This window comes from Vibrio phycocola (assembly GCF_053850235.1).
The window spans coordinates 1-54,487 of sequence record NZ_JBSQDJ010000017.1 but is presented as its reverse complement, the minus strand read 5'-3'; the positions used below and the strand labels follow the sequence as shown (position 1 = coordinate 54,487).

Sequence of the window (54,487 nt, the reverse complement as noted above, 5' to 3'; positions counted from 1 at the left end):
ACGGATTCGAACCATCGAAGGCGGAGCCGGCAGATTTACAGTCTGCTCCCTTTGGCCACTCGGGAACCCCTCCAGGGTGTTTTTTATACTCTAAAAGTATAACTTCGTCTGACGTTTTCCCAACATGTCAGTAAAGTGCGGGTCGCATCATAACAAACTCGAACCGGGTGTAAAGTCTTTTTGATATGAAAATGGTTCGAATGGCGTCTTTTTCAGCAACGCGGTGCGAAAGGGTGTTTTTACGTCTTTTTATGGCTGATAAATAGGCGCGCTTTTCAAAGAAAAAGCGCTTGATAATTCAGCGCTTTAATCAATGGTAAAATAGTATTGAAATAGGTCTTAACCGTATTTAACGCTATAGCGTGATGGCTTATGGTTCATCGCTAAAATACAATTGAGAATGACCGCACCAAAGACCGATATTAAGATAGCATTAGTCGGTAAGTGAAATAGTGACGCTATCACTATCCCAGAGTCTAATATTACCTGAGTTTTACCGACAGAAATTCCCCATCTATCTTGGATCCATAAGCAAAGTACATTAAACCCACCTAAACTCGCCCTGTGACGAAATAGAATTAACATGCCAATTCCCATTAGAACACCGCCAGTCGTGGCGCTATAGATAGGGTTAATGGTCCCGAGTTCGACTACTCTAGGCAACATGTCGCTAAACAATGATACTAAGAAACAAGCGAATAAGGTATTAAGCGCAAATGCCGAGCCAAATCGCTTCCAAGCCATGATATAGAACGGTACATTGACCGAGAAATATATCCAACCAAAAGATACGGGTAAAACTTGACTTAATAACAGAGCCAGCCCAGCTGTGCCTCCGGTGATGAGTTCAGCTTGATGGAGAAACATAATACCTTGAGCGACTAAAAAGGTGCCCGTTAGTAACGCGATGAAATCTTCTTTGATCGAATGTTTGTTCATTTTTCAATAATCTAAGGTCTGGAGTACTCACTTTATGGTAGGAAAAATTGCTGATTAGATATAGAGGTAAGGAGTAAATTGCGTAGGGCTTGTGTACGTTTTCTTATACGCACTGTAAAGTCTCGGATTGACAGCTAGACATGCATTGCGCATTTTTATAAATGCTATGACCTTAACTAATGAACATTATGAAAGAACTGCATGTTTGTTTACGTAAAATAGGCTTTATGATCACGACCTATTTATGTAGAATACGCGCCAACACTATGACGAAAACGTTTGCGTTTTTGTCGAACCAGAGCCTTTGAACACAATTCAGTTTTATCTGAAGCAGGAGATACTGATGCTTAAGCGTGATATGAATATCGCTGATTACGATGCGGAATTATTCGCAGCTATCCAAGAAGAAACTCTTCGTCAAGAAGAGCACATTGAACTTATCGCTTCTGAGAACTACACCAGTCCTCGTGTAATGGAAGCTCAAGGGACTCAGCTAACGAACAAGTACGCTGAAGGTTACCCTGGCAAACGTTATTACGGCGGCTGTGAATACGTAGATAAGGCAGAATCTCTAGCCATTGAACGTGCATGTCAGCTATTCGGTTGTGAATACGCAAATGTTCAGCCTCACTCTGGCTCTCAAGCAAACAGCGCTGTTTACATGGCTCTATTGAATCCAGGTGATACTGTATTAGGTATGAGCTTGGCTCATGGTGGTCACTTAACGCACGGTTCACCAGTAAACTTCTCTGGTAAGCACTACAATGTTATCCCTTATGGTATCGATGAAGCTGGTCAAATTGATTACCAAGAGATGGAAGAACTTGCTGTTGAACACAAGCCAAAAATGATTATTGGTGGTTTTTCTGCGTATTCTCAAATTGTTGATTGGGCACGCATGCGTGAGATTGCCGATAAAGTAGGTGCTTACCTATTTGTTGATATGGCTCACGTTGCTGGTTTGATTGCGGCTGGTGTTTATCCAACTCCAGTTCCTCATGCGCACGTCGTTACCACAACAACGCACAAAACACTGGCTGGCCCTCGTGGTGGATTGATTCTGTCAAATGATGGCGAAGCAATGTACAAGAAGCTGAACTCTGCGGTATTCCCTGGCGGTCAAGGTGGTCCTTTGATGCACGTTATCGCTGCTAAAGCGGTTGCGTTCAAAGAAGCGATGGAACCAGAATTTAAGGCCTACCAAGCTCGCGTTGTTGAAAATGCAAAAGCGATGGCAGCACAGTTCCAAGCTCGTGGCTACAAAATTGTTTCTAACGGTACTGAAAACCACTTGTTCCTAGTCGATTTAATTGAAAAAGGAATCACTGGTAAAGCTGCTGATGCCGCTTTAGGTTCAGCAAACATTACTGTGAACAAAAACTCAGTGCCAAATGATCCACAAAGCCCGTTTGTAACATCTGGTATTCGTGTTGGTGCTCCAGCTATTACGCGTCGTGGCTTTACTGCTGATGATGCGAAAGAGCTAGCAGACTGGATGTGTGACGTACTTGATAACGTAGATGATTCGGCGAAAATCGAAGAGACAAAACAGAAAGTATTGACGATTTGTAAGCGTCTGCCTGTTTACGCGTAACTTACGTTCAGCTCTAAAAATGTTAAAAAGCCCTCGATATCGAGGGCTTTTTTTTATACGTTTCTATAGGTAAAGCAAAGGCCAGTTTAGCGATTTGCTTTCCCTTTCTGTGTTACTTAATTTCCATACCTTTGGCTTGAAGATCTGCGTGATATGAAGAACGTACAAACGGCCCACAAGCTGCGTGAGTGAAACCAAGTTCCAGTGCTATGTCTTTTAGCTCATCAAACTCTTCTGGTGGTACATAACGTTCTACCGGAAGATGATGGCGACTTGGTGCGAGGTATTGTCCAAGTGTCAGCATTGTCACTCCGTGAGCTCGAAGGTCTTTTAATACTTCGATAATTTCTTCTTTGGTTTCTCCTAAGCCCATCATCAAGCCAGACTTAGTAGGGACATCTGGATGCTGTTCTTTGAACTTCTTCAATAGAGTGAGAGACCACTTGTAATTTGCACCCGGGCGAGCTTTACGATAAAGACGAGGCGACGTTTCTAAGTTGTGGTTAAACACATCTGGTGGATTGTCTTTTAATAGCTCTAACGCGGTATCCATTCGGCCACGAAAATCAGGAACAAGGGTTTCGATTCGAATATCTGGGTTCTGCGCGCGAATTTCGCGATTACAGTCAGCAAAATGTTGTGCACCACCATCACGCAGATCATCTCGGTCAACGGACGTGACAACGACATATTTCAACTTCATATCTTTGATGGTTTGCGCCAGCTTTTTGGGTTCATTTGCTTCAGGAGCAACAGGGCGACCATGGGCTACATCACAAAATGGACAACGACGAGTACAAATGGCACCTAATATCATAAATGTTGCCGTGCCGTGGTTGAAACATTCAGCTAGGTTAGGGCAAGAGGCTTCTTCACATACAGAATGGAGATCATTTTTACGCATCGCGTTTTTGATCTCTTTAATTCTTTTGCTATCAGATGGCAGTTTTATTTTCATCCATGCAGGCTTGCGCAGAACTTCTTTTTGTTCCGCAGGCATGTTTTTCACTGGAATTAGTGCCATCTTATCGGCGTCACGATATTTAACGCCTTTTTCCATCTCAATAGGTTTACTCATGATTCGCTGCTTCTGTAAGAAATTCGACATGCTTGTAATTTAGAATGACTACAAGCTCATTTACAAGTTGTTGTGCGACTGATTCTACATCATCGGGGCCGCCTAATTGACTCACTTGAATCATCTCCATTCCTTGGTACCCACAGGGATTAATTTGAAGGAATGGGTTTAGGTCCATATTGATGTTTAAGGCCAACCCATGAAATGAGCAACCTTTGCGGATCCTAAGTCCTAGTGAGCATATTTTTTTTCCTTCGACATACACACCAGGCGCATCAGGGCGAGCGGCAGATTCAATCGCGTACGCGTCTAAGGTTTTAATGACTATATTTTCAATATCAGTAACTAACTCTCGTACCCCGAGTTCTTTTCGTCGCAAATTTATCAAGAAGTAAGCAACTAATTGGCCTGGACCATGATAGGTCACTTGTCCACCTCGATCACTTTGAATCACGGGGATATCACCTGTATTTAACAAGTGCTCAGACTTTCCTGCCTGACCTTGTGTGAATACTGGGTTATGTTCTACCAACCATACTTCATCGGTGGTGGTGTTATCACGGTTGTTAGTGAAATCATGCATCGCTTGCCATACAGGTTGGTAATCCTGAAGGCCGAGATTTCTCACAACAAGAGAGTGGGGCATGAGTTAGCTCAATATAGATAGTTATGTAAAGCGATTATAAACTGTTTTACTACTATTGAACCACATTGGTGATGAAAACATTGAGTAAAAAAGCAGCTTATTTTTCTAACGGTATGTAATCAAAAGAAAATTAACATTATCATTCAATCAAAAAAAATTGATAAATTAAAATTTAATTACATAATTAGTACGCATATTGGCGAATTCAATTATAAAACCATGCGTACAATATCGATATCGCCTAATTCTTTGTACAAGGTTTCAACTTGTTCTATCGATGTTGCGGTGATACGAATCGATACCGAGTTATAGGTACCTTTTGAGCTTGGCTTGATGACTGGACTGTAATCTCCAGGGGCGTGACGTTGAATAACTTCCAGTACTTTCTCTGGCAGTTCAGGCTTTGCTTGACCCATGATCTTAAATGTAAACGGGCAAGGGAACTCGAGAAGATCTTTTAATTTAGCATCTGAGTTTATAGTCAACATAGTAGTAAACTCCTAATGGAAGTGGTTAGCTGGCTGAGAATAGTACTGATTTATATCCACGATCTCAAGATAAACAAAAAGCCACTAAAAGTGGCTTTTTGTTGTGTCATTCTTTGCGATGGAAAAAGCGTTAGAAAAAGCTTTGAACCAGCAGAACAATGTAGTCCCATAGTCGACTGAAAACACTACCTTTATCGACGTTTTCTAGCGCTAACAATGGATATTGAGCCACATCTTTTCCATCCAATTGATAGTATAAAGTACCGACTTTCGTACCCTCAATAATTGGAGCTTCAAGTGATTCGTCAAGAACAAAGCTTGCTTTTAGGCTGTTAGCTTGACCTCGAGGTAACGTGACATAGGTGTCTTGATCAACACCCAATGAGACTGTGCTTTTGTTACCCATCCACACGCGCTCATTGATAAATGTTTCGCCCGCTTTATGAGGGGAAACGGTTTCAAAGAAACGGAATCCATAACTTAACAGCTTTTTGCTTTCCGCTTTACGTGCATTTTCATTTTTGGTTCCCATCACAACAGAGATCAATCGCATGTTGCCTTCTGAAGCTGAACTAACCAAACTATAACCGGCGTTACTTGTATGACCGGTTTTTATACCGTCGACGTTCATACTTTTGTCCCAAAGCAATCCATTTCGGTTGTATTGAGTGATGCCGTTGTAAGAAAATTTTTGCTCAGAATAGATCTTGTATTCGTTAGGTACATCACGGATGAGTGCTTTACCTAACTGTGCCATATCATAAGGTGTTGAATACAAACGATCGTCATCAAGGCCATGTACGTTGGTAAAGTTAGTGTTCGTCATGCCGATACTGCTGGCCCACGCATTCATTAAATCGACAAATGCATCTTCCGAACCGGCAACATGTTCAGCCATTGCTACACACGCATCATTCCCTGATTGGACAATAATGCCGCGGTTGAGATCTTTAACTTTTACAGTAGTCCCGACTTCGATAAACATTTTTGAAGATTCTGGGAAGTTTTTTGCCCACGCGTTTTCACTGATAACAACGTCATCTTCGAGAGTAATATTACCTCGTCTAAGCTCTTGGCCAATGACGTAACTGGTCATCATTTTGGTTAAACTAGCAGGAGATAACTTAGTGTTCATCTCTTTTTCGGCTAAGACTTTTCCTGAATGATAGTCAATTAAGACGAAGCCTTTCGCTGAAATTTGCGGTGCATCAGGAATCACAATTGGTGATGATGCAATTGAAGAAGAAACTGGCGCTGCGATAGCGACAGAAGAAATAATGAGCGATGTAAATAGTCTATTTTTTTTCATAATTACTGCGAAATCTTACAATAAGTGGCGTTATCTTATCAGAAACTAAAAACTAAGGTAGCGATGAATTAATTCTTATCGAAATTCGCTATTTAGCGGCAATATACTTTCTAATAAAAGCGGTGTTGTAGCCTAATTTTTTCACCCGTTTAAGGGTTTGTTGCATGGTTCGGTCGTCATTAAATGGACCAAGTAGAACGCGGTGGTTGCGTGTATCACTGTCGACAAAACTTTCGGCTGATAACTTATGACCTAGATCTTGCGATAAAGTTCTAGCTTTTTGAAGATGTTGTGAAGCTATCACTTGTATCACGGAATTACCAATGATCGGTTTACCGGTGTTTTTTATGGTTTGTTCTTTACTAATGTTGATAGTTTCAATTTCAACGTTAGCAGTGCCTGTTTTTAGTACGCCGAGTTTATAGGCTGCGGCATAGCTTAAATCTATCACTCTCCCTGCATGGAAAGGACCACGGTCATTGACTCTTACAATTGCGGTTTTACCGTTACCGAGGTTAGTGACTTTGACATAGCTAGGAAGAGGCAAAGTCTTGTGAGCTGCACTCATTGAGTACATATCGTAGGTTTCACCATTAGATGTTAGGTGGCCGTGGAATTTTTGACCATACCATGATGCAATCCCACGCTCTTTAAAGCCGGTCGAATCTTTAATAATTTTATAATGTGAGCCACGTAGAGAATAATCTTTATTTCCCCCACGGCTGTATGGTTCATATTTGGGTTGTGCATCCTCAACATGATCAACCGCTAGTGGCTTGTCGGGTGCAACATCATTTTTTATCGAGTAACGGCTTTTGGTCGCACATCCCGATAAGAGGGTCGTGCTTATGACGATCGTTATTGCAATAAAACGTATGGTTCTCATTCAGTTAGTTTGCCTTTGAAAATGCTTTTCTATGAGTATGTATTGACATCAAAATACCGAACCCAGCCATCAGAGTCACCATTGATGTACCACCATAACTGATTAATGGAAGTGGAACACCAACCACGGGCAAAATGCCGCTAACCATGCCAATGTTTACAAAGACATAAACGAAAAAGCTAAGTACGATACTGCCCGCCATCATTTTTCCGAATGCGGTTTGGGCATTTGTAGCTAAGTATAGACCACGTCCGATAATAAAGAGATAAAGTGACAATAATCCGACGATCCCGATCAGCCCCCATTCTTCAGCAATAACAGCAAAGATAAAGTCGGTATGCCGTTCGGGTAAAAATTCAAGCTGTGACTGTGTTCCAAGCAGCCATCCTTTACCGGAAATGCCGCCCGAGCCAATCGCAATTTTACTTTGAATAATATGGTAACCAGCGCCAAGTGGATCTGATTCTGGATCAAAGAGAGTACGCACCCTGACTTTCTGATATTCGTGCATCAAGAAAAACCATAATATGGGAATAAATGCACCAAGAGCACATGCGGCTGTTAAAATAATATGCCAACCAATCCCAGCGAGAAATATAACGAATATGCCAGATGCAGCAATTAATATAGAGGTACCTAAGTCCGGTTGAATCGCGATTAAGATCGTTGGGATAATAACCATTAACAGACCAATGCATAATGTTCTGAACGTAGGAGGCAATGGCTGCTGACCGATATATCGGGCAATCATCAGTGGAACGGCAAGTTTTAAGAGCTCTGAAGGTTGGAATCGGACAACGCCAATATCGAGCCAACGCTGCGCCCCTTTTGATACTGAGCCAAAAAATAGTACACCGATAAGCAGTGCAATGCCGACAAAGAAAAGAAAGGGCGCTAATGACTCATAGGTTCGCGGAGAAAGTTGAGCCAATACAATCATGACGCATACGGCGATCCCAATTCTCATTGCTTGACGATCCATCATTACCATATTTTGACCACTGGCGCTGTACATCACAATAAGGCCAAAAGCCATCACCAGCAAGATGCCTAAAAGCAATGGTAGATCAATGTGAAGCCTTTCAAATAGGGCACGATTTCGGCCTGTAGACGGGTCGAGTTCCATTACGGTTGAGCCTCTTTATCGTTCGTTTCTTCAACAATCGTTTCTTTATCGAGAATGACTTTGGAGAAAATATCGTGCACAACAGGTGCACCATTGCGAGAGCCGCCACCGGCATTCTCTAGAACAACTGATACGATAACTTTAGGGTCTTTGACTGGCGCAAACCCAGTGAACAGAGCATGGTCATGCAAGTGTTCTTCTAATTCATCTGCATTGTATTCTTGGTTTTCAGCAAGGCCAAATACTTGGGCTGTGCCTGATTTGCCAGCACTATCAAATGGCTGCCCTTTAAATGCATTTCGGGCCGTGCCGCGTTTACCATGGTTTACAAGATACATTCCATTGATCGCTATATCCCAATATTTCTCTGGTACATTCGTTATCGGGGGGTAAGATTCGATATCAGCCAAAACCTGTTTATTGAAGGGATCGCCATTCTCAAGTGTTGCACGCAATAAATGGGGCGCACGAACTTTACCGTGATGGACTAATACTGATGTTGCTTTGGCCATTTGCATTGGCGTGGCAGTCCAGTAACCCTGGCCGATTCCAACAGGAATAGTATCCCCTTGATACCACGTATCTTTATGGCGAGCTCTTTTCCATTCACGTGTTGGCATGTTGGCTTTGCTTTCTTCAAATATGTCGATACCTGTATATTCACCATAACCAAATTTTTTCATCCAAGTGGAAAGGCGGTCGATACCTAAGTCAAAGGCAATTTGGTAGAAGAAGGTGTCGACAGATTCTTCAATTGCTTTGGTTATGTTGACTTTACCATGGCCCCAGCGTAACCAATCGCGGTAAGGCTTAGTTTTGGAGTTTGGAATTCGCCAATATCCAGGATCAGATCGGGTGGTGCTAGGAGTAATAACACCTTCTTGGAGAGCGGCGATCGAAATAAATGGCTTTACCGTCGATGCTGGGGGATATATCCCTAATGTCGCTCGATTAACTAAGGGGCGGTTGGTATCGTTCAAAAGCTTGCTATAGGCTTTACTTGATATGCCATGAACAAAGGCATTTGGATCGTAACTCGGGCTGGATACCATCGCTAACACGCCATTATCGACAGGGTCGAGCACCACGGCTGAACCGCGTCGGCCTCGGAGCAATTTATTGACGTATTGCTGAAGTTCGATATCAAGATTGAGAACGATGTCTTTTCCAGGGACCGGAGCTACGTATTTTAAGGTACGAATAATACGACCACGACTATTTACTTCGACTTCTTGATATCCAGGAATACCATGAAGAATATCTTCGTAGTAGCGCTCGACACCTAATTTTCCAATATCTCGAGTCGCTTGATAAAGGGTTTCTTTGTCTTCGCGCTTGAGGCGAGCAATATCTTTGTCGTTGATGCGTGAAACGTAACCAATAACATGCGTTAAAACTTCATTAAATGGATAGTGTCGTTTCAGGTTCGCGGTGACAGAAACTCCTGGGAATTTGTGCTGATTTACCGAAAATATTGCCACTTGTTTGGGAGTTAGCTGAGGAAGTAGTGGCACAGAGTTAAAACGTCGGGTATGTCTGCGCTCTTTATTGAATGCGGTAATTCTCTCTTCTGAAATTGGAAGCAGACTTTTTAAACCCGATATAGTGTCATCCATATTCTTTACTTGCTCCGGGATGATTTCTAGATTGAATATGGGTTGGTTTTCAGCAAGTAAAACACCATTTCGGTCGTAAATGAGACCTCGGTTTGGGGCAATTGGGACGATTTTGATGCGATTGTCGTTTGAACGCGTTTTATAGTCCTGATATTGATTAACTTGAATGTTGTAGAGGTTGGCAACGAGCAACGAGACCGAAATAATGATCAGCACAAAGGCAGCTACCGCGCGGTTACGAAATAACCATGCTTCAGCTCGATAATCACGAATAGGGCTACGTCTACGAATCATTTAAATCTACTCGCGATGGTAAGGGTGATTAGTGGTAATGCTCCACGCTCGGTAGAGACTTTCAGCCATCACGACACGGACCAAAGGGTGAGGCAGCGTGAGAGGTGAAAGAGACCAGCTTTGTTCAGCTGCTTGTTTACAGGCCGGTGCCAGCCCTTCAGGACCACCAATTAAGATCGCGACATCTCTACCATCGAGTTTCCATCGGTCTAGTTGGTGTGCTAATTGATGGCTATCCCACGGCTTCCCAGGAATATCCAAGGTGACGATACGACTGCCCTTTACAATGGCATTGAGCATTGCTTCGCCTTCTTTATCAAGAATACGAGCAATATCCGCATTTTTCCCCCGTTTTCCCGCAGGAATCTCAATGAGTTCTAGGGGCATATCATTGGGGAATCGACGCTGATACTCTTTAAACCCAACGTCCACCCAATTGGGCATTTTTGTTCCGACAGCGACGAGCTGGATTTTCACCGTTTAGCTCCAAAGCTTTTCGAGTTGGTATGTGTCTCGAGACTCTTCTTGCATGACATGGAGCATGGAAGAGCCCATATCTAAAATTACCCAATCTCCTTCGGCTTCACCTTCAATCCCAAGAGGTGCAAGTCCATGTTTTTTGGCTTCTAGTGCCACATGAGTAGCGATGGAAGAAACATGCCGCTTTGAGGTGCCAGTACAAATAATTAGGTAATCGGTTAGTGTTGATTTGCCTGTGACGTTTAGAGTGACGATGTTTTCTGCTTTCATATCGTCAGCCTTGTCGGCTAGAAACAGTTTTAAATCTTCGTGTTGCAAAGTTTTACCTCAATCGATCGGGGGGTCTAAAACAGTAAAATCATAGCATGCTTTGTTTTGGTAAGTGTCAAAGTCGTTATGATTTTGAAGCGTTGTAGCTTAAATCTAGGCTTAGTTGCTCTAATGCAAGCCAAGGGGGGTCACTATACTGAGTCTTTACCAAGATTTCTATAGCGGTCAACTGTTTAATAAGATCCTGAATTTTATCTGAATTTAAGCGATTCAAAGCAGCCTGATAAAGCGGTCGTTTATTATTCCAAATACGCAATCGTTCAAATTCGGACGCAAGTTGGTTTTGCGGCTTGCTATTTAGTTGCCATAGGAGCAGCAGCTCTTTTTGAATGGAACGCAACAAAATAGTGGCTTCGACCCCTTCCGCTTTTAATTGACGAAGAATTCTCTGGCCTCGATTGGGTTTTCCTTGAAGTAATGCGTCTGTCCAATGAAAAACGGTATAGTGGTTATGGCGACTTAACGACTCTTCCAACCGGATCAGGGTTAATTGTCCATCTGGGTAAAGCAGAACCAACTTCTCTAAATTTTGAACCAAGGCGAGTAGGTTACCTTCGTGCCATTGCGCTAGCATTTTTAATGATTCTTGATCGGGGACTAACCCCAATTGAGAGCAACGTTGGCGAATAAACTGGGGTAAACGATTAAGATCCGGCGTTAAGCAAGTCACGAGAGTTGCTTCAGAGTTGAGCGCTTTAAACCACTTACTGTTTTCTTGAGCTTTGGTCAGTTTTGAACCATGAACAATAAGCAAAATATCTGGGTTTAAAGATTGGCTCACTTCGATCAAATGATTTGCCGTGGCCGCATTCGCGCCAGTTTCAGGTAGCGCAATTTCTATTATTTGACGAGAAGAGAATAAACTTAATGCTTGGCATTGATCGTAGATCGAATCCCAATCAATGCTGGTATCCACTTGGTAGCGATGAATCTCTTCAAATCCATCCTGTTTCGCTTTGTTCGTTATCTGGGTCAGCGTTTCGTGCACCAGCAATGGTTCGGGCCCAAAGACAAGGTATACCGAGCTTAACCCTTTTTTGAGTTGTTCGGCGACATGTTCTGGGTAAATTCGCATTTACCTATCCCTTACTCTGAGATGAGTGTTGTAGAGACCGTATGAGAATCAGTTTCTATGACCTCATTAGATTCAGTATCATCACTTTCGAGTCGGGCCAATTGACGGATAATTTGAGAAGCGGAAATTTCACGCATTTCGTCTATGATCATCGTTTTTTCGACTGACTTTGCTAACGCTGTTAGAGAGTTATCTAAATAACTTCTGGTGACACTGGTGGATAAAGTTTGCACCCCAACATCTGGAGTGGTGATCTGATAGCTAACTTTTAACGTAATCGCTTTTTCAGCTGCTCGAGTATTTTGATATATTGATATCGTTGTGGTCGAAACACTTTCACTCCTTATTTTTAAATTCGGAATGTTCTCGGCTGGCATCACCAACTGAATATCATTCAGTTTTAATTGGTTCTTTACGAGTCGAGTTAAGGTGCTGTATTGGTCGTGACTGGTTAAGGAAAGCGTTTGCAGTTGTTCAGGAACACTATAATTTCCTCGCATGTGAAATCCGCAACCGGAAAGCAGCGTTACGCAAAGAGTGGTTAATAGAATTTTCGTGTTTATAGCGGAGAGTAATTGCATGATGTTCCTATCACTAAGCGGCTAAGCGCAAGATTGTTAAGAGCTATATCGCCATTAAAACTTCTCTTAGTCACTCTTAAGTAAAAGCGCTAAGAGAAGTAAACAGAGCAGAGGCTCTGTTTACAGACTCGTATTTGTCGATTTAGTTCGCCACTATGTTCAGAAGTTTACCGGGTACGTAGATAACCTTACGAATGGTTAAACCATCGGTGAACTTAGTGACATGTTCGTTCGCCAATCCAAGTTCTTCTACCTGTTCTTTGCTTGCATCAGCAGCAACAGTGATTTTCGCACGAAGCTTGCCGTTGACTTGAACTACGATGAGTTTTTCGTCTTCAACCAAAGCGGCAGGATCGAAGCTTGGCCAATCTGCAAAATCAACATCTTTCTGACCAATGCCTTCCCACATTTCAAAACAGATATGAGGAGTAATTGGGAATAGCATGACGATGATTGCTTTTACGGCTTCATCTAACACTGCACGATCTTGTTCAGAATCTTGAGGTGCTTTTGTGAGCTTATTCATCAATTCCATAATTGCCGCGATCGCGGTATTAAAGGTTTGACGACGAGCGATATCATCACTTACTTTCGCGATAGTTTTATGAATATCACGACGTAGTGCTTTTTGGTCATTGGTTAAGCTACTGACCTCTACGGCTTTGGCTTCACCTTTTTCAGCATGCTCATTCACTAAACGCCATACACGCTTCAAGAAGCGGTTCGCACCTTCAACACCAGACTCTTGCCACTCAAGTGTCATGTCTGCTGGAGAAGCAAACATCATAAACAAACGTACGGTATCAGCACCGTATTTGTCGACCATTTCTTGCGGGTCAATCCCGTTGTTTTTCGACTTAGACATTTTGATCATACCTGAGTGCTCAACAGTACGACCTAGGTTGTCGATTGCGGAAATGATATGACCTTTACCGTCACGTTCTACTTTTACATCTGTAGGCGAAATCCACTCTTTGGTCCCTTTTTCATTGGTCCAATAGAAGGCATCTGCGAGTACCATACCTTGGCAAAGCAATTGCTTAAATGGTTCGTCTGATGTTACAAATCCAGCATCACGAAGCAGTTTGTGGAAGAAGCGCGCGTACAACAGGTGCATACAGGCGTGCTCGATACCTCCTACATATTGATCGACAGGTAGCCAGTAGTTGGCTTTTTCTGGATCAAGAATATCGTCCGCTTGCGGTGAACAGTAACGCGCGTAATACCAAGATGATTCCATAAAGGTATCAAAGGTATCGGTTTCGCGTAGAGCGGGTTCGCCATTAAATGTGGTCTCAGCCCAAGATTTATCGGCTTTAATAGGACTTGTGACGCCATCCATTACCACATCTTCAGGTAAAATAACCGGTAATTGGTCGGCGGGTACAGGATGAACCTCACCATCTTCAGTCGTTACCATTGGGATTGGTGCACCCCAATAACGTTGACGTGATACGCCCCAGTCACGTAGGCGGAAATTAACTGTTTTCTTTCCTTTGTTCTCTGCTTCTAATTTGGCTGCAACAGCATCGAATGCCGCTTTAAATTCTAAACCGTCGAATTCACCAGAATTAAACAGCACACCTTTTTCGGTATAAGCCGCTTCTGAAACATCTAATGCACTACCGTCACTTGGTTGAATGACAGGCACGATATCTAAGCCATATTTTGTCGCAAATTCATAATCACGTTGGTCATGAGCAGGAACGGCCATAACCGCGCCAGTACCGTAATCCATCAGAACGAAATTGGCGACGTAAATCGGAACTTCACGACCGTTTAAGGGATGAATAGCCGTTAAGCCTGTTGCCATCCCTTTTTTCTCCATGGTTGCTAATTCGGCTTCAGCAACTTTGGTGTTTTTACAATCGTCAATAAACTCAGCGAGTTGTGGGTTACTTTTAGCCGCTTCTGCAGCCAATGGGTGTCCGGCTGCGATACCAACATAAGTCACACCCATTAAAGTATCCGGACGGGTTGTATAGACCTCTAGATCATCATTTCCTGCAACTTGAAACGATAATTCGACACCTTCAGAGCGACCAATCCAGTTACGCTGCATGGTTTTTACTGTATCGGGCCAACCTTCAAGGTTATCGAGATCGTCCAGTAACTCTTGTGCGTACGCGGTGATTTTGATTGACCATTGAGGAATTTCTTTTTGTTCAACAGGAGTATCACAACGCCAGCAGCAACCATCTTCAACTTGCTCGTTCGCAAGGACGGTTAGATCGTGTGGGCACCAGTTTACAGACGAGGTTTTCTTATAGACCAAACCTTTCTCATATAGCTTGGTGAAGAACTGTTGTTCCCAACGGTAATATTCAGGGCGGCAGGTCGCAAATTCACGATTCCAATCGTAACCAAAACCCAGAAGCTTAAGCTGGGTTTTCATGTATTCAATGTTTTCGTACGTCCAAGGTGCAGGAGCCGTTTTATTTTTTACGGCAGCATTTTCAGCTGGAAGGCCAAATGCATCCCAACCGATGGGTTGCATGACGTTTTTTCCTTGGAGACGCTGGAAGCGCGCGATAACGTCACCAATGGTGTAATTTCGTACATGTCCCATGTGAAGGCGACCACTTGGGTAAGGAAACATGGATAGACAGTAGAATTTTTCTTTATTTGGGTCTTCACTTACTACAAAGGTCTTGTTGTTGTCCCAATGGGCCTGAACTTTTTTTTCAATTTCTTGAGGGTTGTATTGATCTTGCATCGACGATATCCGGTTATCTTGGAATTTGTGAGTTCAATTAGAACAGCGACTTTTAGATCGACATAGAATACCTAAAGCAGCAGTGCACAACAATAGCCAATCTGGTTTGATGGAGGTAAGTTATGCCAAAACGCAGCGCAGGATACGTTTCTTTGCTTGAAACGGTGATCAATAAACTCAAAATCAACCAAGAAGACCTCGAAGACGTGGTTCAAACGTCAGAAAAGGTTGCCCATGCCGCATCTGATATGACGAAAGATGAACTTTCTTTAATTTCGGCTTATGTCCAGGCGGATTTAAATGAGTTTGCTCAGAGTTATGAAGAAAGTAAAAGTGGGCCGTTTTATTTGATGATTGAAAATTCTATCTGGCAAGGGTTAGCAGAAATTTCGGATAAAACTTTTATTGAGCAAACAGAGTTTTTTCATGAACTCGAAACCCAAGGCACTTATCAGACTGGCGATATCATCGGATTAGGTACGTTGGGTTGTGAGAAGTGTGGTCATCGTGTTGAGTACAATCATCCCACCGCGGTGAGTGATTGTACTGAGTGTGGTAATCATCACTTTCGTCGACTGCCTATCAAGCCTTAGTAGAGCTTGATTTATCTCGTGTGGTTAAACGTGCGAGTATCAATGCAGACAATAGGATCATATAGATGGGCCAACTTCCATATTTAACGTATGGGGTTAGGCCTTGATATGAGCTAATGGTCTTTTTCAATACAGCCACTTCAAACTGAGGGATTTGTTCGATGATTTTTCCTTTTGGATCTGTTATCGCAGTCACTCCAGTATTGGTTGCACGTACTAATGGGCGACCTAATTCGAGAGCTCGCATTCTCGCGATCTCCATATGTTGCAGTGGTCCAACTGAGTCACCAAACCATGCGTCATTGGATAGGGTTAAAATAAAGTCGGTTTGAGTCGTAAAATTATCTCGAAGTTGCTCACCAAAAATGATTTCATAACACAATGCTGCGATAAAATAGCGTTGATTAGCGAAGATATTCTTTTGAATATAGTCACCACGCGAAAACGCTGAGTTTGGCAAATTAAAGATCGGAGCAATAGGGCGAAGCCACTCTTCGAATGGAACAAATTCACCAAACGGCAGTAAGTGATGTTTGTGGTAAAGAGCATCGATGTCATGCTGATACTCACCGCGACCATTTTCCCCAAGCACGAGAATACTGTTATAAAATGTTTGAGCATCAAGTTGATTTAATACTCCAGTCATAATCGCGATATTTTCTTCTTTGCCAAATCGATCAATGATTTCGAAAAAATGGGGTAGTTCAGATTCAAATGCCGGGATAGCCGCTTCGGGCCAAATGATGATATCAGCATCGATATTTTGTTCGGTAAGTTGCGTGTACTTCTCTATTGTCGGCCAGCGTTGCGAAGGTAGCCACTTTATTTCTTGGTCGATATTTCCTTGAATAAGGGCAATCGTTGTATCGGTTCCCTTTTTCAAGGTGACCCATGGAATATTATTGAGTGAGTAGGCGACGATAAATATGGATACGATCGGTAGCAGTGCGATGAGTTTTCGTTGTTGCCAGTAGTAAACGAGTGAGCCAGCGGCCAATGCAACAATCATGTTTATTAATTCAACACCGCCGACAGGAGCATAACTGGCTAAAGGAGAGTCGATTTGACTGTATCCAAGCCATAACCAAGGAAACCCTGTAAATAACCAGCCACGTAACCCCTCAATGCCTAACCAAAATGCGGGGACGGCAATAAGAAATCGATAGGTTGGTTTTTGTTGCCAACAGCCTTGTACCAGCACAGAAAATAACGCTGGAAATAATGCCAAATACGCAGATAGAAAAAATAACAGAATCACACTGACAATTGGTGGGACGCCACCAAAGGTATCGATACTGACATGAACCCAGCTTAACCCTAAGCCAAATAACCCAAGCCCCCAAAGCCAGCCAACAGAAAAAGCACTTTTCCATGACAATTGTTGAGTTGATAGATTTATGAGAAATGCTAGAGAAAGAATGGCAACTGGCCAAATAGAATAGGGAGCAAAAGCGAGAGAAGTTGCTGCACCAACAAATAAGGTTACGCCGGAGCGTAACCAAATAGAGGTTGTAAATTTAACCATTGATATGTGTTCCAAATACCAAAACGTTATGGAGAGTCAGGCTCAGATGATGAGTCATCATCGGGAATGGTGACCTGTAATTGGACAATTCTGCGGTTATCAGAGTTGGTTACTTTGAACTGGAATTCGCCAACGGATACCAACTCACCACGTTCAGGTAGATGACCGAATGCTGTCATTACTAACCCGCCAACGGTATCGATTTCATCATCACTGTACTGAGTGCCAAACGTTTCGTTAAAGTCTTCGATGGTGGTTAAACCACTTAAAGAGAAAGTATGCTTGCTTAACTGACGGATATATCTTTCATCTTCTTCGTCGGTTTCATCTTCGATATCACCGACGATTTCTTCGAGGATATCTTCGATGGTGACAACCCCAGATACTCCGCCAAATTCATCAACAACAATCGCCATGTGGTAGCGCTCTTCTTGAAACTCTTTCAATAAGCGATCGACGCGCTTACTTTCTGGAACGACAACAGCAGGACGAGTCACTTCGGTGATAGTAAACGGTGCGCTTTGAGAGCCTAGATATTTCAGGAGGTCTTTGGCTAGTAGAATACCTTCGACATGATCTTTGTCTTCACTGACGATAGGGTATCGGGAATGTTGTGCATCGGAAATAAGCGTTACGATTTGATCGAGAGAGTCGGTGATATCGACAGTCACCATTTGAGAGCGAGGAATCATAATATCTCTGACTCTCATATCGGCGATTTGAATGACGCCTTCGAGCATATCCCGCGTGTCGTGATCGATTAAATCGTTGACCTCTGAACCCCGGATAACCTCGACGAGATCGTCTTTATCCTTGGGATCACCTTGAAAGATTTGTCCTATACGGTCTAAAAATGTCTTTCGACTGGGACCGTCTGCGCTTTGCGAATTGTCTTCGTTCATTTTATCTCTGTTTACTTAGGCTATCAGATGTGTGATAGCACACATGATAATGATTAAAAATTAGCTGTATTAACAGCGATTTTTTTATCATTAAAGTTATGTATTTTCCTACTACTTTTCTAGTATATAAGGGTCGTTATACCCAATATCAAGCATGATTTCAGCTTCCAGAGCTTCCATCTCTTCGGCTTCATCATCGTCAATATGATCATAACCTAGCAGATGCAAACAGCCATGTACAACCATATGAGCCCAATGTGCTATTGGCGTCTTATTCTGTTCTTTTGCTTCCCGTTCAACTACTGGGCAACAAATGACTAAATCACCCAATAGAGCTAATTCGACTTCTGGCGGAGCCTCAAAGGGAAAAGAGAGCACATTTGTTGGCTTGTTTTTGTGACGATATTGTGAGTTAAGTTGTTGGCTCTCTTGTTCGTCGACAAGCCGTACAGTAAGTTCGGCTTCAGCTTGAAATGGGGTAATGATCTTATCTACCCACTCTTGAATCTGATGGTGAGAAGGCAAATTTTCTGAATGTTCTGTCGCGATCTGTAGATCAAGTTCAATGGCCATTTTCTATCAATTCCAAGCGTGAGTTTAACCGCTAATTCGAGTCTGTTTGTGGAGCCGTGGTCACGGCAAGTGCAGCGCGCGTTAATGCTTCGGCTTGTTGAGTTTCACGTTCTTCACGTCGTTTCCGGTCGATTTCTTTGCGCTCTTTTTGATCTTTAGCTTCCCATTTTTCATAGGCGTTGACGATTCGAGCGACCACTGGGTGTCTTACCACATCTTCAGCAATAAAGAAGTTGAAGCTGATATCATCGACGTCACTAAGGACTTCCACTGCATGACGTAAGCCAGATTTGGCTCCGCGTGGTAAATCGATCTGAGTGACATCTCCAGTGATAACCGCTCTAGAATTGAAGCCAATACGAGTAAGGAACATTTTCATCTGTTCTACCGTGGTGTTTTGGCTTTCATCGAGGATAATAAAGGCGTCGTTTAACGTTCTCCCACGCATATAAGCTAACGGAGCAACTTCGATAACATTGCGTTCGATGAGCTTCTCAACACGTTCAAAGCCAAGCATTTCAAATAATGCATCGTAAAGTGGGCGTAAATATGGGTCGACTTTCTGACTCAGGTCACCAGGGAGAAAACCAAGCTTTTCGCCGGCTTCGACCGCTGGGCGTGTAAGTAGAATACGACGGATTTCTTGACGTTCAAGTGCGTCAACCGCTGCTGCTACCGCGAGGTAAGTTTTACCTGTACCGGCAGGACCAATACCGAACGTGATGTCGTGCGTCACCATATTCATTAGGTATTGCGCTTGATTTGGCGTGCGAGGTTTTATTACCCCTTTCTTTGTCTTAATGGTGACTTCTTTACCATAGACAATCGACGCTTCAGTCGTGTCTTGCTCAAGTACACCCGATTCCTTGACGGCTAAGTGAACTTGTTCGGGTTCGAGGTCTGGAGTATTACCACGAATAGGAGCTGTATTAACATAAAGAGTGCGCAAAATATCGATTGCGGCCGAGGCAGCATGAGGCTTACCAACAACAGTAAAGTGCTCACTGCGGTGATTTATTTCAACCCCTAATCGGCGCTCTAAATGTTTGATATTATCATCGAATGGACCACAAAGACTGGCAAGGCGGCGGTTATCAGAAGGTTCTAAGTCGATCTCTAATGTTACTATTTTCGTACTCAATGTTGCCTCTCAATTCTGTCATAACGCAGTGCCCGATTGCGACCGGGCACTTTGTGACTTGTTATCCGAGATTATGGGGTAAACGTTGCTACTCCAAGCTCATCTTCTTTACGGGTCTTTTCTATCATTGCGGATGGTGATACCGCAATACGCAGGTTCATTTCGCTTTCGGTTCTGACTAACTCACCACGAAGTGAATTTGCAAAGACATCAACAATGTTAACATCAACGAATTGACCAATCAGGTCAGCAGAGCCTTCAAAGTTCACGACACGGTTGTTCTCGGTACGTCCGCGAAGTTCCATCAAGTTCTTTTTCGATGGGCCTTCGACAATAATGCGTTGTTCTGTCCCAAGCATTAGACGTGAATAGCGCATTGCTTGAGTATTGATCGTTTGTTGCAGTTCATACAAACGTTCTTTTTTCGTTTCTTCAGAGAGATCGCATGGGTAATCCGCTGCCGGAGTGCCTGGGCGTGGTGAAAAGATAAAGCTAAAGCTCATATCGAAATCCACATCACGGATTAATTTCATCGTATCTGCGAAATCTTGATCGCTTTCACCTGGGAAGCCTACGATAAAGTCGGAACTAATTTGAATATCAGGGCGAGCTTTACGCAGCTTACGAATAATAGATTTATACTCGATGGCGGTGTGCGGTCGCTTCATCATGGTTAAAATACGATCGGAGCCACTTTGAACAGGCAAGTGCAAAAAGCTCACTAACTCTGGGGTGTCTTCATACACAGCAACGATATCATCGGTAAACTCTAATGGATGACTGGTGGTAAAGCGAAGGCGGTCAATACCATCAATAGAGGCGACAAGTCTTAGTAATTCGGCGAATGAACAGATATCACCGTCATGTGTTAGGCCTCGGTAGGCATTCACGTTTTGGCCTAATAGGTTGACCTCACGTACGCCTTGCTCAGCAAGTTGTGCTACTTCAAATAGAACGTCATCCATTGGGCGACTGACTTCTTCGCCTCGAGTATAAGGCACGACACAGTAAGTACAATATTTTGAGCATCCTTCCATGATAGAGACGAATGCGGTTGCACCTTCTGCTTTGGGTTCAGGCAGGTTATCGAACTTCTCTATCTCTGGGAATGAAATATCCATCACCGGTGCATGATCATCATGAGAGCGTTTAATCATTTCAGGCAAACGGTGCAGCGTTTGAGGGCCAAAAATAACATCGACAAATGAAGCTCGTTCACGAATATGGTCACCTTCTTGAGTGGCAACGCAGCCGCCGACACCGATAACAACGCCCGGTTTTTTATCTTTTAAGGTTTTCCAACGGCCAAGCTGATGAAAGACTTTTTCTTGCGCTTTTTCACGAATAGAACAGGTATTCAGTAGTAGTACATCTGCTTCCTCAGGCACTTCTGTTAACTCATAGCCATTTGTTGCATTGAGTAGGTCGGCCATTTTCGATGAATCGTATTCGTTCATCTGACAGCCCCAAGTTTTAATTAGCAGTTTCTTACTCATTTCTTTCGCTCGTATTATCAATTTTTGGTGTCATTGACCCATTCGGGTAAATACTGGTTGGTTATCCGATTTCGTGGTAGCCGCGTATTGTACTGCTTTAAAAAGTCACTGACTAGTCAATCTCAACAATCAATTTAAACCAAGGTTATATAGCGAGAGAAGCCTTATTTTAAGTAGTGATATAATCGAAATAGATTCGCAATCTGATATGAAGATCGTACAATTAAAAATCAGAATACAAAATCAAATAGTTAGCGATGATGACGATGAAAAAAGTGGAACTAGCCGTAGTCGGTGGTGGAATGGTTGGTGCAGCAACCGCGTTGGGTTTAGCTCAGCAGGGTAGAGAGGTCGTGCTGATTGAACAAACGCCACCGTGTGCTTTTGACGCTGAGCAACCTATGGATCTTAGAGTGTCGGCAATATCGATGGCTTCGGTTGAGTTTCTGCAGCAGCTAGGAGTGTGGCCTGCGATTGAGAAGATGAGAATATGTCCGTATAAGGGCTTGGAAACGTGGGAACATGAAAATTGTAAGACATCGTTTTTCGCAGAAGAAATAGCACTTGATCAATTGGGGTATATGGTAGAAAACCGCGTTATACAGCTAGGCTTGTGGCAACAGTTTTCACTTTATCCAAACCTAACCGTGTTGTGTCCAGATGAGATCAATTCGATCGAGTTTGCTGATAATTCCATTTTGCATCTGTCGTCTGGGGAAAAGGTTGCGACTGATTGGGTGGTTGGCGCTGATGGGGCCAATTCTAAAGTGCGCACATTTGCTAATATCGGAGTCACTGCGTGGGATTATCGTCATCACTGCATGTTGATTAATGTTAAGACTACGCTAGTGCAAGAAGACGTTACTTGGCAGCAGTTTTTTCCTTCAGGACCGAGATCGTATTTACCAATGGGTGGACATCAAGCTTCATTGGTATGGTATGACTCACCACAACGTATTCGCCAGCTATCGGCAATGAACTCAGTTCAGTTAAAAGAAGAAATAGAAAGGCATTTTCCTAATCAATTAGGGGAGGTTGAAGTGAGCGATCATGGTTCATTCCCATTGGTTCGTCGTCATGCGCAACGTTATGTTTCTAAACATTGTGTTCTTGTTGGTGATGCTGCACATACGATAAATCCATTGGCTGGCCAGGGCGTAAATTTGGGATTTAAAGATGTCAGGGAGTTATTGAAACAAACCAGCGAAAGTTCGATGTTAACTGAGCAAATGTTTATGCAGTACCAGAAAAATAGAAAGATTGATAATTTAGCGATGCAAAGTGGGATGGATGTTTTTTACAAACTGTTTAGCAATGACATCATGCCGTTGAAATTGATGCGTAATATTGCTCTGAAAACAGCCCAGCATGCAGGACCTTTAAAAAAGCGAGCGCTTCGCTATGCATTGGGTTACTAGGATCGTTGTTGGTTTCGTTGAATCATAAAAAAACGCCGCTTAGCGGCGTTTTTTTAGACCTAACAAAATATGCGATTATTTCGTTACACGTAAAACTGGCGTTTCTCCAACCACGGCCGCACCAGAAAGTTTATTCAACTCTTTGATTTCATCCATGTTCGAGATAACGACAGGTGTTAAAGTCGATTTCGCATTTTCAAGTAGATAAGCCAAATCAAACTCAAGCACTGTATCGCCTGCTTTAACGGATTGACCTTCTTCAGCGATACGAGTAAACCCTTCGCCTTTAAGTTCTACAGTATCAATACCGAAGTGGACAAAAAGCTCTACACCTTCATCTGATTCAATAGAAAATGCGTGGTTTGTTTCAAAAATCTTACCAATGGTACCATTAACTGGCGCGACAATTTTGTCGCCATTTGGTTTAATCGCAATACCATCACCAACGATTTTCTCTGCGAAAACAACGTCTGGCACGTCTTCAATATTTACAATGTCACCTGAAAGAGGGGCGATTATTTCGATTGCTCCAACTTCTGTTCGGTCATCGGACACTAATTTTTTTAGTTTATCAAACAGACCCATGTGCTGTGCTCCTAGGATTTAATCATTCAATTTTCGGTATAATATACCAAGCATAGACATTAGACGACATATTTGTCATCTAATGTCTATTAGAATGAAGCGATTACTGAGTTTTTTCTGCGATAAATTTATCAACACAAGCTTGAATTTCTTCTGCCGTTGGTAAAGAAAGTGCTTCTTCCGCCATTGCTTTAACTTCTGCAAAGTTAGAGTTACGGATTGTTTTCTTAACGACAGGAATAGAAATACCACTCATAGAGAATTCATCTAAACCCATACCTAGTAATAAAAGAGTCGCTCTTTCATCGCCCGCAAGCTCACCACACATGCCTGTCCACTTGCCTTCAGCATGAGATGCATCAATCACTTGCTTAATCACAGTTAATACAGCAGGAGATAGTGGGTTGTAAAGGTGTGAGATCATCTCGTTACCACGGTCAACCGCCAATGTATATTGGGTCAGGTCGTTAGTTCCGATTGAGAAGAACTCAACTTCTTTAGCAAGGTGATGGGCAATTGCAGCAGCTGCTGGAGTTTCAACCATCACACCGACTTCGATGTTTTTGTCGAAAGCATAGCCTTCTGATTGAAGCTCTACTTTGTACTCTTCAAGTGCAGCTTTTAGCTCACGAATTTCTTCAACTGAGATAATCATTGGGAACATGATACGAAGTTTACCGTGCGCTGATGCACGCAGAATACCGCGTAATTGTGCACGAAGGATATCGCGACGATCTAAGCTGATGCGAATCGCACGCCAGCCAAGAAATGGGTTCATCTCTTGTGGAAGATCCATATACGGAAGGTCTTTATCTCCACCGATATCCATGGTACGAATAATCACGGATTCGCCATGCATTGATTCCGCAACTTCTTTATATGCTTCGTACTGCTCTTGCTCAGTTGGTAAAGCCGTTCGATCCATGAAAAGAAACTCAGTGCGGTATAGACCAACACCTTCACCACCGTTGCGTAAAATACCATCACAGTCTTTAACTGTACCAATATTTCCGCATACTTCGACACGATGTCCATCAAGCGTTTCTGCTGGTAGATCTTTTAGTTTTGCCAGTTCTGCTTTTTCTGCAAGAACATCTTCTTTAATTTTTTTCGCTTCTTCAATTTCAGCATCAGAAGGGTTAATGATGATTTTATTGTTGATCGCGTCAACAACTAACATATCACCATGTTTTACCTTTTGAGTGATGTCATTAGTACCAACAATCGCTGGAAGTTCAAGAGAACGAGCCATGATTGAGGTGTGCGATGTACGACCACCAATGTCAGTAATAAAACCTAAAACGTAATTTAAATTGATTTGTGCGGTTTCTGACGGAGTTAAATCGTAAGCGACTAGAATGACTTCTTCGTTAATGGCTGCAAGATTAACGATAGTAATACCAAGAGCATTTTTTACGAAACGAGCGCCGATATCACGAACATCAGTTGCTCGTTCTTTTAAGTACTCATCATCTAACGACTCAAGCGCAACAGCTTGTTCTTCGATAACAGTATGAATAGCGTTATCGGCATAAAGTTTGTCGTTCTTGATAAGAGCTAAGATTTCTTCTTCTAGCTCTTCATCTTCAAGCAACATTATGTGACCTTCAAAGATGGCTTCTTTTTCTTCACCGAAGGTTTCTAACGCTTTTTGCTTGATGAGTTCAAGTTGCTCTTTTGATTTATTACGTGCGGTGTAGAAAGCTTCAACTTGCGCTTCTACTTGGTCATCGGAAATGGTGTTGGTGTTTAGGACAATTTCATCTTCTTGAAGTAGTAGTGCTTTACCGATAGCAATACCAGGAGATGCTAGGATACCTGAAATCATAGCTTTACCTTAAACTGGTTAACATTAGACGGGATTGAAAATAGCTGCGAAATAAAAATGTGTTGGATAGACATGAGTAAATACCAACAGAGCCGTTGCTTAATAACGGCTCTGTTGAAAGTATGATTACTCTAGGTGATCCATTAGGGCAACTAGATGATCAACCGCTTGTTTTTCTTGAGCGCCAGTTGCAGAGATAGTTACTTCAGTTCCTTTAACTAGTCCAAGAGTTTGAAGTTTGAACAGGCTTTTAGCACTTGCACTTTTACCGTTTGAAGTAACAGTAATATCGGCATCGAAAGTTTTCGCTTCTTTAACGAATTGTGCAGCAGGTCGAGTGTGTAAACCGTTTTCAGCAGTGATTTTTACTTGCTTCTCGTACATGTTGTATACCCCAATTTAATATATTATTTTAGTTTCGTTATAGAGGTCGTCGTAGCTTAACAATTTTCAACAATTAGCATGTGCTGTTTGCTGAGTCTTCGTTGCTGACAATCGACTCCTCTCTAATAAGTTAACATCAGTGATGATGACAACTTCATAACTCTAGGTTTGATCTTTATTTTGAAGCTTAAAATAAAGTAAGCCCGATATTACCAAAGGTGGCGCTAGGATCAACAAAAAAGCCCCTATAAGGGGCTTTTTTATGCGAAAATTTGATTTCACTACATATTATTGTTGGTTCTCTTTTTCAGAGAATATACCTGCAAACAGTGCTGTACTTAGGTAACGTTCACCTGAACTAGGAAGAATAACAACGATAGTTTTATCAGCAAATTCAGGGAGTTCTGCAATTCTATTTGCTGCTACAACGGCTGCACCAGATGATATTCCAGCTAGAATACCTTCTTCTTTCATTAGTCGTTGTGTCATTTCGATCGCATCGTCAGATGATACGGCTTCAACGCGGTCAATCAGTGATAAATCTAAGTTTCCTGGAATAAAGCCCGCTCCAATCCCTTGAATCTTATGCGGTGCTGGTTTGATTTCTTCGCCTGCGATTGCTTGCGCGATCACTGGTGATTCCGTTGGTTCTACCGCTACTGATGTAATTGCTTTACCTTGAGTATTCTTAAGGTAGCGACTTGTACCACTAATGGTTCCGCCTGTTCCGACACCTGCAACTAGAACATCTACTTCGCCATCAGTAGCATCCCAGATTTCAGGTCCCGTTGTTTTTTCGTGAATCTCTGGGTTTGCTGGGTTATTAAATTGTTGAAGCAGCAGGTACTTGCTTGGATCGCTTGCAACGATTTCTTCAGCTTTTGCAATTGCTCCTTTCATGCCTTTAGCAGCTTCTGTTAACTCTAGGTTTGCTCCTAATGCTTTAAGAAGTTTACGACGCTCCAAGCTCATTGACTCAGGCATGGTTAACGTTAATTTGTAACCACGAGCTGCAGCAACGAAAGCAAGTGCAATACCGGTGTTTCCACTGGTTGGTTCAACAAGTTCAATACCTGCTTTTAGTTTGCCAGATTTTTCAGCATCCCAAATCAAATTTGCACCGATACGACATTTTACGCTGAAGCTAGGGTTACGAGCTTCAACTTTAGCCAATACATTGCCTTTACTAACTTTGTTAAGACGAACAAGAGGAGTGTTACCAATTGCAAGTGAGTTATCTTCGTAGATTTTGCTCATAGTTAATATATCCTTGAATTCACGTTTGGGCGTTTCAAACGATGGAAACGTCGTTGTTTGTTAATGTTAATTAAGAATAGAACGTCAGATTGAAACGGAAAAGGATTAAAAAGTTATAACATATAGGGAGTAACGATAGTGGTTATCGTTACTCCAATATAATTATCGCAGTGATGCTTGGCGAAATTCTGTTACCCACATAGCCGTTGCTCCACAGACAGCGATTGGAAGAACGAACATATTTACAACAGGGACGGTTGTAAATAGGGTAACCATAACCCCAAACCCATAAGCACAGCCTTTTTTCTGCTTTAGTTGGTCTCTCATTGTGATGAAGTCGACCTTATTATTGTCAAAAGGGTAGTCACAATATTGGATAGCAAACATCCACGAGGTAAAAATAAACCATGCAAATGGCCCAACAGTTTGTCCGATTACTGGAATGAATAGGAGTATAAATAGCCCAATCATTTTGGGGATCGTATAAACCAGTTTTCGCCATTCACGTGCCAAAATTCGAGGGATATCTTTAAAAAAAGCCGTAAGACTTTCTTGTTTAGGTTCGATTCCAAGTAACTTTTGTTCTACTTTTTCAGCAAGTAGACCACTAAACGGTGCCGCAATAATATTTGCTAGAGTGCTGAAGTAGTACATGAATATAACAACGATAACCAAAGAAATTAGCGGCCATAATACATAGCTTAACCATGAAAGCATGTCAGGCAACAGACCTATAACACCATCGATCCACCCTCCCATTTGATTAAACAGAAAGGCGAGTGCGCCACCAATTAAAATAAAATTTATTAACAAGGGAAACATAACGTATCGACGAAGCCCCGGAGCCATTGCAAGCTTGGCTCCGTAGAAGAAGTAGCCAAAACCGGAGTGTTTTTCTAAAGTCATGGTAGATTCCTATTTTTTAATACGTAGTTAGGACTAAATTTCCAGTATTCTAACCTAGCTAATTAGAATAATTGTGAAAAAAATTCCTGTTAATTCATAACTTCTCACAATATCCTATTCAAAATCGCCTTTAAAGTTTGTTAAAGTGACCAGATAAGAAAAACTGAGCTATGATAACTAAGCGACACTATGTTAATAGTGGTCGATCTAAGAATTCGAGTAACTGAGAGTTTATAATGCAAGAATTGCGATTCGTACTCATAATTGTAGGTGCACTGGCTATAGCTGCGCTATTGTTTCATGGTCTTTGGACTAGCCGAAAAGATGGAAAGTCAAAATTTGGCAATAAACCTCTAGGTAAGATAGAAAGTGATGATGAGCCGACTTCACCGCCACCCCGTTCTTTTTTTAATACCAAGAAAGATGATGTAGAAGAGAAAAAATCACGTAAAGAACCAGCATTTACGTTTGATGTCCCTGCATCACCCGATGCTGATGATTCATTTACTTCTCGTGAAATTGACCCTTTGATCGATAGTTATGAAAATCATGACGACTTCGCCGATATGTCATCTGAAGAAGCCGAGGCTCGTTTCCAAGAAGCGCTTGCTCAACAGCCTGAACTCACTGAACCTGAAGTCGAAGCACAAACTCCAATTAGTACACCAGAAGTACCCGCTGAACCTGAGCCTGAAGAAGACCCTTTTGAAGTGTTAGTTCTCAATGTTCATTGTGCAACCAGTGAACCGTTTGTCGGCACTAAACTGTTCGATAGCATGAAGCAAAATGGATTGCTCTACGGTGAAATGGATATTTTCCACCGTCACGCCGATTTATCGGGTACAGGAAAGATATTGTTTAGTGTCGCAAACATGATGCAGCCAGGAACATTGAAGCATGATGATCCTAATGAATTTACTACTAAAGGTATTTCATTCTTTATGACGCTCCCTTGTTTTGGTGATTCGGAGCAAAACTTCAAAGTGATGTTGCGTACTGCTCAGCAAATTGCGGATGACATGGGAGGCAATGTTTTAGATGAACGTCGTAATCTAATGACACCAGACCGCCTTGCTCAATACCGACAACAAATCAAAGAGTTTAAAGCCAAGAATGGTTAGAAGTGGTAAAATGAGAGGCTCCTTTGGGGGCCTTTTTTTTGTCGTGGGTAAACGTTATTTAGCGGCAAATTGAAACAATAGCGCAATGATAAATGCCGTACCTCGGCTTTTAAAATCATAAAATACATAAATTGAAATGGTAAATATAATGTCTGAATTTGAGTTTAATGACGCACAGATTTCCTTTATAGAACAGTTAGGAGTAGATGTTGAATTAACAAAACTTGAAGCTGCAATCAGAAGTAATGATGTTGAGAACTTAAGTAATAGTGAGCTTTTGACTTTATTAGAAGTGACGAACGCATTTTATCGTTCAGGAAGCCCAATCTTGAGTGATTCGAATTACGATCAGGCCAGTCGTTTATTTGCGAAAAATAATCCCAACCATCCATTTGTGCTCTCTGTTGAGCCTGAGTCAGTCAATGTTGGAAAGACCGTTGCATTGCCGCAAAAGATGCTTTCAACGGATAAAGCGTATTCAAAGGGCGAAATTCAAAAATGGCTGGATCGAATTTTAAAATCGGCCGAATTATTATCTATTGAGAGTGACACTATTCAGGTTCGAGTAACCCCAAAGCTAGATGGGTACGCGGCATATGATGATGGAGAAAAGCTCTACACGCGAGGCGATGGTGTTAAAGGGCAAGACGTAACTCGTGCATTTGAGCGAGGTCTACAAGTTGCAAATCACGGGCAACGAGGGCTAGGCGCCGGTGAAATCGTTATCAATAAAGATTATTTCGAACATCAGCTGAGTGACCATTTCGAAAATTCGCGCAACATTCAAGCCGCTATTATTGCAGAGAAAAATGTCGATGAACGAGTCTTAAAAGCGATAACCGACGGTGCTTGTGTCTTCTATCCATTTTCATTAATCGATAATTGGACTGGGCATTACCAAACTTTGCTTGATGATTTCGACGTCATTGTCGAACAGATTTGGAATGCGGTTTCTTTTGACGTTGATGGCGTTATTTTAGAAGTCACTGACGAGCGTATCAAAGAGAATATGGGGGCGACTCGCAAGTTTCATCGCTGGCAGATTGCTTTTAAAATCAATGAAGAATCAGCTCAAGTTGAAGTGATAAACGTGATACCACAAACATCTCGGACTGGACGAGTGTCTCCCGTTGCTGAATTGGTGCCGACTAAAATCAGTGGTGCAACCATCAGTCGGGTTACGGTTCACCATTATAATATGGTGAAAACCAATGGTGTTGGTCCTGGGGCAATGGTACAAATTGTACGAAGTGGCCTAGTGATACCGAAGATTGAAAAGGTGATTAAAAGCGTTGAGCCACAACTTCCTGACGCATGTCCAAGTTGCCATTCATCTTTGTTGTGGGAATCGGACCATTTAATTTGTCCAAATAAGAGTGACTGTCCCGCACAGACTGAGAATACTCTGATACATTTCTTTAAAACCTTAGCAAATAATGATGGCTTTGGGCCAAAAGTGATTGAAAAACTGAGCCAATTTGGCGTTAGGCATATTCATGAGATTTATGACTTAACGGTAGAGCAATTCTCGGAGTTCGGCTTTGGTGATAAAACGTCACAAAATCTTTACGATCAGCTTATTGCAAGTCGAGAAATTGAAGTTGAAGATTGGCGTTTTCTATCGGCTTTTGGAGTGAGTCGTTTAGGTGGCGGAAATTGTGAAAAATTGCTTCAAGTCTATTCAATCACTGAGTTATTTGATGTTTCCGCTGAGGCCATCGTCGAAATTGATGGTTTTGCCTTGCTCAGCGCTGAAGCGATTGTTGCAGGGCTTGCGAATATTAGAGATGAGTTTTTCAAGGTCTATGAGCTTGGATTCACCCTCAGTGTGACGGCGAAACAGGCTGACAGTGATACTGCTTCTCCAATCGCGGGCAAAATGATCGTGTTTACGGGTTCAATGCAGCAGGGCTCTCGTGGTGATATGGAAAAACAAGCGAAGTTGCTTGGCGCTAAAGTTGGGAAATCGGTTACTGGAAAAACCAACTATTTAGTCACCGGTGCAAAAGTGGGTGAAACCAAGATCAACGCGGCGCAAGCAAAAGGTGTTGAGGTGTTGACGGAACAAGCTTATCTAAACCTAATTGGTTAGAAATACATCGAGGAAAAATCAAAATGGACGCCCTTTGAGAATGTAATAAAGAGAGCGTCCATTTTTGTGTCTATAAGAAATTAAAAATCGCTTAACTTAGTAAAGCAATGAATAGAGCTGACGACGAAAGCGACTTGCCAGTGGGTTACTTTGACCGAGCGCGTTTAGAATATCCATAAAGACTTTTTTCATTTCACCATCTTGCGCATTGAGATCTTTGCTCAAGAATGTCCATAGTAGCTCGAGAGCATCTTCGTCACGGTTGACACCATGGTATTGACTTGCCAACTCTAAAGCCACTTGTGTGTCGCTTGAATTTGCTGCAAATGTCGCCTCCAATGATGTAATTTCAGGGCTATTCGATGCTTGCTCATGCAGTGTGAGCTTGGCCTGTAATTTGGTGTAGTAGCCGTCCTGGTACTCCATCGTGACCTTTGCTAATAGTGGTTCAACTAAGTCAAATTGTTGGGTTTCTAAATAACAATCCGCTAGTGCTAGTAACACATCACCGCGAGAAGATAGGGGCTCTTGTATCGATGTTAACAAAGGTAATGCTTGTTGGTATTGTTCTTGAGATATTAGCTGTTTAGCCTGCTCAAAGTTACGCTCATCTTGGCTTGGTAGGTGACGTTCGAGTAGGGCATTAATCGCTTCAATTGTTTGTGGCCCGCCAATACCGTCGACCGCTTGTCCTTGTGAAAATAAGGCAAATGTAGGAAGAACTTGGACGCCAAATTGCGCTGCTACCGCTTGTTCTTGTTGACAGTTGAGCAGCGCTAGAGAGAATGCTCCTTGGTACTGCTGGGTGAGCTGTCTTATGGGTTCGATCAACGCGCCACTTTCTGGTTCGGCAGGAGCCCAAAAGTAGACTAATACTGGTGTAGTCATGGATCCTTCAATGACTTCTCGTAAATTATGTTGCGTTATTTCGACTGGGTTTGGCGTTTGCATTTTAATGTCCAACTGTTCATCACTATCAAAGCAAGATATGGGCTAAGCAATCGAAAATCAAGTTAGAGGCATTGGAAAAACGATCTATATTCTCATTAATAATTAATGTTTTATGAGGTGGCAGATTGATTTGCCTTGGTAACTCGTTATTCTTAAGGTTGATGTTAATTGGGCTTACTGAGGTTTCTATGGATTTAGTATTGGAATATGTATTAAGAGTGGAAGTTGTTCTTCTCATACTTGCGATTGTTATTTTAAAATCTTCAATTATTTTTGTTCCACAAAACCGAGCGTATCTTATTGAGCGTTTTGGCAAGTATCAATCAACCCGGGAAGCTGGATTAAATTTCATCGTTCCATTTATTGATCATGTTGGTGCTGATCGCTCGTTGAAAGAACAAGCCGTAGATGTCCCAAGCCAAAGTGCGATCACCCGAGATAACATTTCGCTAAGTGTTGATGGCGTTCTTTACTTCCGAGTATTAGATCCGTACAAAGCCAGCTATGGTGTGGATGATTACGTGTTTGCGGTGACTCAACTTTCGCAAACCACAATGCGTTCTGAGCTCGGAAAAATGGAATTAGATAAAACATTTGAAGAGCGCGATGCACTGAATACCAATATTGTTGCGGCAATCAACGAAGCCGCTAGTCCCTGGGGTATTCAGGTTCTACGTTATGAAATAAAAGATATTGTGCCACCGCAAACCGTTATGGAAGCGATGGAAACACAAATGAAAGCGGAGCGGGTCAAACGAGCTCAAATCCTCGAGTCAGAGGGTGATCGTCAAGCAGCTATTAACGTAGCTGAAGGTCAAAAGCGATCAGTCGTACTTCAAGCTGAAGCGGAAAAAGAAGAGCAAGTTCTTCGTGCGGAAGGTGAAGCAAGAGCCATTATTGCAGTTGCAGATGCACAAGCTCAAGCACTGCAGAAAGTCGGTGAGGCGGCCAATACAGAACAAGGCCAAAAGGCAATTCAACTTGACCTAGCGACTAAGGCTATTGAAGCAAAAGCGGCGATTGCGAAAGAATCATCTGTCGTCTTGTTACCCGATAATGGTAATGATGCGAGTTCGGTGGTTGCTCAGGCGATGACGATTATTAAGAGCTTAAATAAAGGCTAATTATGGACTATATCTTATCGAACTTGGCGCAAAGCTATGTTGTTATCGGATTGCTGTTACTTGCGATAGAAGTGCTCGTTCTTGGTTTCTCGACCTTTGTGCTGATCTTTGTCGGAATTGGAATGATAGCGGTGGGAGTATTGATGTTTTTGGGCGTTTTCCCAGAAACTGTGATGAATTCTTTATTAGCCACTGCCATTATTTCAACGCTCGTTGCGCTCTTTAGCTGGAAGCCGATGAAACGTTTGCAGAATAAAGTCGATTCAACCAAAACGACGAACGACATGATTGGTCATCGCTTTTTCTTAACTGATGAATTACTGGTTGGGCACACGGTGAGGCATCGATATTCAGGTATTGAATGGAAAGTAAAAGCAAAGCAACCTATCGAAGCTGGTACGGAAGTTCAAATTGTTCATATGGAAGTCGGGCTGCTAACGGTAGAGCGAGTTGATTAGCTCTTAACCACTTCTAATATCGATGATTAATGAAAACGTAACCGATGAGACTAACATTGGTTACGTTTTTTGTTTCTAGCGACCCACATCTCACCCTTTCGCAAGCAATTTGTCGAGTAACTTTCCGGGTAATATTCGCTTTAAAACAGCAAACACTTTAGTTGGCTGAGTGATTCTATAACGCAGTTTCGGCGATGGTGCTTCCAAGGCATGATATATCGCAGGCAAACATCCTTCAGCAGGTAATACGAAGCGATTATTGGATGTTTCACTATTGAGCCGATCCATTTGTATTTTATATATTTTTTCATGGTAACTGTTTTTGACGTTAATCCAGCGATTAAATGCCTCTAACGCATTGGTACGAAATTGGGTTTCAATTGGGCCAGGCTCAAGAATCGCTATCTTGATATCAGTGTCGAGCAACTCTAGGCGCAGGGTATCGCTCCATCCTTCAATAGCAAATTTTGATGCATTATAAGCCCCGCGATATTTTAATGCGGCGAACCCAAGTACAGAGCTATTTTGAATGATTCGAGCAGAACCGTGTTGGCGAAAGTGTGGCAATAATTGAGTTGTTAGTTCATGCCAGCCAAATACATTCGTTTCGAATTGTGCTCTTAAGCCATCGGTAGGTAAATCTTCGAGTGCTCCTGGTTGACCATAAGCACCATTATTAAATAAAGCATCAAGTTGACCATTCGCCAGTTCGAGAGTCTGTTTCACCGCAGCGGTAATGCTATCGGTATTCGCAAGATCAAGATGAATACAAGTTAATCCTTCTTCCACAAGGCGGTTTACATCATCAATCTGGCGGCAAGATGCAATGACCTGGTAGCCTCTTTTATGTAATGCGTGAGAGGCGGTATAGCCTATTCCAGAAGAGCAGCCTGTTATTAAAATTGATTTCACTGTATTGATTCCTTGGCGCTATTTTCGATCAGAAGATTCTCTAAAGCTTGGCTAAGTTCCGGAAACTGAAATTGAAACGATGATGCCATTAGTTTTGTTGGTTCGGTGCGAATGCTGTCGGTCAGTAGCTGTGCGGACTCTCCCATTAAAGTATTGATAAACCACGTGGGGGTAAATAGCCAGTGAGGGCGGTGCAGTGTTTTTGCCAGTGTTTCACTAAATACGTAGTTTTGGGCTGCGAGTGGTGCACAAAGGTTGATCGGCCCGTAGAGAGAATCATCGTGTAAGATATGGTTAATCGCGGACACCATATCTGCAATATGAATCCAGGGCATATATTGTTGTCCGTGACCAATTCTTGCGCCGAGCCCGAGTTGATATGGAAGTTTCATTTTCTTTAATGCACCACCATTATTTGCTAAAACAACACTGGTGCGAAGTAAGCAAACACGAGTGGTATTTGATGCTGCAGTTGCGGCAATATCTTCCCATGTCTTACACACATATTGAGTAAATCCGTCGCGTTTTATCCCTTTCTTTTCATCAATGATGTTAGAGCCTTGATCACCATAGTAGCCTACGGCTGAACCACTGATGAACACACTTGGAGGTGTTTTGCTTTGGGCAATAAGTTCGACGATGTTCTGTGTCATTTCCCAACGACTGTTGCAGATTCTCCTTTTTTGAGCAAGTGTCCAGCGACGGTCCGCAATAGGTTCTCCTGCTAGGTTTATCACCGCATCAATATCGTTAAGATCCGTGAGGTCATTTAGGCTATCGAGGTACTCTGCATTGAGACCATCAATCATACTGAGTGCATCTTGAGCATTTTCAATATGACGAGTCACAATTACAAATTGATTATCTTCACTGGCTAATAGTCGCACTAGATGCGTTCCGATTAACCCTGTCGCGCCTGTAATCAATATGCGCATGGCTTCTACCTTTTATTGTAATTGAAGTTTACTAAGCATAAACGACAGCGCCATTTGATCCAATGTCATACTTTTAAATAATTATGCGCTTTGTTGGGCATTCAATAAGGAAAGTCATTATCGACCTGCTACAATTTTGATAACAAACAAAATATTTGGTGGGCATAAAGATGGAGGAAGTATGCAAGCATTAGCGACATTACTTAAATCGATGCTTAATAGTTTTAAAGACCTGCTTCCGATCGTCATTGTTATTTCTTTTTTTCAACTCGCGGTTTTACAGCAACCGATACCTAACTTATTAGAGATTTCTCTTGGTCTTCTTTTAGTGGTCATGGGGCTAACATTTTTTATTTACGGCCTAGAAATGGGGCTTTTCCCAATTGGAGAAACGATGGCTCAGGCCTTCGCTAGAAAGGGAAGTATCGCTTGGTTATTGATATTTTCGTTTTGTTTAGGATTTGGAACGACGATTGCTGAACCTGCACTCACCGCCATTGCTGCAGAAGCGGCCAATGTTGCCGCCAATGGAGGGGTGATTATCCAGTCACAGACGGCTATGGATGGTTATGCGATGGGGTTAAGGTTAACCGTTGCTTTTTCTGTTGGTCTCGCGATTGTGCTTGGGGTTGTCCGGATTCTTAAAGGTTGGTCTATTCAATATATGATTATTGGTGGCTACATTTCAGTTGTATTATTAACGTTATTAGCTCCCGAGTTTATTATTGGCATTGCATACGATAGTGGCGGTGTGACGACTTCAACAATCACCGTGCCGCTAGTGACCGCTTTAGGTGTTGGGCTGGCCTCTTCAATTAAGGGGAGAAATCCGATGCTTGATGGCTTTGGCTTAATTGCTTTTGCTTCTTTACTTCCTATGATGTTTGTCATGGTATTTGGGATGGTGGTGTCATGAGTGAACTTACACACTTTTTCTCCACTTTAATTTCGACAATTCGCGATGTACTCCCCATCGCGGCAATTCTATTTGTGTTTCAATTTGCAGTATTGCGTCGCCCAGTCGCGAACTTAAAAAATGTCATTTTTGGGTTTGGTTATGTCATTTTAGGTTTGTCTTTATTCCTTATGGGGCTGGAATTAGCTTTATTTCCGCTCGGCGAAATGATGGCAGCACAGTTAACCACACCTGAATTTCTCGCCTCAGGCATGTGGGCAAAAGGAAATGGGTATTGGTTCGATTATTATTGGATTTATCTGTTCGCATTTTGTATCGGATTTAGCACCACGATTGCTGAGCCATCTTTGATAGCCGTCGCTTTGAAAGCGAATCAAGTATCAGCAGGAGCTATTGGAGTCACAGGATTAAGGATTGCGGTTGCACTGGGTGTCGCGATTGGTATTTCATTAGGGTGCTATCGTATTGTGGTCGGGGATCCGATTCATTACTTCATTATCGCCGGTTACATTGTTGTGGTTATACAAACATTCTTTGCGCCGAAGTTGATTGTTCCATTGGCGTACGATTCAGGTGGTGTAACGACATCGACAGTTACGGTGCCTATTGTTGCAGCATTAGGTTTAGGGTTAGCATCTACAGTACCGGGTCGAAGCCCGCTTATTGATGGATTTGGATTAATTGCTTTCGCGAGTCTGTTTCCGATTATCTCGGTGATGGGCTACGCACAACTTGTAGAGTGGCTCAACAAGCGAAACTCTGCATCGGAGAATGACAATGCGCTTTAAATTAATTATCGCTTTTGTGGAAGATGGAAAAACAGACAAAGTACTTGATGCCGCTCGTGAGGCTGGGGCAACGGGGGCAACGGTCATAAATAATGCTCGCGGAGAAGGGATTAATCAGAAGAAGACCTTTATGGGGTTGACCCTTGAAGTACAAAAAGATGTTCTGCTTTTTGTTGTCGAGGAACACTTGTCTCGACATATTTTGGAAACCATCAATCGGATTGGTGAGTTTGAAACAGAATCTGGACAAGGCATTGCACTTCAAATTGATGTTGAAGACGTTGTGGGTATCACTCACCAAGTACAAGAATTAACAAAAGTTGTTGAGGATGAGCTATGAGAAAGCAAGATATAATGCGTGTTCGAGACGTGATGAGTAACAGCTATGCCATGGTCGATGGCTTGGCGACAGTATATGAAGCTATAGAAGTTGCACGTAAACATCAGGTTAAAGCGCTTATCGTGGAAAAAAGAAATGAAGAGGATGAATTTGGCATTGTCTTAATGAATGATATCGCTAAGAAAGTCCTGGCGAAAGATCGTTCTCCAAAAAGGGTGAACATCTATGAAATTATGACTAAGCCAGCATTAGCCGTCGAACCTGAGATGAAAGTAAAATATTGCGCCAGATTATTTGAACGTTTTGGTATTAGCCGTGCGCCAGTTATTGAGAATGGCGAACTGATTGGGATGATCAGTTACAACAATATGGTCATGAACGCGATATTTGATGGTGACGATTGATCTTCATCGTTTTACACTAGGCCAATGTTAACATTTTACATTGAGTAGAAAGATGAAACTGTTTATTGCCTCTGATATACATGGTTCAGAAGCGGCGACAAAAGAGCTGATTACTGCCTTTTTAGAATCTGGCTCTAGTCAGCTTATTTTATTGGGAGACTTGTTAAATCATGGCCCCAGAAATCCGATTCCAGAAAGCTATAATCCAGTTGCGGTGTCTGAGATTCTAAATCAGTATGCCGATCGAATTATTGCGGTACGTGGAAATTGCGATAGTGAAGTCGACCAAATGTTACTGAACTTTCCCATTATGAGTGATTTGGCTTGGGTATTACTTGAAGACGGTCGACGTTTGGTTCTAACCCATGGGCATGTCTACCATGCTGCACAACTACCGCCAGTCTCTCGTCAAGATGTTTTGATGCATGGGCATACTCATATCCCTGTTGCTGAGCATATCGAATCTTGCTACTTATTTAATCCCGGCTCTGTGACATTTCCTCGTAACGGATTCAGCCCTTCATACGGAATCCTGAATGGTAAACAGTTGTCAGTTTTAACGTTTGAAGGTGAAGTGTTACGTAGTTTCGATTTAGCATAAATGCCAAACTTCGATTATGCTTTCCGATCGGAATGGCCAAGGTCACGGTCGGGGGCAATAATGTCTCTCACTCGCTGTTTTAGCACTTTTGCCTCAGGAAACCCGTCATCACGTTTTCGTTCCCAAATCGAGTGACCATTGCAAAATACCTCAAATCGGCCTCCGGTATCTGGATGGAGAGATACACGCTCGATTTCTTCACTAAAAGTATGTAGTAGCTCTTGGCACAACCACGTAGAACGCAGCATCCAATTACATTGCCTACAATAGTAGATCTCTATATTCGCTTTAATCATGAGACGTTTCCAATTGAATGAGCGCTAACTAAAGTAGCAGTTTTATTCCAACGGCAAAGGTGAGTATTTCGAATGCAATTTTAATGCTTGAATTACTCAGGCGTTTCATTAAGTACGCACCCAAACTGCCACCAAGGAATGAACCAGCAAGAAGAATAGGTAGCCAAGCCCAATAGATTTCAGCTCCTGCAACAGTAATAGCAGCAGCCCCAATCCCATTCCAACACAATCCGACACTGATCATAGTCAGTGCGATGGCTTGCTTGTAACTGTAACCAAACCAGCGCACTAGAAATATGGTGACTAGTAACCCAGAACCTGCAGCAATCGAGCCATTGATAATACCGATTACGATAAGAAATAATGCACCGAGTATGTAGCCCTTTGTGTCACGTCGCACGGGGATATCTTCTTGTCCCAGCTGTTTTTTAACGCGTGAATAAATACCAAGTGAAAGAATGGTAATTCCAAGTCCTTTTTCTGCAATATCACCTGGTATCAGTAATACCAAATGTGCTCCCGTGATAACCCCAATACTGCCAATAACGATTAGGTAGCTGATAAAACCATAGGATAAACCACCTCGTTTTAAATGGGTGATGGTTGCTCCTAATCCAAGAGCAACACTTGCAAGTTTGTGTGTTGCAAGAGCGATTGAGAAGGGCAGTCCCAAAAAGATTAATAATGGAAATTGAAGCAGGCCTGCTCCGCCACCTGATAGTGATGCCATAGTATTGGAGATTAACGAACCAATGAACAGTGTCGTGGTATTAAACCATTCCATGTAGATATTATTCCTTAGGGAAGATCGTGAGCGTATAGCGTCACTGATTCGTGATTTAGCCCGACCAGTAAAAGTGTATTTTGATTAATGATATCGATGCGGCGACTTTGCTGTGCGTCTATTTTATAGAACTGAGTAACGATGTCGAGCTGATCTTGAGTGAGAGCTTGATTGTGGTTAGTCGACACGTCTTTAAACTCTGTCGGGGATATAAGTAAGTAATCATCGCTTATTTCCCAAGTACCTGTTTCGGAAATATCGATATGAGATTCAGCCGAAGTTATCTCATTGTAAACTTTGATTATCGACATCCTAATGTAGGTATTATTAGGAAGGTATTTTACATTAGAGTTAATTGTTATATGGAGGAACTGAGAGTCCTCTTTTTGATCAGAATCATCATAGTCGATAAAACTATTAATGCGGGATTGCCACTCTCTTGAGGTGAGTAGTTGTTCGGTTTTGACATCGCTTACCCAATAGAGCCAACCACTGAGTCCCAGTGATATTAGTATTAACGCCATCGAAAGCTTAAGTGCAGTCATTCGAATTATTGGCATACACGTATCCATTCAGGTTGTGTTTTCGATATCACAACCGTTCTACTGAGATCAATGTTTTCTTCATTGTAAAGATAATTGAGCATTAATGTACTTTCTTGGCCACCAGTAACAATAACTTTATTTGGCTTAGGCTGATTAGAATGAAATTTGTTGTATATACTGATGCATCGTTCAACTTCTGGCAACCAAAAATCGATATCTGGATGGGAAGCTGGAAATAAGACTTCAATGTCATCAATCTGTTTTACTGGTTGCAAAAATGCATGTTTGGCATCGAATCCATACAGCGTGGTTACTGGAATTAATATAGCGATTAATATTAGAAGCTTAACCAACCATGATTGATTGATTGAACCACTAGGAGCGTATTGAAAAACATTCTGCTTGGCAATGGGTTCTTGTGTACTAGAGTCTATTGGCAAACTGATGAGCTTGGAATCGTTGGTTTGAACTTGATCAATACTTGTCGATGACGCTTCTGTCTCACAATTTTGTTGTGATTTTTCAAAACTGGCGGCTTCCACTTCTGCAATCCATTGATACCCCTGCTTCGGGACCGTGCGAATAAACATGGGTGATTTTATCGAGTCGTTAAGTGTTTTACGTAATGTCGATATTGCTTGAGTTAAACTGGAGTCGTCCACTTCAAACCCTTGTTGACGCCAAACATAATCATGTAGGTCATCGCGTCGAACAATTTGATTTGGGTGTAAGGCAAAATACTGCAAGATGCGGCTTTCATTGCTTCCAAGGTGTTGTATTTCACTGGGAGAACGATCATCAACTAACGTATTGCTATTAGGAGTGAAGGTATATCGTTTTGCCAAAATGAAATTTAAGTCTATGATATTCATGGATATATTTCGGCTTTAGTTTGATAGGTGAAGAATATGTTCATCATTATCCCATAGACAGAGTTAAGGGAAAGTTCAGGAGATATACTCGGTAATTTTTTGAATTAGAGTCTGACTTTATGGAAATAATTCAAAAAAATATTATTTTAAACTATTTCAAGCCTTGATTTACGAGTCACCACCCACATCTTACTAGCAAAGCAACTTTGTTTGCATAATCTTTCGGTTAGATCAAAGTAAAATAATATATTCATGGAGCTAGTATGAGCGAAGCAACCGCTAATCAAAAAGAAACTCGTGGTTTTCAGTCTGAAGTTAAACAGTTATTGAACTTGATGATTCATTCTCTTTATTCAAATAAAGAGATCTTTTTACGAGAATTGATCTCGAATGCATCGGATGCAGGTGACAAGCTGCGCTTCAAAGCATTGACAGACTCGAGCCTTTACGATGGTGATGCCGATCTTTGTGTTAAGTTATCGTTTGACACGGAAACGAAAACCATCACAGTGTCAGATAACGGCATTGGTATGACTCGAGATGATGTTATTAATAATCTGGGTACAATTGCGAAATCTGGAACAAAAGAGTTCTTCGCCAATCTATCTCAAGACCAAGCGAAAGATTCTCAGTTAATCGGTCAGTTTGGTGTTGGTTTTTACTCTTCGTTTATTGTTGCAGACTCGGTTACGGTACGTACTCGTACTGCAGGAGATGCTCCAGAGCAAGCTGTTCAGTGGAGTTCTCAAGGCGAAGGTGAATATACAATTGAAACCGTGACGAAAGAGTCTCGCGGTACTGATATTATTTTGCACCTGCGTGAAGAAGAAAGTGAGTTTCTTTCTGAGTGGCGCTTGAAGGAATTAATCACTAAATATTCTGATCACATAGGACTTCCTGTTTATATTCAGTCGCATAAGCGCGATGAAGAAGGAAATGAAACCGGTGAGACAGAATGGGAAAAAATCAATAAAGCAGAGGCTCTTTGGACTCGTTCTAAGTCTGATGTTAGCGATGAAGAGTACAAAGAATTTTACTCTCATATTTCTCATGATTTTGCAGAACCAGCGGTGTGGAGCCATAACAAGGTAGAAGGTAAAAACGACTACACTAGCTTACTATATGTTCCATCGAAAGCACCTTGGGACATGATGAATCGTGACCATAAACGTGGCTTGAAACTGTATGTTCAACGCGTCTTTATTATGGATGATGCTGAGCAATTCATGCCATCTTATCTGCGTTTTATCCGTGGTTTGATTGATTCAAATGATTTGCCACTAAACGTTTCTCGTGAAATTCTTCAAGACAATAAAGTGACGCAATCTCTTCGTAGCGCTTGTACTAAGCGTGTATTGACGATGCTAGAGCGTATGTCAAATAACGATGAAGAGAAATATCAGGCATTTTGGAAAGAATTTGGCATGGTGATGAAAGAAGGCCCTGCTGAAGATATGTCAAATAAAGAGAAAATTGCAGGGCTGCTGCGTTTTGCCTCTACCCATGTTGATTCGTCTGAACAAACGATTGGCCTAAAAAGCTACATCGAGCGTATGAAAGAAGATCAAGATGTTATTTATTACCTGACTGCCGATAGTTATGCTGCTGCGAAAAACAGCCCTCACTTAGAGCAATTCAAAGCCAAAGGTATTGAAGTGGTCTTGATGTATGACCGTATCGATGAATGGCTAATGAATTACTTAACTGAATTTGATGGCAAGTCTTTCCAATCGATTACAAAAGCGGGGCTAGACCTTAGCAAGTTTGATGACGAAGAAGCGAAGGAAAAGCAAAAAGAGACTGAAGAAGAGTTTAAGTCTGTTGTTGAGCGTACCAAGAGCTACCTAGGTGACCGTGTTAAAGAGGTACGCACAACATTTAAGTTAGCTTCGACGCCAGCTGTTGTCGTAACTGATGATATGGAAATGGGTACGCAAATGGCTAAGCTGCTTGAAGCTGCAGGTCAGGCTGCACCAGAAGTGAAGTACATTCTTGAGCTTAACCCAGAGCATGCGATGGTGAAGATGATGGCCGATGAACCAGATGAAGAGCTGTTTGGTCGTTGGGTTGAAATCTTACTTGGACAGTCGATGTTAGCTGAGCGAGGCTCGATGGAAGACCCTTCACAGTTCTTGTCAGCGGTAAATCAGCTTTTGACTAAGGTTTAATTGCTGCGGTTACTTAAAAGGCTCACCGTGGTGAGCCTTTTGTGTTTTTGAAAATAAAATAACGGTTATTCAATAGCTTAACAGCAATTAAATTCTTAAATCACACGTGTGTCGTGTTTCTTTAGTCGTAGAAGCCATTATGAAAAAGCTTTTATGTTAGACTTCTGTTCTTGAATGTATTGGCTAAGGCGTGTATTTTGCACGCCTATTTATGCAGTAATACTGACATTATGTCGATATTTTTGGTGTTAATACAAGATTCATGGGTGATGATTACTACTTTTGAATCACATTGTATTGTGATTATCGATATAATAAATCACTTGATTAAAGAGGATTAAACATGCGCATCATTCTACTAGGTGCTCCTGGTGCAGGGAAAGGTACACAAGCTCAATTCATTATGGAGAAATATGGAATTCCACAGATCTCTACCGGTGATATGCTACGTGCTGCGATTAAAGCAGGTACTGAGCTAGGTAAAAAAGCGAAGTCTGTCATTGATGCAGGACAACTAGTTTCTGATGACATTATTCTTGGTCTAATCAAAGAGCGCATCGCTCAAGCAGACTGTGAAAAAGGTTTTCTACTCGATGGTTTCCCACGTACCATTCCTCAAGCTGATGGCTTGAAATTAATGGGTGTCGAAGTTGATTACGTGATTGAATTCGATGTAGCAGATGACGTGATTGTTGAACGAATGGCTGGGCGACGTGCTCACCTAGCTTCAGGTCGTACGTATCATCAAGTTTACAATCCACCTAAAGTGGAAGGAAAAGATGATGTTACTGGCGAAGATCTGGTCGTTCGTGATGACGATAAAGAAGAAACCGTTCGCGCCCGTTTAGGTGTTTATCATGAGCAAACGGCACCATTGATCGAATACTATGGTAAAGCGGCTCAAACAAGTGCGACTGAGTACTTGAAGTTTGACGGTACTAAGCAAGTTTCTGAAGTCAGTGCAGACATTGAAAAATCACTTGGCTAAAACTCGAACGTTATCGTGATTTGAATATATGAAAGGCGGCCTTATGGCCGCTTTTTTCATTTTAAAATGTTAATATTCATATAGATTTTTCTTTTGATCATTCATAATAGATTTCAATTGAAGAGAATATAAGCACTTGTCTTAGTATGATGGGTAGAAGGGATAGTATGACTTCAGTGAAAAAATTCGGTGTGTTATTAGTGAACTTGGGTACACCTGACGAAGCTTCGGTGCCATCGATAAAACGTTTTTTAAGTCAGTTCTTACATGACAAACGTGTCGTTGATTTGAGTCGCTGGATCTGGTGCCCATTGCTTCATGGAATTATATTGCCTATTCGAGCCCCTAAAGTGACAAAATTGTACCAACAAGTGTGGATGGAAGAAGGGTCTCCGTTGTTGGTGTATTCGAAACGCCAACGTGAAGCATTAGAGCGGATGCTAGATATACCTGTTGAATTGGGTATGGCATACGGAAACCCTAGTTTGCCCGATGGCCTAGAGCGCCTTAGAGAACGTGGTGCCGACTCGATAGTGATACTCCCTCTTTATCCTCAATATTCTGCGACCACCACTGCAGCCGTTTATGACGGAATCGCGAAAGCTCTAGCCTCTACTCGAGTCGTTCCTGAGATTTCGTATATTCGTGACTATTGTCAGCATCCACTTTATATCAAGGCACTTGCAAATAGTGTTCGTCAGTTTTGGGAAGAGAATGGTCAAGGTGATTATTTGCTTTGCTCGTATCATGGTATCCCTAAGCGTTTTGCAGACAATGGAGATATTTATCCAGAGCATTGTGAGATAACAACACGACTTCTCGGTGAAGAGCTAGGCCTAACTGAAGATCAGCTTGGAATGACGTACCAATCTCGTTTTGGAAGGGAAGAGTGGTTACAACCCTATACGGATAAAACGTTGGAAAAACTGCCGTCTCAGGGAGTAAAACGGTTGGATATTATGGCTCCAGCATTTTCTGTTGACTGCTTGGAAACCCTTGAAGAACTTGCTGAAGAATGCAAAACAATTTATTTAGAAGCGGGTGGCGAATCATTCCAATATATACCTTGTTTGAATGACAATTTAGATCATATAGAAATGATGGCTGACATGATTAAATTAAAAATTAAAAATTAAAAATTAAAAATTAAAAATTAAAAATTAAAAATTAAAAGTTAAGATTAATAATTTACTGATAGTTATAGTGAGTGCATATGAAACAGTGGTATTTGGTATATTGTAAGCGCGGTGAGCAGCCACGAGCAAGAATGCACCTAGAAAATCAGGGTGTGGAATGCTTTTACCCTGAAATTGAAGTCGAAAAAATAGTACGCGGGAAAAAGAAGAAGACGAGTGAACCACTTTTTCCATCTTATGTTTTTGTTTACTTTGATTTTGAGAAAGGACCAACGTTTACGACAGTGCGTTCCACTAGAGGGGTAACCGACTTTATCCGATTTGGCTCTCATCCTACAGTTATCGATTCGTCACTAATTGATGAATTGCGTAGTTTTCTCCCTGAGTTTGAATCTACACCCACCAATTTGCCAAAACATGGTGATGTAGTTCAGATTAAATCAGGTCAGTTCGCAGGAATAGAAGCGATCTATCAAGAATCAGATGGTGAAAAACGCTCATTTATGCTGGTGAAGATGATTAATCAAGATGTTTCGATGAGTATTGATAATCGTGATTTGCATTTGAACTAATTGATAAAATATTTTATATAAAAATAAAAGAGGCGCTTTAAAGCGCCTCTTTTTAATGGATGAAAGGTCAAACGATAACGAAATTAATATGCTTCGTTATGTACCGTTTTCACTGCGCGTCCTGATGGATCAGCACAGTTTTTAAATGACTCATCCCATTCAATCGCTTTTGCAGAAGAACAAGCTACTGATGGACCACCTGGGACACATTCTGCTGCTGATGCCAGAGGGAAGAGCTCTTCAAAAATTTCACGATAAACATAGCCTTCTTTGGTGGTCGGCGTGTTGTATGGGAAACGGAATTCCGCTGCTTCCATTTGCTCATCGGTTACTTTCGCTTCAGCGGTTTCTTTTAGTGTATCGATCCAACTATAGCCGACACCATCAGAGAATTGCTCTTTTTGACGCCAAGCAATAGAGTCTGGTAGGTAATGTTCAAAACATTCACGTAGAATGTGTTTTTCCATTTTACCATTACCACACATCTTGTCTTTTGGATTCAAGCGCATTGCTACGTCGATAAATTCTTTATCTAAGAAAGGAACGCGACCTTCGATTCCCCAAGCTGCTAACGATTTGTTTGCTCGTGCGCAATCAAACATATTCAATGCAAGCAGTTTACGAACGGTTTCTTCGTGGAACTCTTGTGGGTTTGGCGCTTTGTGGAAGTATAGGTAACCCCCGAAAATCTCATCAGCACCTTCGCCAGAAAGTACCATTTTGATGCCCATAGCTTTGATCTTACGGCCTAGCAGATACATAGGTGTAGACGCACGGATTGTGGTGACATCGTAAGTTTCAATATGGTAAATAACATCACGGATAGCATCCAAGCCTTCTTGGATTGTATAGGTCATTTCGTGGTGAACTGTACCCAATTTGTCAGCTACTTCACGAGCGGCTTTTAGATCTGGTGCACCTTCAAGTCCGATTGCAAACGAGTGCAATTGTGGCCACCATGCCTGAGATTGTTCATCATCTTCAATGCGCATTGCTGCGAAACGTTTAGCAACGGCTGATGTGATAGAAGAATCCAGTCCGCCAGAAAGAAGTACGCCGTATGGCACGTCGGTCATCAACTGACGCTTAACCGCCGCTTCTAATGCGTCTGTGAGTTCTTCTTTACTACTTGAGTTGTCTTTTACTGCATCAAAGCTGTTCCAATCACGCGTGTAATAACGAACTGGCTCTGCATCTTCAGAACCATAGTAAGAACCAGGAGGAAATTCACTGATAGTTTTACACACTGGTACGAGTGCTTTCATTTCTGATGCAATGTAATAGTTACCTTTATCGTCATAACCTTGATACATTGGGATGATACCAATGTGGTCACGACCTACTAGGTACTGGTCTTTCTCTTCATCATAAAGAACAAATGCGAAAATGCCGTTTAGTTCTTCTAAAAGTTCATTGCCTAACTCTTGATACAAAGCAAGAATAACTTCACAGTCTGAATCAGTTTGGAATTCATACTTATCTTTGTAGCGTTCACGAATCTCTTTATGGTTATAGATTTCACCGTTTACCGCTAGGATGTGTTTTCCATTTGGGCTAACTAAAGGCTGAGCGCCACTATTTACACCAACAATAGCTAAGCGCTCGTGCGCAAGAATGGCACGCTCACTAGAGTAAATTCCAGACCAGTCAGGTCCACGGTGGCGAAGTTTTTTAGACATTTCTAGAGCGATTGGACGCAGTGCCTCTGCGCCTGATTTGATGTCCAGAATGCTAAATATTGAACACATACTCATTCCTTTTTAGTTGTTCTATAACGATTTGGGTTAAATTTGCCATCTTGGTTAAAAAAATCAACCCAAAAGTATGTTTATTATTAAATAAACATTAGCTAGTTAAATAATATTCACCAAATCTTGATGTTTTATAAATAAAATTTAATTGCTGTATAAAATAGCAACGCCACATCAATCTTAGGTCAGTGGCTCTCTGCTGGACACACACATAACGAGCAAAGTCGAGGTGGTGTAAAATACGTATTTATCTAATCCATTAACTTTTGCAGTAACACGCCATTGAGCATTGCACGTTTAATCATAGCGAATGCAGCAATGGTGGGTTTGGCGTAAATTTGTGATTCTACAATTGGAAGGTCTTTATGGAATGCCTTTAAAGACTGATTCTGCACATTCCGTTCAAGAGCGGGAAAGATAAGCTCTTGAGCATTGGTAATTTGACCGGCAATAATAATTTTTTGTGGGTTGAATAAGTTCACTGTGATAGCAACTGCCTTGCCTAATTGATTGCCGACCTTGATTAAGGTTTGGCGAGCGAGTTCATCACCTTGGTTGGCATGACGGCAAATATCATCAATCGTGATATTTTCAACGTCAGACAGTGTTGAAGAATACCCTTGCTGCAATAATTGATTCACTCGGCGAACAATCGCTGGGTTTGATGCCACGGTTTCCAAACATCCAAAATTACCACACTGGCATTGAGCGCCGAGTGGATCGATTTGAATGTGTCCTATCTCACCGACATTTCGATTATACCCTAGGAATATTTCTCCATTGACGATTAAGCCAGCCCCTGTACCACGACCAACACTAATCAGAATGGAGTCCTGACTGTCACGACTCGCTCCAAAGTAGTGCTCGGCGAGTGCAAGGCCTCGAATATCGTTACCAATAAAGCACTCCACACCAAAGTGATCCCCAATAATGTCACCCAGAGATAACGCATCAACATCGATGTTATGCATATATTCAACGACGCCAGTCTCGGGATTCACTAAACCAGGAAGAACAACACCAATCGCGATGAGTTTGTCGATGAGATGATCGGCTTGAATGAGAAACTCTTTGATGTAGTGGAGCAAACCATCAGTTAAATCTTCTTGGCGTAAGTAAAGGAACTCGTAGTAATTTGAAAACAGTTCATTGCCACCGAGATCGTAGAGACTAAGTTGAATGTAATCACGTCCTAAACGTACAGCAACGGAATGAAATGGTGTCACATCGGTTTCAAGTGAGATAGCTCTACGGCCACCGGTTGAAGCTTGATGTGCAACTTCTTTAATGAGCCCTCGTTCCAATAATTGGCGTGTTATTTTAGTGACACTGGCTGGCGCAAGTTGACTCACTTCAGCGACTTGAATTCGAGAAATTGGAGCGTATTGGTCGATTAAACGGTATACCGCTGCACCATTGAGCTGCTTAACTAAATCTACATTACCTTTTTGAGTACCATTCATTATTTATTTTGCTCGTAATGCCCATTAACGACTGTGGCTAAGACGTTATATTGATTATCAAAAATTGTGAGGTTGGCGAATTTTCCTACTTCAATAGTAGCAAAGTCTGTATCAATGCTGATCGCCATCGCTGGATAAAGAGTTGCCATCCTTAATGCTTCATCCAAAGGGATACCAACCTGTTCAACACAATTCTGCACTGCTTCAATCATTGTAAGTGCAGAACCACCGAGAGTGCCATTTTCATCAATACACTTGCCATCTTTGTAATATACTTTCTTCCCTACAAAAAGAAAGTTATCGATCTCCGAGCCTGCAGGAGCTGTGGCATCGGTCACTAATATCAAGCGGTCAGTCATGATTTTATGGCTAACTCTAATGCTAGCATAGTCTACGTGATGACCATCTGCGATTATTCCAGCGTAAACACTGGGTGTATCAAATGCAGCACCAACTAAGCCCGGTTCGCGTCCACTCCATTGACTCATTGCATTAAAAAGATGGGTGACAAAGCTAGCTCCATTGCTAAATGCTTCCTTAGCTTGAGAAAAAGAACAGTTGCTGTGTCCGAGTGATACGATAATTCCACAATCAGAAAGAGTTTTAATGGTGGATAAGTTATTTTCCGGATCTAAAGTAATCTTTTTTATAACATCACGGTTTTCAAGTAGAAATTCAAGCATTTCAGGATCGACTTTACGAATATGCTCAGAATTGTGTATGCCTCTTTTTTCTATTGAGATATATGGCCCTTCGAGATGAATGCCGGGAATGTGGTTAGGGAATTGTTGTTGATAGTCTCTTACACAGTTGATTGCTGCAACCATGTCTTGGTTCGTCGATGTGATTAGAGTTGGTAGAAACTGGCAACATCCTGAGTGCAAATTGGCATTATGCATTATACGAAGTGTGTCGACGCTAATGTTGTCGTTAAACATAACCCCACCACAGCCATTAAGCTGGAGGTCGATAAACCCTGGAGATATGGTTGCTCCGTCGAGATCGATCGTGTCGATCTGGTTGTCCAGTTTTTCAATTGGAACAATATCAAGAATTTTGTCACCACTAACGATAATGGCTGAATGTTCAAAAACCTGTTCACCTGTATAGATTACGCCATTCACTAGAGCATAAGTCATACCATGTCCTGCCTTAAATTCTTGGTGTTTTTACTGAATTGTTTCAACGTATTCATTAGGTTAATGCCACATTTTTACGCTTGCCAGATAGTGTAGCATGGAAGACAAGATAGCAGTAATATCAGAAATTAATCCGCTATTTGGGGCGGATATCTCTGAGTGGAAATGAGTCATAGATTGCGCTTGTTTGGTTAGGTCAAATCGGAGTAGTGCATCGAATCGAAACTATAATAGAAACTAAGATTGATGGAGAGAATAAAATAATTTCAATTTATCCTGATATTGTGTTGAGAATTAATAAATAATTGTGGATCATAGTCCTATACTAACCGATTCAGTCGGCCATTAAGTTACTATATTGAGGTGTTATAGATGAGTGAAGCTGAGGCTCGTCCATCGAATTTTATTCGTCAAATTATTGATAAAGATTTGGCGGAAGGCAAACACACAAGTGTGCATACGCGTTTCCCACCAGAGCCAAATGGTTATCTGCACATTGGGCACGCTAAGTCTATTTGTTTGAATTTCGGAATTGCTCAGGACTATCAAGGCGAGTGTAATTTACGCTTTGATGATACTAATCCTGAAAAAGAAGACTTAGAGTACGTAGAATCGATTAAAAAAGATGTGCAATGGTTAGGTTTCCAGTGGGCTGGCGATATTTGCTATTCGTCAGATTATTTTGATCGCCTTTATGGTTTTGCTGTTGAACTGATTGAAAAAGGACTCGCTTACGTCGAAGAGCTGACTCCTGATGAGATTCGTGAATATCGCGGTACGTTAACTCGGCCAGGAAAACCAAGTCCATACCGTGAACGTTCGGTTGAAGAAAACTTAGCGTTGTTCGAAAAGATGCGTGATGGTGGTTTCCAAGAAGGGAAAGCGTGCTTACGTGCGAAAATTGATATGGCGTCGTCATTTATGGTACTGCGTGACCCAGTATTATACCGCGTTCGTTTTGCTACTCATCATCAAACGGGTGATAAGTGGTGTATCTATCCAATGTACGATTTCACGCACTGTATTTCCGATGCATTGGAAGGAATCACTCATTCATTATGTACTCTAGAATTCCAAGATAACCGTCGTTTATACGATTGGGTATTGGAGAACATAACGATTGAATGCCAACCACATCAATATGAGTTTAGTCGCCTTAACCTTGAATATACGGTAATGTCTAAGCGTCTGCTAAATCAGCTTGTCACTGAAAAGTTAGTCGATGGCTGGGATGATCCACGTATGCCAACGGTTTCTGGACTGAGACGTCGAGGTTTTACACCAGCGTCCATCCGTGAATTTTGTAAGCGCATTGGGGTAACCAAACAGGACAACATGATTGAGTATGGTTCACTTGAATCTTGTATTCGTGATGACCTTAACGAAAATTCACCAAGAGCAATGGCTGTGCTTGATCCGGTAAAGGTTGTGATTGAAAACTACCCAGCAGATCAAGTCGAAATGTTAACCGTTGCAAATCATCCGAATAAGCCAGAGATGGGCGAGAGACAAGTTCCATTTAGTTGTGAAGTTTGGATTGAAGGTGAAGATTTCCGCGAAGAAGCGAATAAAAAATACAAACGCTTAGTGTTAGGAAAAGAGGTGCGCTTACGTGGTGCCTACGTGATTAAAGCTGAGCGAATTGAAAAAGATGAGCAAGGGAATATCACGACGATTTTCTGTACTTACGATAGTGAGACGTTGGGGAAAAACCCAGCTGACGGTCGTAAAGTAAAAGGGGTGATTCATTGGGTCTCGGTTTCTGAAAGTGTGCCTGCAGAAGTTCGATTGTATGACCGGCTTTTCACTATTCCTAATCCCGCATCGGCAGAGTTTGGAGAAACATTAAACCCTGATTCCTTAATTAAGGTTTCCGGTTATGTTGAAAAAAGCTTACTCAATGCCAAACCGGAAGAAGGTTACCAGTTTGAACGCATAGGCTATTTTTGCCTAGATAATAAAGACTCAAGTGCTGAATCTTTGGTGTTTAATCGCACGGTTGGGTTGCGAGATACATGGGCAAAAATTAGTAATGGTTAAACATTTCTAAGCATTTCGATTAAAAGCCAGCGAATTCGCTGGCTTTTTACTATTCTTTATATGGGAAGCGCTGAATTTTTTGCTGTAAGAAATAATGTGAGCTTTAGTCAATTATTGTTGGTAAGCCTATTTTTTTCTTTTTAGTCTATAGTTTTGCGTCATTATTTCGATATAGTAACGAGACTATATTTTTCACTTATATTTTATAAGCACAATAGCAGAGCCTTTTATGCGTCTTAGTTTTACACGTCTGTTGCTGCCTCTCACGATTATGATCGTGACTCATGTTTCTTTTGTTAGTGCCGACACTGTTCGGATTACTGGCACAAATCAATCAAGCTTATCTACACAGAATAGCCAGATCACTGAGCCTTCAAGATTTTACGGTCCGACCGATAACCGAGATACGCTTTGGTCAGTTGCGTCTACATTGCGCCCTTCACCAGAATTTACCGTCCAGCAAATGCTACTGGCTATATTCCAACTAAACCCTCAAGCATTTGAAGATCAGAATATTCATAGTTTGATTCCCGGTAGTGTACTGCGTGTGCCTTCAACCGCACAGGTTGCTCGAGTATCTACGGCAAGCGCAGTTCAAATTATGAAAGCGCATCAAGCAAAATTGGATGCTCAATCGAAACCGCGAATAAAAGCCGCCCCGGTTGTGGTTGAAACCATCGCGATAGAAACGACAACGAAGACGGTTACTCCGGAAAAAGAAGTTGCATCAACGCCGCCAATTCCACCTAAACCGGACGTTCCAGTTGAGCCAGCACCGATTGCAACACCGATCGCAACACCGATCGTTATTCCTGACCTGACAAAAGAAGCGCCCAAGCTAGCATTGGATAAGACACCAGATATGTCTGAGTTAGAAGAAAAGCTCAATTTATCGGCATCGGAGCTTTCTGAACTTGAAGAAAAAAATCATCGCTTACTTGTTTTACTAACAAAAGTACAAAACGAAGTGGATGCGTTAAAAAGTGCGCTTGATGATGAAGGAAGAATTCGTGAAGAAGTAGAGCGCGCATTAAGTGAAGAGAGAGCACAGAAGGAAGAGGTTGAACGTGTCACACCAACTTCGTTGGATATGTTACTCGATAACTGGTGGATAGTTGGTGGTCTCGCACTCGTTCCTGGTTTATTGATCGCGTTAATCTTGGTGTTACTACTTGGTCGTAAAGGCAAGAAAACGGAAGAAGAGGTTGTTGCTGAAGCTCAGCCGCTAGCACCTGAGGCTGTTGCCGTTGGCTCAGCTGCGGCGACAGACGACGGTGAGTTAGATGATCTTAAACTCGATGATGATCTTTTCGCCGTCACGGAAGATGCTGAAGAAGAGGAAAGCGACGAAGTTGCTGTTGACGATGCGCAAGAAGAAGATGATGTTTTTGCCGCACTTGATGATGTAGATCTTGATTTAAATCTTGATCCCGACGAAGACGATATTTTTGCAGGGATTGACGATGATGGTGATTTAGACACAACCAGTCTTGATGACTTCGATGATTTACCTGAAAGTACTAACGGTATAAGCGTTAATGGTGATGATAAGGCTCTCGGCCTAGAAGAAATGGAGAGAGCTCTTGAAGACGCGTCGATAGCATCAGATGAAGACGATGATTCAGTTGACGATTTGTTTGACCTATCAGATGACGAAGATGATAGCAATGATGCCATTGTGAGTGATGATGACATCGAAGCTTTATTGGCACAAGAGGGCACAGATCAAGCTACAGAAAGTGAGCCAGAAAGCAGTATCGACCAAGCAATGATTGATGAGTTGATGGGCGGTGGAGACGATGAGAGCTTTAATCTCGACGATGACGAAGGGGAGTCAGATTCGGTTACCGACGAACTCGATACCGCACTGCTTGATGAAATCGTTGACTTAGACAGCGATGGCGATACGGATCTAGAGGATGATTTTGGTTTCGATCTGTCAGACGATGAAGGTTCAGAAACAGAAGCCGTAGCCGACGATCTTGATAGCGCATTGCTTGATGAAATCGTTGATTTAGACAGCGATGATGACACGGATCTAGAGGATGATTTTGGTTTCGATCTGTCAGACGATGAAGGTTCAGAAACAGAAACCGTAGCCGACGATCTTGATAGTGCATTGCTTGATGAAATCGTTGATTTAGACAGCGATGGTGATACGGATTTAGAGGATGATTTTGGTTTCGATCTGTCAGACGATGAAGGTTCAGAAACAGAAGCCGTTGCCGACGATCTTGATAGTGCATTACTTGATGAAATCGTTGATTTAGACAGCGATGGTGATACGGATTTAGAGGATGATTTTGGTTTCGATCTGTCAGACGA

At 42.0% G+C, this 54,487-nt stretch carries 51 protein-coding genes; 18 read left to right on the top strand and 33 right to left on the bottom strand.

Going from position 1 to position 54,487, the window contains the following annotated elements:
- Window positions 1-339 precede the first annotated feature (339 nt).
- Window positions 340-939 carry a YitT family protein gene (locus tag ACWU4D_RS16960; protein WP_456052638.1) on the bottom strand — a complete coding sequence of 200 codons (600 nt, stop codon included), beginning with the start codon at window positions 937-939 and terminating at the stop codon, window positions 340-342.
- A gap of 343 nt (window positions 940-1,282) precedes the next feature.
- On the opposite strand from ACWU4D_RS16960, the gene glyA reads away from it, so the two are divergent.
- Window positions 1,283-2,533 (top strand): serine hydroxymethyltransferase, encoded by a 1,251-nt coding sequence (glyA, locus tag ACWU4D_RS16955; protein WP_456052637.1) that lies wholly within the window; start codon window positions 1,283-1,285, stop codon window positions 2,531-2,533.
- Between the two features lie 112 nt (window positions 2,534-2,645).
- Here the strand turns inward: glyA and lipA are convergent, their stop codons facing one another.
- The 12 genes from lipA to leuS all read right to left on the bottom strand — a co-directional run bounded on the left by lipA (window position 2,646) and on the right by leuS (window position 15,158).
- Window positions 2,646-3,611: a lipoyl synthase gene (lipA, locus tag ACWU4D_RS16950; RefSeq protein WP_456052636.1), complete on the bottom strand. Its 966-nt coding sequence runs from the start codon at window positions 3,609-3,611 to the stop codon at window positions 2,646-2,648.
- Window positions 3,604-4,257 (bottom strand): lipoyl(octanoyl) transferase LipB, encoded by a 654-nt coding sequence (gene lipB, locus ACWU4D_RS16945; RefSeq protein WP_456052635.1) that lies wholly within the window; start codon window positions 4,255-4,257, stop codon window positions 3,604-3,606. The genes lipA and lipB overlap by 8 nt, the downstream gene beginning before the upstream one ends.
- Window positions 4,258-4,466: 209 nt before the next feature.
- Entirely contained in the window at window positions 4,467-4,745 is a 279-nt protein-coding gene (ybeD, locus tag ACWU4D_RS16940) for a DUF493 family protein YbeD (RefSeq protein ID WP_456052634.1), read from the bottom strand.
- 130 nt (window positions 4,746-4,875) lie between these two features.
- Window positions 4,876-6,054 carry a serine hydrolase gene (locus ACWU4D_RS16935; protein WP_456052633.1) on the bottom strand — a complete coding sequence of 393 codons (1,179 nt, stop codon included), beginning with the start codon at window positions 6,052-6,054 and terminating at the stop codon, window positions 4,876-4,878.
- Window positions 6,055-6,142: 88 nt separating this feature from the next.
- Window positions 6,143-6,940, bottom strand: coding sequence for a septal ring lytic transglycosylase RlpA family protein (locus tag ACWU4D_RS16930; RefSeq protein WP_456052632.1), 798 nt, complete (start codon window positions 6,938-6,940; stop codon window positions 6,143-6,145).
- A 4-nt stretch (window positions 6,941-6,944) separates the two neighbouring features.
- Window positions 6,945-8,066: a rod shape-determining protein RodA gene (gene rodA / locus ACWU4D_RS16925; protein WP_456052631.1), complete on the bottom strand. Its 1,122-nt coding sequence runs from the start codon at window positions 8,064-8,066 to the stop codon at window positions 6,945-6,947.
- Window positions 8,066-9,976, bottom strand: a complete 1,911-nt coding sequence (gene mrdA / locus ACWU4D_RS16920) for a penicillin-binding protein 2 (protein WP_456052630.1) — start codon at window positions 9,974-9,976, stop codon at window positions 8,066-8,068. Before mrdA ends, rodA begins: the two co-directional genes overlap by 1 nt.
- A gap of 6 nt (window positions 9,977-9,982) precedes the next feature.
- A complete protein-coding gene (rlmH, locus tag ACWU4D_RS16915) occupies window positions 9,983-10,453 on the bottom strand; it encodes a 23S rRNA (pseudouridine(1915)-N(3))-methyltransferase RlmH (RefSeq protein WP_456052629.1) in 471 nt (156 codons plus the stop codon).
- A 3-nt stretch (window positions 10,454-10,456) separates the two neighbouring features.
- Window positions 10,457-10,774 carry a ribosome silencing factor gene (rsfS, locus tag ACWU4D_RS16910; RefSeq protein WP_456052628.1) on the bottom strand — a complete coding sequence of 106 codons (318 nt, stop codon included), beginning with the start codon at window positions 10,772-10,774 and terminating at the stop codon, window positions 10,457-10,459.
- 76 nt (window positions 10,775-10,850) lie between these two features.
- Window positions 10,851-11,861, bottom strand: coding sequence for a DNA polymerase III subunit delta (gene holA / locus ACWU4D_RS16905; RefSeq protein WP_456052627.1), 1,011 nt, complete (start codon window positions 11,859-11,861; stop codon window positions 10,851-10,853).
- Window positions 11,862-11,872: 11 nt separating this feature from the next.
- Complete coding sequence (gene lptE / locus ACWU4D_RS16900) at window positions 11,873-12,361, bottom strand: LPS assembly lipoprotein LptE (RefSeq protein WP_456052626.1); 489 nt, start codon at window positions 12,359-12,361, stop codon at window positions 11,873-11,875.
- Window positions 12,362-12,584: 223 nt separating this feature from the next.
- Window positions 12,585-15,158 (bottom strand): leucine--tRNA ligase, encoded by a 2,574-nt coding sequence (gene leuS / locus ACWU4D_RS16895; RefSeq protein WP_456052625.1) that lies wholly within the window; start codon window positions 15,156-15,158, stop codon window positions 12,585-12,587.
- Between the two features lie 122 nt (window positions 15,159-15,280).
- On the opposite strand from leuS, the gene ACWU4D_RS16890 reads away from it, so the two are divergent.
- The gene (locus tag ACWU4D_RS16890; protein ID WP_456052624.1) at window positions 15,281-15,751 is read left to right on the top strand and encodes a zinc ribbon-containing protein; all 471 of its coding nucleotides are present in this window, start codon (window positions 15,281-15,283) and stop codon (window positions 15,749-15,751) included.
- Here the strand turns inward: ACWU4D_RS16890 and lnt are convergent.
- From lnt to miaB, 5 genes are all read right to left on the bottom strand, one after another.
- Window positions 15,741-17,276 (bottom strand): apolipoprotein N-acyltransferase, encoded by a 1,536-nt coding sequence (gene lnt / locus ACWU4D_RS16885; protein ID WP_456052623.1) that lies wholly within the window; start codon window positions 17,274-17,276, stop codon window positions 15,741-15,743. The two genes, ACWU4D_RS16890 and lnt, sit on opposite strands and share 11 nt — an antisense overlap.
- A 26-nt stretch (window positions 17,277-17,302) precedes the next feature.
- Window positions 17,303-18,178, bottom strand: a complete 876-nt coding sequence (corC, locus tag ACWU4D_RS16880; protein WP_456052622.1) for a CNNM family magnesium/cobalt transport protein CorC — start codon at window positions 18,176-18,178, stop codon at window positions 17,303-17,305.
- A 111-nt stretch (window positions 18,179-18,289) separates the two neighbouring features.
- The gene (gene ybeY, locus ACWU4D_RS16875; RefSeq protein ID WP_456052621.1) at window positions 18,290-18,751 is read right to left on the bottom strand and encodes an rRNA maturation RNase YbeY; all 462 of its coding nucleotides are present in this window, start codon (window positions 18,749-18,751) and stop codon (window positions 18,290-18,292) included.
- Between the two features lie 31 nt (window positions 18,752-18,782).
- A complete protein-coding gene (locus tag ACWU4D_RS16870) occupies window positions 18,783-19,892 on the bottom strand; it encodes a PhoH family protein (protein ID WP_456052620.1) in 1,110 nt (369 codons plus the stop codon).
- A 71-nt stretch (window positions 19,893-19,963) separates the two neighbouring features.
- Entirely contained in the window at window positions 19,964-21,388 is a 1,425-nt protein-coding gene (gene miaB, locus ACWU4D_RS16865) for a tRNA (N6-isopentenyl adenosine(37)-C2)-methylthiotransferase MiaB (protein WP_456052619.1), read from the bottom strand.
- 266 nt (window positions 21,389-21,654) lie between these two features.
- Between miaB and ACWU4D_RS16860 the strand changes: the two genes are divergently transcribed.
- Entirely contained in the window at window positions 21,655-22,806 is a 1,152-nt protein-coding gene (locus ACWU4D_RS16860) for a 2-octaprenyl-3-methyl-6-methoxy-1,4-benzoquinol hydroxylase (protein ID WP_456052618.1), read from the top strand.
- A 75-nt stretch (window positions 22,807-22,881) separates the two neighbouring features.
- Here the strand turns inward: ACWU4D_RS16860 and crr are convergent, their stop codons facing one another.
- From crr to cysZ, 5 genes are all read right to left on the bottom strand, one after another.
- Entirely contained in the window at window positions 22,882-23,391 is a 510-nt protein-coding gene (gene crr / locus ACWU4D_RS16855) for a PTS glucose transporter subunit IIA (protein WP_456052617.1), read from the bottom strand.
- A 103-nt stretch (window positions 23,392-23,494) separates the two neighbouring features.
- Window positions 23,495-25,219: a phosphoenolpyruvate-protein phosphotransferase PtsI gene (ptsI, locus tag ACWU4D_RS16850; protein WP_456052616.1), complete on the bottom strand. Its 1,725-nt coding sequence runs from the start codon at window positions 25,217-25,219 to the stop codon at window positions 23,495-23,497.
- A gap of 126 nt (window positions 25,220-25,345) precedes the next feature.
- Window positions 25,346-25,603, bottom strand: coding sequence for an HPr family phosphocarrier protein (locus ACWU4D_RS16845; protein ID WP_456052615.1), 258 nt, complete (start codon window positions 25,601-25,603; stop codon window positions 25,346-25,348).
- Window positions 25,604-25,891: 288 nt separating this feature from the next.
- Complete coding sequence (cysK, locus tag ACWU4D_RS16840) at window positions 25,892-26,860, bottom strand: cysteine synthase A (protein ID WP_456052614.1); 969 nt, start codon at window positions 26,858-26,860, stop codon at window positions 25,892-25,894.
- Window positions 26,861-27,022: 162 nt separating this feature from the next.
- Window positions 27,023-27,766: a sulfate transporter CysZ gene (cysZ, locus tag ACWU4D_RS16835; protein WP_456052613.1), complete on the bottom strand. Its 744-nt coding sequence runs from the start codon at window positions 27,764-27,766 to the stop codon at window positions 27,023-27,025.
- Between the two features lie 236 nt (window positions 27,767-28,002).
- Here cysZ and zipA point away from each other — a divergent pair, with 236 nt between their 5' ends.
- A complete protein-coding gene (zipA, locus tag ACWU4D_RS16830) occupies window positions 28,003-28,887 on the top strand; it encodes a cell division protein ZipA (RefSeq protein WP_456052612.1) in 885 nt (294 codons plus the stop codon).
- Between the two features lie 148 nt (window positions 28,888-29,035).
- Window positions 29,036-30,979 (top strand): BRCT domain-containing protein, encoded by a 1,944-nt coding sequence (locus ACWU4D_RS16825; protein WP_456052611.1) that lies wholly within the window; start codon window positions 29,036-29,038, stop codon window positions 30,977-30,979.
- Between the two features lie 96 nt (window positions 30,980-31,075).
- Here ACWU4D_RS16825 and ACWU4D_RS16820 read toward each other — a convergent pair whose 3' ends face one another.
- Complete coding sequence (locus ACWU4D_RS16820; RefSeq protein ID WP_456052610.1) at window positions 31,076-31,930, bottom strand: co-chaperone YbbN; 855 nt, start codon at window positions 31,928-31,930, stop codon at window positions 31,076-31,078.
- A gap of 188 nt (window positions 31,931-32,118) precedes the next feature.
- Between ACWU4D_RS16820 and ACWU4D_RS16815 the strand changes: the two genes are divergently transcribed.
- Together ACWU4D_RS16815 and ACWU4D_RS16810 are read left to right on the top strand one after the other, a co-directional pair.
- Window positions 32,119-33,054 (top strand): SPFH domain-containing protein, encoded by a 936-nt coding sequence (locus ACWU4D_RS16815; RefSeq protein ID WP_456052609.1) that lies wholly within the window; start codon window positions 32,119-32,121, stop codon window positions 33,052-33,054.
- Between the two features lie 2 nt (window positions 33,055-33,056).
- Window positions 33,057-33,512, top strand: coding sequence for an NfeD family protein (locus tag ACWU4D_RS16810; protein ID WP_456052608.1), 456 nt, complete (start codon window positions 33,057-33,059; stop codon window positions 33,510-33,512).
- A gap of 90 nt (window positions 33,513-33,602) precedes the next feature.
- Here the strand turns inward: ACWU4D_RS16810 and ACWU4D_RS16805 are convergent, their stop codons facing one another.
- Both ACWU4D_RS16805 and ACWU4D_RS16800 read right to left on the bottom strand, forming a co-directional pair.
- Window positions 33,603-34,424: an SDR family oxidoreductase gene (locus ACWU4D_RS16805; protein ID WP_456052607.1), complete on the bottom strand. Its 822-nt coding sequence runs from the start codon at window positions 34,422-34,424 to the stop codon at window positions 33,603-33,605.
- Window positions 34,421-35,359 carry a TIGR01777 family oxidoreductase gene (locus ACWU4D_RS16800; RefSeq protein ID WP_456052606.1) on the bottom strand — a complete coding sequence of 313 codons (939 nt, stop codon included), beginning with the start codon at window positions 35,357-35,359 and terminating at the stop codon, window positions 34,421-34,423. Before ACWU4D_RS16800 ends, ACWU4D_RS16805 begins: the two co-directional genes overlap by 4 nt.
- Window positions 35,360-35,540: 181 nt before the next feature.
- On the opposite strand from ACWU4D_RS16800, the gene ACWU4D_RS16795 reads away from it, so the two are divergent.
- Genes ACWU4D_RS16795 through yfcE form a run of 5 tightly spaced genes read left to right on the top strand, consistent with a single transcriptional unit; the run spans window position 35,541 to window position 38,408 of the window.
- Window positions 35,541-36,275, top strand: coding sequence for a DUF1538 family protein (locus ACWU4D_RS16795; protein ID WP_456052605.1), 735 nt, complete (start codon window positions 35,541-35,543; stop codon window positions 36,273-36,275).
- A complete protein-coding gene (locus ACWU4D_RS16790; protein WP_456052604.1) occupies window positions 36,272-37,063 on the top strand; it encodes a DUF1538 domain-containing protein in 792 nt (263 codons plus the stop codon). Before ACWU4D_RS16795 ends, ACWU4D_RS16790 begins: the two co-directional genes overlap by 4 nt.
- Window positions 37,053-37,403 (top strand): P-II family nitrogen regulator, encoded by a 351-nt coding sequence (locus ACWU4D_RS16785; RefSeq protein WP_456052603.1) that lies wholly within the window; start codon window positions 37,053-37,055, stop codon window positions 37,401-37,403. The genes ACWU4D_RS16790 and ACWU4D_RS16785 overlap by 11 nt, the downstream gene beginning before the upstream one ends.
- A complete protein-coding gene (locus tag ACWU4D_RS16780; RefSeq protein ID WP_456052602.1) occupies window positions 37,400-37,807 on the top strand; it encodes a CBS domain-containing protein in 408 nt (135 codons plus the stop codon). The genes ACWU4D_RS16785 and ACWU4D_RS16780 overlap by 4 nt, the downstream gene beginning before the upstream one ends.
- A gap of 52 nt (window positions 37,808-37,859) precedes the next feature.
- Window positions 37,860-38,408, top strand: coding sequence for a phosphodiesterase (gene yfcE, locus ACWU4D_RS16775; RefSeq protein WP_456052601.1), 549 nt, complete (start codon window positions 37,860-37,862; stop codon window positions 38,406-38,408).
- A 14-nt stretch (window positions 38,409-38,422) separates the two neighbouring features.
- Here the strand turns inward: yfcE and ACWU4D_RS16770 are convergent, their stop codons facing one another.
- From ACWU4D_RS16770 to ACWU4D_RS16755, 4 genes are read right to left on the bottom strand one after another with little or no spacing between them, the layout of a single operon-like run.
- Window positions 38,423-38,704 carry a SelT/SelW/SelH family protein gene (locus ACWU4D_RS16770; protein WP_456052600.1) on the bottom strand — a complete coding sequence of 94 codons (282 nt, stop codon included), beginning with the start codon at window positions 38,702-38,704 and terminating at the stop codon, window positions 38,423-38,425.
- 28 nt (window positions 38,705-38,732) lie between these two features.
- The gene (locus ACWU4D_RS16765) at window positions 38,733-39,488 is read right to left on the bottom strand and encodes a sulfite exporter TauE/SafE family protein (RefSeq protein ID WP_456052599.1); all 756 of its coding nucleotides are present in this window, start codon (window positions 39,486-39,488) and stop codon (window positions 38,733-38,735) included.
- Window positions 39,489-39,502: 14 nt separating this feature from the next.
- Window positions 39,503-40,048: a regulatory protein ToxS gene (locus ACWU4D_RS16760; RefSeq protein ID WP_456052598.1), complete on the bottom strand. Its 546-nt coding sequence runs from the start codon at window positions 40,046-40,048 to the stop codon at window positions 39,503-39,505.
- Window positions 40,039-40,905, bottom strand: a complete 867-nt coding sequence (locus tag ACWU4D_RS16755; RefSeq protein ID WP_456052597.1) for a winged helix-turn-helix domain-containing protein — start codon at window positions 40,903-40,905, stop codon at window positions 40,039-40,041. The genes ACWU4D_RS16760 and ACWU4D_RS16755 overlap by 10 nt, the downstream gene beginning before the upstream one ends.
- A gap of 263 nt (window positions 40,906-41,168) precedes the next feature.
- On the opposite strand from ACWU4D_RS16755, the gene htpG reads away from it, so the two are divergent.
- The 4 genes from htpG to rfaH all read left to right on the top strand — a co-directional run bounded on the left by htpG (window position 41,169) and on the right by rfaH (window position 45,769).
- Complete coding sequence (htpG, locus tag ACWU4D_RS16750) at window positions 41,169-43,073, top strand: molecular chaperone HtpG (RefSeq protein ID WP_456052596.1); 1,905 nt, start codon at window positions 41,169-41,171, stop codon at window positions 43,071-43,073.
- Window positions 43,074-43,416: 343 nt separating this feature from the next.
- On the top strand, window positions 43,417-44,061 hold the full coding sequence (adk, locus tag ACWU4D_RS16745) for an adenylate kinase (protein ID WP_456052595.1): 645 nt from the start codon (window positions 43,417-43,419) through the stop codon (window positions 44,059-44,061).
- 167 nt (window positions 44,062-44,228) lie between these two features.
- Complete coding sequence (hemH, locus tag ACWU4D_RS16740) at window positions 44,229-45,197, top strand: ferrochelatase (protein ID WP_456052594.1); 969 nt, start codon at window positions 44,229-44,231, stop codon at window positions 45,195-45,197.
- A 77-nt stretch (window positions 45,198-45,274) separates the two neighbouring features.
- Complete coding sequence (gene rfaH / locus ACWU4D_RS16735) at window positions 45,275-45,769, top strand: transcription/translation regulatory transformer protein RfaH (protein WP_456052593.1); 495 nt, start codon at window positions 45,275-45,277, stop codon at window positions 45,767-45,769.
- 83 nt (window positions 45,770-45,852) lie between these two features.
- Here the strand turns inward: rfaH and asnB are convergent, their stop codons facing one another.
- The 3 genes from asnB to nagA form a co-directional block, all read right to left on the bottom strand.
- Window positions 45,853-47,517 carry an asparagine synthase B gene (asnB, locus tag ACWU4D_RS16730; RefSeq protein ID WP_456052592.1) on the bottom strand — a complete coding sequence of 555 codons (1,665 nt, stop codon included), beginning with the start codon at window positions 47,515-47,517 and terminating at the stop codon, window positions 45,853-45,855.
- 254 nt (window positions 47,518-47,771) lie between these two features.
- Entirely contained in the window at window positions 47,772-48,983 is a 1,212-nt protein-coding gene (gene nagC, locus ACWU4D_RS16725; RefSeq protein WP_456052591.1) for a DNA-binding transcriptional regulator NagC, read from the bottom strand.
- On the bottom strand, window positions 48,983-50,122 hold the full coding sequence (gene nagA / locus ACWU4D_RS16720) for an N-acetylglucosamine-6-phosphate deacetylase (RefSeq protein ID WP_456052590.1): 1,140 nt from the start codon (window positions 50,120-50,122) through the stop codon (window positions 48,983-48,985). The genes nagC and nagA overlap by 1 nt, the downstream gene beginning before the upstream one ends.
- Window positions 50,123-50,494: 372 nt before the next feature.
- Here nagA and glnS point away from each other — a divergent pair, with 372 nt between their 5' ends.
- Entirely contained in the window at window positions 50,495-52,162 is a 1,668-nt protein-coding gene (gene glnS / locus ACWU4D_RS16715; RefSeq protein WP_456052589.1) for a glutamine--tRNA ligase, read from the top strand.
- A 229-nt stretch (window positions 52,163-52,391) separates the two neighbouring features.
- A partial coding sequence (locus ACWU4D_RS16710) for a FimV/HubP family polar landmark protein (RefSeq protein WP_456052588.1) occupies window positions 52,392-54,487 on the top strand: 2,096 nt, incomplete at its 3' end.

Excerpts from the sequence above, each read along its gene's own strand:
- adk (WP_456052595.1), top strand. The coding sequence starts at position 43,417 with ATGCGCATCATTCTACTAGGTGCTCCTGGTGCAGGGAAAGGTACACAA.
- lptE (WP_456052626.1), bottom strand. The coding sequence starts at position 12,361 with ATGCGAGGAAATTATAGTGTTCCTGAACAACTGCAAACGCTTTCCTTA.
- ACWU4D_RS16960 (WP_456052638.1), bottom strand. The coding sequence starts at position 939 with ATGAACAAACATTCGATCAAAGAAGATTTCATCGCGTTACTAACGGGC.
- leuS (WP_456052625.1), bottom strand. The coding sequence starts at position 15,158 with ATGCAAGATCAATACAACCCTCAAGAAATTGAAAAAAAAGTTCAGGCC.
- ACWU4D_RS16755 (WP_456052597.1), bottom strand. The coding sequence starts at position 40,905 with ATGAATATCATAGACTTAAATTTCATTTTGGCAAAACGATATACCTTC.
- ACWU4D_RS16935 (WP_456052633.1), bottom strand. The coding sequence starts at position 6,054 with ATGAAAAAAAATAGACTATTTACATCGCTCATTATTTCTTCTGTCGCT.
- rfaH (WP_456052593.1), top strand. The coding sequence starts at position 45,275 with ATGAAACAGTGGTATTTGGTATATTGTAAGCGCGGTGAGCAGCCACGA.
- ybeY (WP_456052621.1), bottom strand. The coding sequence starts at position 18,751 with ATGGCCATTGAACTTGATCTACAGATCGCGACAGAACATTCAGAAAAT.
- ACWU4D_RS16820 (WP_456052610.1), bottom strand. The coding sequence starts at position 31,930 with ATGCAAACGCCAAACCCAGTCGAAATAACGCAACATAATTTACGAGAA.
- nagC (WP_456052591.1), bottom strand. The coding sequence starts at position 48,983 with ATGAATGGTACTCAAAAAGGTAATGTAGATTTAGTTAAGCAGCTCAAT.
- glnS (WP_456052589.1), top strand. The coding sequence starts at position 50,495 with ATGAGTGAAGCTGAGGCTCGTCCATCGAATTTTATTCGTCAAATTATT.
- ACWU4D_RS16795 (WP_456052605.1), top strand. The coding sequence starts at position 35,541 with ATGCAAGCATTAGCGACATTACTTAAATCGATGCTTAATAGTTTTAAA.
- rodA (WP_456052631.1), bottom strand. The coding sequence starts at position 8,066 with ATGGAACTCGACCCGTCTACAGGCCGAAATCGTGCCCTATTTGAAAGG.
- nagA (WP_456052590.1), bottom strand. The coding sequence starts at position 50,122 with ATGACTTATGCTCTAGTGAATGGCGTAATCTATACAGGTGAACAGGTT.
- lnt (WP_456052623.1), bottom strand. The coding sequence starts at position 17,276 with ATGGTTAAATTTACAACCTCTATTTGGTTACGCTCCGGCGTAACCTTA.
- ACWU4D_RS16780 (WP_456052602.1), top strand. The coding sequence starts at position 37,400 with ATGAGAAAGCAAGATATAATGCGTGTTCGAGACGTGATGAGTAACAGC.
- ACWU4D_RS16890 (WP_456052624.1), top strand. The coding sequence starts at position 15,281 with ATGCCAAAACGCAGCGCAGGATACGTTTCTTTGCTTGAAACGGTGATC.
- ACWU4D_RS16825 (WP_456052611.1), top strand. The coding sequence starts at position 29,036 with ATGTCTGAATTTGAGTTTAATGACGCACAGATTTCCTTTATAGAACAG.
- ACWU4D_RS16765 (WP_456052599.1), bottom strand. The coding sequence starts at position 39,488 with ATGGAATGGTTTAATACCACGACACTGTTCATTGGTTCGTTAATCTCC.
- ACWU4D_RS16785 (WP_456052603.1), top strand. The coding sequence starts at position 37,053 with ATGCGCTTTAAATTAATTATCGCTTTTGTGGAAGATGGAAAAACAGAC.
- yfcE (WP_456052601.1), top strand. The coding sequence starts at position 37,860 with ATGAAACTGTTTATTGCCTCTGATATACATGGTTCAGAAGCGGCGACA.
- hemH (WP_456052594.1), top strand. The coding sequence starts at position 44,229 with ATGACTTCAGTGAAAAAATTCGGTGTGTTATTAGTGAACTTGGGTACA.
- ACWU4D_RS16815 (WP_456052609.1), top strand. The coding sequence starts at position 32,119 with ATGGATTTAGTATTGGAATATGTATTAAGAGTGGAAGTTGTTCTTCTC.
- glyA (WP_456052637.1), top strand. The coding sequence starts at position 1,283 with ATGCTTAAGCGTGATATGAATATCGCTGATTACGATGCGGAATTATTC.
- crr (WP_456052617.1), bottom strand. The coding sequence starts at position 23,391 with ATGGGTCTGTTTGATAAACTAAAAAAATTAGTGTCCGATGACCGAACA.
- lipB (WP_456052635.1), bottom strand. The coding sequence starts at position 4,257 with ATGCCCCACTCTCTTGTTGTGAGAAATCTCGGCCTTCAGGATTACCAA.
- mrdA (WP_456052630.1), bottom strand. The coding sequence starts at position 9,976 with ATGATTCGTAGACGTAGCCCTATTCGTGATTATCGAGCTGAAGCATGG.
- ACWU4D_RS16760 (WP_456052598.1), bottom strand. The coding sequence starts at position 40,048 with ATGCCAATAATTCGAATGACTGCACTTAAGCTTTCGATGGCGTTAATA.
- cysK (WP_456052614.1), bottom strand. The coding sequence starts at position 26,860 with ATGAGCAAAATCTACGAAGATAACTCACTTGCAATTGGTAACACTCCT.
- cysZ (WP_456052613.1), bottom strand. The coding sequence starts at position 27,766 with ATGACTTTAGAAAAACACTCCGGTTTTGGCTACTTCTTCTACGGAGCC.
- ACWU4D_RS16860 (WP_456052618.1), top strand. The coding sequence starts at position 21,655 with ATGAAAAAAGTGGAACTAGCCGTAGTCGGTGGTGGAATGGTTGGTGCA.
- holA (WP_456052627.1), bottom strand. The coding sequence starts at position 11,861 with ATGCGAATTTACCCAGAACATGTCGCCGAACAACTCAAAAAAGGGTTA.
- ACWU4D_RS16810 (WP_456052608.1), top strand. The coding sequence starts at position 33,057 with ATGGACTATATCTTATCGAACTTGGCGCAAAGCTATGTTGTTATCGGA.
- corC (WP_456052622.1), bottom strand. The coding sequence starts at position 18,178 with ATGAACGAAGACAATTCGCAAAGCGCAGACGGTCCCAGTCGAAAGACA.
- miaB (WP_456052619.1), bottom strand. The coding sequence starts at position 21,388 with ATGAGTAAGAAACTGCTAATTAAAACTTGGGGCTGTCAGATGAACGAA.
- lipA (WP_456052636.1), bottom strand. The coding sequence starts at position 3,611 with ATGAGTAAACCTATTGAGATGGAAAAAGGCGTTAAATATCGTGACGCC.
- zipA (WP_456052612.1), top strand. The coding sequence starts at position 28,003 with ATGCAAGAATTGCGATTCGTACTCATAATTGTAGGTGCACTGGCTATA.
- htpG (WP_456052596.1), top strand. The coding sequence starts at position 41,169 with ATGAGCGAAGCAACCGCTAATCAAAAAGAAACTCGTGGTTTTCAGTCT.
- ybeD (WP_456052634.1), bottom strand. The coding sequence starts at position 4,745 with ATGTTGACTATAAACTCAGATGCTAAATTAAAAGATCTTCTCGAGTTC.
- ACWU4D_RS16845 (WP_456052615.1), bottom strand. The coding sequence starts at position 25,603 with ATGTACGAGAAGCAAGTAAAAATCACTGCTGAAAACGGTTTACACACT.
- ACWU4D_RS16790 (WP_456052604.1), top strand. The coding sequence starts at position 36,272 with ATGAGTGAACTTACACACTTTTTCTCCACTTTAATTTCGACAATTCGC.
- ACWU4D_RS16770 (WP_456052600.1), bottom strand. The coding sequence starts at position 38,704 with ATGATTAAAGCGAATATAGAGATCTACTATTGTAGGCAATGTAATTGG.
- asnB (WP_456052592.1), bottom strand. The coding sequence starts at position 47,517 with ATGTGTTCAATATTTAGCATTCTGGACATCAAATCAGGCGCAGAGGCA.
- ACWU4D_RS16930 (WP_456052632.1), bottom strand. The coding sequence starts at position 6,940 with ATGAGAACCATACGTTTTATTGCAATAACGATCGTCATAAGCACGACC.
- ACWU4D_RS16800 (WP_456052606.1), bottom strand. The coding sequence starts at position 35,359 with ATGCGCATATTGATTACAGGCGCGACAGGGTTAATCGGAACGCATCTA.
- ptsI (WP_456052616.1), bottom strand. The coding sequence starts at position 25,219 with ATGATTTCAGGTATCCTAGCATCTCCTGGTATTGCTATCGGTAAAGCA.